The following is a 44,008-nucleotide window of genomic DNA, read 5'->3' as shown; positions in this document are numbered from 1 at the left end:
ATTAGCTTTAACGGAAACAAAGAAAGTACCTAAAGCAACGGCTGCACCTGTGGCAACGCCTTTGTACGCCCTATTAAGCTTTAAAGTACGCTTCTTTTTAACAATTTTATTCTTCATAAAATTTTATTCTCCCTTTCAATAAGTTATTAAAAAACACAGATGTAGCACTAAAATTAAAAGTTAACGACTATCCCAAAAGAAGGAGCACGTAATTTTTAGGTAACAACATTCGCATTTTTCATAAATTAAAAGTAACACAATATCAGTGATATAATCAAGAATAAATGTCGTATATTTTACGACAAAACATAATATATATATACTTGTATTTTTAATTGAAACTATTCGTATTGTATATCAGTTAAACTGAACAATAATAACCTAAAAAATCACTATTTATTGGAAAGTAAAAAAATAAGTTGTATAATAAACGTATAAATTTGATTTACTTTACTTTTAATTTAAACAATTATTAGTAGTGTAATAAACGAATGAAAAGGAGAGTTTTTATGGAGAATAATGAACCTCAAAGTATACTTAGCAACGTATCAAAATGGGGCTCCTCATTAGGTATCAGAATACCTATGAAAATTGCACAACAAGTTGGTATTAAGCTATCCGATGTTATTCAGTTTTCTGAACTTGACGGTGGTATTTTTGTACAAAAGATAACGAGCCAATACCCATTGATTTCAGAAATGGAACCATACTTCTACTTCGAATCAGGTCTTGACGGATTTAATTTTCACTTTAAGCCAGTTGATGATGCAAAAGACGATATAATCTTTAAAACATTTTACGGGGCATTAGATCAGAACATTTCTATCATTTTGCTAGATAATAAGATAATCAATGCTAAAGATAAAACTTCCATTTTCAGAAATTCCCTTATCAAACAAAAGGGGACAAATCTACAAGGGAGATTTAAAATTGATGGTTTTAACGCCCGTATTCGGTATGCAGGTGAGCATAATATGATTTCACATCTTGCGAATGTTGAAATTTTAGACGGGCAAGCATTTATGTATTATTCTGAAACAGCTACAATTCCTGAGGTTGGTATCATCATCTTTTGCGATTTTAGTACAACATCTTTAAATGATGATTTTTTAGCTACACATGTTGAAAAACAAGCAGGATTAAAACGATACAAAGAAAAAAAGGAACAGGAAATCCAAGCCAAAATGCAAGAAATTTTTGATGACCTAAAACTTATGAATCGAGATTTTCTACTTGGAAGAAATAAATGGACTGTTCGTAGTAACGTTGATAGTAGTCTAAATATCCAAATCAGAAGTAGTTTAGGAGAACAAAGTCCCGGGAAAGAAAAATTTACAAGAAAAAACATCAAATTTATGCATCTGCTAGATATTCTTTTTCTAACGGACAAAGAAGTTCGGGACTATCTTGTAAAGGTAAAATTCTGAAACAATCGTAATGATAAGCGAGTGTTTGAACCACTTGCTTTTTTATTTGGTTTTAAGTAAAAAACACTTGTTCTATATAACGAAACGTTATATAATATAAGTGTAGGAAAAATGATTTTTCCTAACGCAAAAAAACATAGAATCTTCTCGCAAGTTTGTCTTAAATAGAATTTTGAAATGTAATCTAAATTTTATTTTGAATTCCTTTTTAAAATCCTTGACTTGTAGCGGAAATTGAGCTACAATTAACTTGTAAATAAAAATAAAGAAAGTAAATTATATCTTATAGGAGGATGCTTTTATGAATAAAGTTTCTAAAAAGACCGCTACTGTTGCAGTAGCATTAGCTACCGTAGGTGCAGGGGTTGCCACAACGGCACAAGCTGATGAAGTAACTTCCGTCCCTACAAATAATCAAAACAAAACTACTCAAGTTACTTCAGCTGAAACAGTTGAACAAGCACAAGTAAATGTTAACAGTGCTCAAAAGAATGTTAGCGATGTTCAAACACAGGTTAACCAAGCTCAAGTCGTAAATGACAAAGACGCTACTACGCTTAACCAAGCAACAAATTCCTTAAATGACGCAAAGAACAATTTAACTTCCGCTCAAGATAATGCAAAGGAAGCTACTCCTGAAAATCTTACTAAGCAAGAAAGTGCGATTGAAAATCAAGAAAAAGTAGTTGATTCTGCAAAAGCACAAGTTAATCAGGCTCAAGATAATGTTGTTCACGCACAAAAAGGCGTAGAAGATGCACAGGTATCTCTTGCTAAAGCCACAGATAACGTTAAAGCGCAAGAAAATGTTGTGTCTAAAGACCAAAGTACAGTTGACTCTGCTCAAAAGGAAGTAGACAACGCCGGTGTTACTAAAGCACAACAAAACTTAGAAAACGCTAAAAATAAGCAAGTCTCTGACGAAAGGGAATTGGCTTCTACTGAACAATCTGTAACTGAAACTCAAAAGAAAGTTGATTCTACTCAAACAAAGGTCAACGATGCGCAAAAGAGTGTTTCTAATGCACAAGCTAAGGCAGACTCCTTACAAGCCAAAGCGGACACAGCCAAGTCAGAAAAGGCACAAGCTGATAACGCTGCCAAAGCCCAAGAAAATGTTGTATCTAACGCAAAGCAAGCCGTGACAGATGCTCAAAATGCTGTTAATAATACTGGCATTGCGGATGCGCAAAAAGCAGTTGCAGATGCTAAAAATGATGTAACATCTAAGAATAATGCTTTAAACGTAGCTAAGGCAAACTTATCTAGCGCTAAGGTAGCAAATGACAAAGCTCAACAAGCATTGACAGATACAACTAAGCAATTAGATAGCGTAAAGAAAACCTTAGACAATGCAGTAAATGCTAGTTCACAAGCTCAACGTGAATTACAAAATGCTAAGGATGCAGTTGCTAACACGCAAAAAGAACTGGACAACGTTAACGACACTTTAGGCAACGTTAATACTATTGTTTTACCTAATGGTTACATTGATGAATTGAAAAAGCATTTAGGTGAACAACGGCTATCAAATTTTGACAAATTAGATCAAATTTCTAAAGGATACCTTTCATCAACTTGGCAAGAATCCAATGGTCTTAATACATTTAAGTCTAACAAAGCTGACCAAGCAAAAATCGTTCACATTGCTAAAAATGGTTTACTAGATAATGAAACGATTAAGGAGTTATCTTTATTCGCCGCTTCATTGTTGAACCCAATTCGTCGCCAAGTCGGAGCATACGATTTAGTAACATCAGATGCAAGCATTCTTTTTGGTAAAGCTGTGGATCAAGCATATATGGATGATGGGATGGTTATCGATGACGGACTTATGTTTGGACATGATAAAAAAGCCTTAGTTAAGGTTGGAAATGAATATGGAATTACTATAGGTGAAGATCTTGTTTACGGATATGTTTATGATGTTAATGATCATCCAATGGATAGGAACAAAGAGTATACAACAACATTAGATAACTTGAAAAAAGGTGTATACGACGGTATCACCATGATGTTATTCAACGATGCAGAATCAAAATATGGACATACATCAGATATTACTGGTTCTCGTACAGTGGGACCAAATGCCGTGTTTGCAGGTACTTATTCTAATCCACAACAATTTGCTGTTACTATGACTAGTGATGGAACTTTGCATTTTAACACTGCATATGTTTATGATGATGTAAAATACAACGCACCAACATTGGATGTAAATGAAAGTAAACTTTCAAAATACAATACAACTCCATACAGTAACAGTAACTCCAACGATAAGTTGTTACAACAAAAGCAAGACTTGTCTACTACTTTAGGACAACAAAAGTCAGACTTGACTAATGCTCAAACAAAAGCAAACCAAGCGTCTCAAACTCAAAAGGATGCACAAGCTGCATACGATTCAGCAAAGAGTGCAAATGACACAGCTAAGAATAACGCAGCTGTAGCATCAACTAACTTAGCTACTGCTACAGCTGCAGAAAAGGATGCACAAGACTCCTTGAATAAAGCTAACGATACCTTGAAGCAAGCTACTGATACATTAAATTCATTTACGGCTAATGCACAAGAAAAGGCAAAGAACTTAGAAAATGCACAAAAAGCATTATCAGATGCTCAAAGCGAATTAACTAAGTTGTACCAAGATCAAAGCGCAAAGAATGTTGCAAGTGATATGGCACAAGATAGCTTAAATAAAGCACAAAAGGAACTTAGCCAAGCTAAGACAAACTTAGAAGATGCACAAAAAGAATTAGCAAACAACAAGACTAAGTTATCTGAATTAAGCGGTAAGGTAGCGAGTCTTACAACTGATGTAGCTAAGGACAAAGAAGAAGTATCTAAGGCACAAAAAGCATTAGATAACGCAGGAGATGTAGCAAAACAAAAGGTACAAGCCTTAAACGAAGCTAAGACTAAGTTAGCAGACGACAAGGCTACATTAGAAAACTTAAAAGCCGAACAAGTGAAAGCTCAACAAGCGTTAGATCAAGCTCAAAAGAACCTTGATAACAAGCAAGGTGAAGTAACTAAAGCTCAAAAGGTATTGGCAGACGAACAAGCTAAGTTGAAAGACTTACAAGCAAAGCTTTCTGACTTAAAGAATGCTCCACAATTGCTTGCAGATGCTCAAAAGGCATTAGAACAAGCACAAACAAATGTGACTGAAGCACAACAAGCCTTTGATAATTCAAAGGAAACTCTTGATGAAAAGAAGAAGGCTTTAGACAATGCTAAGGACCAATTAACTAAGGCACAACGTGTCCTTGATAGCTTATTAGCAATTCAAAAAGCTGAAGAAGAAGCTAAAGCTCAAGAATTAGCTAAAAAGCAAGCTGAACAAGCTAAGGAACTTGCTAAGAAGAGTGGGTTACACGTCGAAGGAAACTTTGTTAAGAACGAAGATGGAACAATCATCAGCAACTGGTTTGCTAAAGATGGTGTTGTATACGATCAAAATGCCAAAGTAGTTAAAGGTGTTAAGGTCGATCCTAAGACAGGTGCAATTATCTCTGCCACAACAGGCAAGCAAGTAAACATGAAGACAGTTAGCGATAACACTAACCGTAGCCAACGTGCTTTACCACAAACTGGTGAAAAAGACAGCTTTGGTGTAACTTTAGGTGCTAGTTTAGTTGCCTTAAGTTCTATGATTGGTCTTGCTTGGACTGGTCGTCGTAAGAGAGACTAATATACCAAAAATAAAAGGTGAGGTCATGAAATAGACCTCGCCTTTTTATCTTATTCATAAAGGCTTTGATGGTAAAGTTAGTGCTCAGCATAATTCTTATGTTCCCACCAGTAAAGCAAAGAGCAGTGTCTAATATACCCAATAGCACAGAATTATGTTTGCGAAATATAACGCTAATCGATTGGCAAAAGACCAAAGAGATGTAAAAAATGAAGATAAACAAAGTAAAATTAAACAGTTCAACTTTAGTAAATTACTAACTTAAACCAAAATAAAAGTACTAGAAACCAATCATTATACATGGTCCTAGTACTTTTTGCTTAGAGAAATTATTTCTCGTCGTCATTTATAATCAAATATGCTTCTCGGCGTTTTTTATTGATATCTTCCTTAACATTATTGGGATATTTTTCTTTATATGCTTCAGCTCCCATGATAACAGCGGCTAGTAAAATATCAAAGTTAGGTGAATTAATACCACTGGTATTATAGCCTAATTCTTTAGCTACCGTTTTACCGATAAATTCATACCTTTTTTTCAACATATCCTTTCTTTTTTTGTCGATTTTAAGAGCTTTCTTTTGAATGTCATCAAATCCATCTCTGAAAACCTTATTTGATGTTTTTTTAGCTACTTTTTCTTCAATAGCTTTTTGGTCTAATATGTCATTTTTTTCAGTCATTATTGAGTTCAACTTCCTTTCGTTTTCTAAAATAAATTTTCTACTAGTATTTAAATTACGATATTTTTGGCAGGTATTTATCCCTTAGCCTTAATTACATTATAACGTAACAACGTAAAAAACACAATGATTTTTATTTTCGTTTTTTTTTGGAAGTATTTTTACTTTTTTATTTCTTAATAAATTACTGTTTTTATTTGTAAATTTTTGTATATTTTTATGTGTTTATATTGGTTTACTAAAACGTAGCAAACAAAACCAATAATACAAAAAAACCCGCAAATAAAGGGATTAACATCATTTAAAGTATCTTTTAGCTAACCTACGATACCAATCAAGAGTTTGTTGGTTCATGTGCAAAGTTTCTTTAAGAACAGCTTCACTAATATCAGGATGAGTTTCCAAATAATAAATAATATTTGTACGATATAATTCCCGTGTTTTTGTAATAAAAGGAAACCATTTTTTATCACGCTGCAAGTATCTTGATAATTGTTGGTTTGTCGAAATCAAGTAATTATCTTTGCTTTGAGATCTACGCTGAATTAATAATGCCTTCGTTTTATATTTTTGTTGAAGGGGACGTATTCTGTTCCTAAATTTGTAAAAAAATATTTGCTGATATTCAGGAGCATTTTTCATCTCTTTGTTAGCAATTTTATAAAAATCTTCTGCTAGAATTTCTTTTAGTTTATAGAACCTTGCAGTAAACAATAGGAAAAAACGGGTATAGTAGTCAATACGTTCATTTTCTAATAAATCTTGCAAACTATCGATCCATCCAACATCATAAATCGTAACTTTATACGATCCAACTGTTGGAAGTCCAATTACATCCAAAGTAGGAAGAACCTTGGTTTTTTCGGTTCTAAATAAATATTTATAATATCCCGCGATAGAATATAAGTACTGATTAGTTGATCCAATTGTTAAATTACGTAAATCACCTATATATACTAGGAACTCTCTTATATCACTTTCAACAATTGAATCTACGTGATAACCTGATTCAATAAAAGAACGATTATACAATGATTCGTAATAGAAGAATGATTTTAGATGATAATCATTATTTTTGATCGTTATTTTATTTTTTTCTTGAATAGTATTCATGTATTGAAGATACTGGTTTTGATAAGGGTAGTCCAAAAAATCACCTCACAATAGTAATAGTATGCTTTTTGTTATAAAAACTTATCAATACAATAATCTCAATTAAATAGCAATATGTCAATGTAAATATATATAAATTTTTAACAATGTTGTTGTACGTTAATTAACAGTAGGAATTGAATTTAAAAAACAAAACAAAATTTATATTTCATTTTAAAATCCATTCTGAAAAAAATAGTTGTTAAAAAGCTTAAAATGTAGCTGCAAAAGCATTCTTGCTACTATTCTTCCTTATTACTAACTATACCATATACCATCCCAAGCGCCGATTTCTTAAAAAGGTAAAAACCAAAAGCATATCCTTCTAACAATTTTAATGACGCCGTTTCACAAATGGTGGATATTTAAATACTACTGTTAATACAAAAATTTATTGGCATTATAATGTGTCTAACGACACAGTTACTGTAAAAAAGATGGAATTATCGTGTAATAACCTTCCTCCAGAATACCAAGACCCAAATTTTGAATACGGTTTTCATGATACCGTCGTTTATATGAAACCTGATGCACCTCTTCCTAACGTTTACACGCAAACTTATATTTATGGTGAAGATAGTAATCATAGAGATATAATTGAATTGCAAAATAATGAAGGCTCAAAAAAATTAACGGATGATATTATTCAATCAAATCCATCAGATTATTTATTTGTAACAGTTAAAGATACAGGGATAGTACGTATTCAAATTTAATAAATAGTAATGCGCTAAACAGTCCGTATACAGTTAAAAGAAATTCAGAAGGTAACTTTGTCCTTTTAAAAACAGCTGATAGATGGAGAAGTGGTGAACCTACTATTGGAGCTACTCAAACTCCAATTTGGGATTATGGTGATTATTCTGTAAGAATTGATAATATACCTGCTAGACCAACTGTCACGTATTCCCTAAATGATGTGACAACAAAAATAAGTTTTAAATCAATAAGTCAATAAGAAAAAACCTCAAGAAATTACTACTTTTAACAATTTCTTAAGGCTTTCAATGTTTATACTTTTTCCATTATACAGAAGAATTATTTTTTAAGTTATTTTCAAAAGCATATTTAATGTCTTCAAATTTATCAGACCATACTAGTATAGTATTTTCTTCCTTGTCTTTATCATTGATTTTAGATTTAACAATATAATAGTAAGCCTTATGTCTAATACTCATATCTCTAATTAAATAATACTTTGGGCCTAATTTTTTCTCTGATACAGCTAACACTAAATATTGTTTCATATATTCAGGTTGATCATTTTTAGTATCTAAGATTAAAGAATTAAATCTAATCTCCTCAACGTTAGGAAAATCTAAATTTGATAAAACTGAAGTTTTAGAGTGAAAAACATTGTAAAAGATTTTAATAATTAAAATAAGAGAATTTAATGAGACGAGAATAATATTTGCAAATGAAAACGAAACTTCACCGTATAAAAAAAGAATACTGAAATAAGTAATCCATAATTTTTGAAAAATAAACACTGTAAGTTTTTTAATGCACTTCATAGCAGCAAAAGGATTATATGCTATGATTTTCCCATCATCAGTATATGTTTTTTTACCAGTTCCAGGTATATATCTACTTATAAGGAAGAAAATGAGAAGTAAAAATAGTAAAATAACTGCAATCATAACAATGATATTGAAAGCAAAAAAATTATCCAAAATAGATATGAATGTTTTCAAAAAAAGTGGAGGTTCTTCAGATATAAATATTAATTTTTTATTTTTACCATCAATACAATTCAGCGCTATACTAATTATTTCGAATAAGAAAACTACTTCGAAATAATTGATACCTAGATTTTTTTGAAGATATTTCTTTAATTGTTTGTAGATGGATTTTAATTTATCCATTTTATCTACTCCTTTTATTTTTAAAGATGTAAGATACTGAATATATTATGTAATTAATTATAGTACATTTTTTTGCTGTGTCAATTTTAAATTTAGATCCCTATACATTTGAATTTAGTGTTATTTTGGTATAAAATGAAATTATACTTATGATATATCATTAAATGAATTAGCAAAGTAAAAAATGTAAAATGGGAGAAAAGTAATGGAAATAAAGAAAGAATACACTTTAGAAGAAATTTCAAAGTGGTTATCTGAAATTAATTATCCTAAAAAAGTTAGAACACTAAGAGAATGGTTTAAAGATATTCAACCTTCAAATGGAATATCAAGACCATCAAAATATGATTACGATACAGTAATTAGTATTATCAAAGAAAAGATTAACAATAACAAAAGTAAAAAAGAAACGTTAAAAGAGATGATAAAAAAAGATGAAGACGAAATATTTAATTCGTTAAAAAGACAAGAAGAAGAGGGGTATATATATCCAGGAGAAGCAATAGACTTATTTTATCAAAATGATATAAGTAATTGGGAAGAGGATGCATATAAAAAAGCAGAGGAATATGCTGAAAAAAAAACAACAGAATATAAATCAATACATTAATTATAAAATTATTAATCAGAGAATTAGGGTATTCTCTTCAAGAAGAGAAAATTCATAATGATTTGGTAAATAGTTATCTATATGGAATGACTTATAGAAAATTTGATAGCAATGAATATGTTGATCCTAGAATTCCAATCATGAAAAAATCACAAATAGATATTCACAAATTAGATATCGACACTTATTTTACAAAAACAAAGAATAGATAAACATCTAGCTTTAGCGTCTTGCAATAGTATTATAAAGCAAGTATTATTACGATAGAGATTAATAAAAGTAAAAAAGTAAAAAATAGTTGACAAAAAAATATTTTTTAAGTAGAATGAAAATAAATAGGAGGGGTAGTTACTCTACGGAGCCTGCCGCGGAAAAATACTTTCATTCTGCTTCACTTTGAGGTACGGATGGAGGTATTTTTTTTGAATAAAGTATTTAAAAGTGTAGAAGAACAAATTAAATTATTAGAATCTCGAGGGTTAAAATTTTCAGATAAAGCCAAAGCACAAGCTTATCTGCTAACGAATAATTATTACAGTATTATAAATGGATATAGTAAAATTTTTATGGATTCCGATAGTGATAAATACATTAGTGGAGCAACATTTGACGAAATTATTAGTTTATATTTTTTTAACAGAGAACTGCGAAAAACACTCTTGGACTCTTTGCTACTTGCTGAACATCATTTGAAATCCATTTTAGCCTATCGCTTTGAGGAATATTATCAAGGGAAAAAAGAAGCATACCTTGATGTCAGTTCGTTTAATCATGAAAAAAGTTTAGATATATCTTACATCATAACAAAAATTTCAAGAACCATAACAAATAAATCAAGGTATAAGAATAACGCAATAAATCACTACCGAGAAAAATATAATTTTGTACCATTGTGGGTAATGGTTGAATTTTTAGAATTTGGCGACATACTAACGTTAATTAAGGTATTGCCAACAGATTTACAAAACAAAATAGCTCATGATTGCTATAACTTTATAAAAAGAGAGAACAAAGATTCTGAACATGGGCAATTTTCGCCCAATATAATGATTTCGTTTATTGAAGTATTAAAAGATCTTCGAAATGCATGTGCACACGACGACGTACTACTCAATTTTAATAGTATAAAAACTGCTATTTATTATCCTTATTTACATGATATTCATGATTCGATTATAAGGGATGATGATAAAACAAGAAGAACTGTTTATTGTGCAATGATTATTTTAGAATGTTTTATTAGTAATAATGAATTTGCAATATTAAATAACACTGTGAGAAAACGCTTTCGCAATTTAGAAAATAAAGTACACTCAGTATCACTTGATAAAATTCTAAGTGAACTTGGTTTTCCCCAAGAATGGCAAAGAAGAGACCCATTGCCACAATTAAGTTGAACCAATTTTATTACCGTCTTAAACTATCCATCTGGTCATGGTTGCGCTTGCAACCATGACTTTTTTAGGTTCTTTACAAGTCGCTGCGTTTAGTAATTTTTAACGTATATTTATTATATAGCCCTAAAATCGTGCCATTTTGCACCTTTTTGGCACAATTTTTGAATAAATAGTACAATGAAACATCATCTAAAGTTTGATAAGCAGATACGAGAATTAAAGAAAAATAAATTATAAGCAAATAAGCCAAGCATCCCTAATTTTAAGTATATGCTTGGCTTTTTATATGTTTGGCAGATTGCAATAATTACAATTATTATGATTATTGCAAGACTTTTTCTTATTAATAACCATAGCTTGAATTCAGATATCCATAGTTATCTTTAATTTAAAATTACTGATTGTAACATAATTTTTCTTAATGATTGTTATTTCTAACGAGATAAGAATCAGCAAATATTCTGGTCATAATATCCAAAGGTAGTCTTGACTTAACTTCGTAATTGCTAAAGAAGTCATCTATCGACTGATAGCCAATAAAACTAACTGTACTTGCGGGTATAAGTAAAGAATTTTCATTAGTAGTAAATATAATAGTGGGGATGTTTTTTTCTTCCAAAATACAAGAAGCTTCGACTAACTCACTTGTTTCACCGTTAAGAGAAATAAATATAACAACTGCATCTAAAGTAATATTCTTCGATAACTCAGTTATGATATTAGGATCTGAATATGATTCGGTATATTTACCTGCCAATTGTAGTTTTGTTGTTAGACTTCTTGCTGTAAGTTCAGACATACCTCTAGAGAAAATATAAGCTCTATCTGCATTTTGTAACAATTTAATACCATCTTCAATATCAGCATAATTCAAATTTTTAAGAGTATTCGTAAGCTCAATTTCGTTTTTTTCTAATCACATTTTGAATACTTTTATCCGCTTCCTCAAGTACCCTAAAATTACGATAATTTTCGCTACATTCTGTTCTTAATTTTTCCCGATAAGAGGTATATCCCGAATAGCCTTTTTTCTTTAAAGTCCTCACAATAGTAGCCGGAGAAACGTTACTATACTCACTAAGTTGAGTGATAGACATTTTAATTATTTCTGTCGGATTATCACTAATTAAGTGCCAAAGATATTTCTCTGTTTCTGTTAATTTATTTTTGATTTTTCCCATGATAAGACCCCGATTTTTGAATGGAAATTCAGAAAATATTTTTCGAATTTTATTAGCATTTAGAAAACCTAAATCTATTATAATTCATTATAATAAAAGCGTAAATAAAAACGATTGGTTTTGTTTGTATTTAAAACGAAGAAAAGGAGGGGTCCTCATGATTTACACCATAACGCTTAACCCTGCGATAGATTTGGCAATCGAAACAGAGACTTTGAGGAATGGAGTGGTAAATAGAACTAATTTTTGCGATATTCAACCCAATGGAAAAGGAGTAAATGTTTCTATTATTTTAAAAAAACTAAATGTTGATAATATTGCTTTAGGCATTGGCGGTGGATTCACACTAGATTTTATTTCAGACAGTTTAAAATCAAAAGGAATTACTAACAAATTCTGGCGTGTAGAACAACCAACAAGAATCAACGTATTCACGAAAGTCGTTTCAACAGGGGAAGAATTTAAAGAGGTTAACCCTGGGCCAACTATCCCTAAAAACTTACAAGAAAAATTGCTAACATATTTAAAAAAACATGTTACTTGTGATGATTGGATTATTGTTTCAGGTTCATTTTCAAAAGGTATATCTCCTAGTTATTTAGAAGATATAGCAAAAATAAGTAGGGAAGTTAATTGTGGGTTAGTAATCGATAGCTCCTATAAAGAAGTGTTAGATATTCTGAAATACAATCCTTACTTAATAAAGCCAAATGAAGAAGAACTATTAGAATGGTTCGACGATAAAAACAGGGATGATATGAATCTAGATATACTTATCGAGTATGGGCAAAATTTGATAGAAAGAGGAGCAAGAAATGTATTGTTATCATTAGGTGATAAAGGTGCTTGTTTAATCACTAATACCAACGTATATGTAAGCAATGCTCCAAAAATCAAATTACAAAATTCAGCGGGATCAGGTGATACAATGTTAGGAACTTTTATGGGGGAAATAATTAATAAAGTGCCAACACTTGAAGCCTTTAAACGTTCTATTGCGGCTGGTTCCGATACAGCTCAATCAACAGGATTAACTGATTTTAAAACAGTTTCAGAACTTGAAAAACAGGTAAAAATCACTTGTTACTCAAAGTAATCAGAAGACAAGATTATTGGCAATAATCATTTTAAAAGAAAGGGCGATTAATATGCAAAAATACGACATTATTGGAGCAACAGGTTGTGCTACCGGTATAGCACACACATTTATGGCACAAGAAGCTCTAGAAGAAGCAGCAAAAAAATTAGGGTACACAATAAAGATTGAAACACACGGTCAATCAGGTACTGAACACGTTCTAACAGAAGAAGAAATTAAGGAAGCAAAAGCAGTTGTTATTGCATCAGATATTGACGTAGACCCAGATCGTTTTGCAGGAAAACATGTAATTAAGGTTCCAGTTGCAAAAGCAATCAAAGATGCAGAAGGACTAATTAATAAGTCCTTTACAGCACCTATTTGGAAACCAGAATTAGTTGGAAAGTCTAACTCTAACATCACAAAAAATCAAAGCTCTGATAGCATTGGTCAACAATGGTATACAGCTTTGATGAACGGTGTATCACATATAACGGTGTATCACACATGCTACCTTTTGTTGTAGCAGGTGGTGTTTTAACAGCAATTTCATTTTTCTGGGGAATTTACTCGTATGACCCAAAAAGTGCCCAATACAACCTTATCGCAGCTACCTTGAAATCAATCGGTGGTGTTTCCATTAATTTAATGGCTCCTGTATTCGCAGCATTTATTGCTGAATCGTTATCTAAGCGTGCCGGATTAGTTGCGGGTCTAGTTACAGGTATGATTGCACTTAATGGCGGTACGGGCTTTTTAGGAGCATTAGTTGGTGGTTTTATCGCAGCCTACATCGTAAAGCTTGTAGAAATGTGCTTTACTTGGTTGCCTGACAAGCAATTTAGGGGCTTGAAGTCAATTTTCTTAACTCCAGTATTTTCTGTATTACTATCTGGAGTGGTGATGACATTAATTAATACACCAATGGCAGCTTTAAATACAGGCTTAATGGACTGGCTAAAAACAGTTCAAAATGTAAGCCCTATCTTATTAGGTATTATTGTTGGCGCTATGTGTGCCTTTGACTTTGGTGGCCCAGTCAATAAAGCAGCTTATTTAACAGGTACAGCATTATTAGCACAAGGTAATTACTACTTTATGGCAGGGGTTTCAGCAGCATGTATTGCACCTCCTTTGGCAACAACAGTTGCAGTTTTACTCAAGCCAAAAGCATACTCAAAGTCTGAACGTTCAGCAGGTTATGTCAATGCTTTATTAGGATCAACGCATATTACTGAAGGTGCTATTCCATTCGCAGCTAAGAATCCTATTAAGAATATTCCGGCATTTATGGTAGGTTCAGCAATCGCCGCAGCTCTATCTTACGTAGGTAAAGTTCAAGTTCCAGCTCCTCATGGTGGCTTTATTATCTTACCGTTAGTTAACCACCCATTAATGTGGGTTATCTACATTTTAATTGGTGCAATAGCATCTGGGATACTTCTTGCCTTAATCGCAGGCTCAGATGTAAAAAAAGCTCGAGCAAATGGCCCAAGAGTTGACATCTTTACAGGGGAAGTTATTGAAGAGGATGACAAAGAAACAAGTAACGCAAAAGAAAATATCGTTTCAAATAAGCTCAACCCAGCTGATATTTTAGAAGAACAAAATATCAAAGTAGGAGTAAAAGTTAATTCAAGAAATGAAGCATTACAATTCTTAGCTGAAATGGCTAAAGAACAGGGATTAGCTACTGACAGCGAAAAAGTTTACAACGCGTATTTAAAACGTGAACAAGAATCAACAACTGGAATGACTGACGGTTTTTCCATTCCTCATGCACAAAAATAGCAAATAAGCCAAGCATCCCATCCATTTAAGCACTCAAACATATTGATTATTTGCTTGGTGATCGGGATGTTTGGGTTTGCTAAGTTAGTCAGAGTGACAGAGTAGAAGTGTTCCAGTAGTACAGTTCGAGGCATTATCCACCAAAATTAAGTAACAAAATTAAGTAACAAAATTAAGTAACAAAATTAAGTAACAAAATTAAGTAACAAAATTAAGTAACTTAGCATTGAGCAATATTTTCTTACGTGCTTTTTTCCGTGCCAAAAGTTATAATTATTATTAAAAATTAGATTAATTAGATTAAGACTACTTAGGACTTAGAAAGGAAGAAAAATATGCTTACTGCCGACGAAATCCGTCAACTACAAAAAGATTTTGAATTAGAAAATTATACGAAAATTCAAGCTACTTTACGCTACCTCATTCATAACCATGAATTATTTGAAGAATATTTTAATCGCCGCTTGGTTCTATCTGTGGAACTAGAAGCCAAACACCACTGTCGTATTAATATTTTTGACTTTTTCAAAAGCTTACCCACGATTAAAGACGATAACGAAGCTTCCCAAGGACTAGATGTCTTACACGGCATGACTACCAAGAAGATTACCCCTTCTATTGATATGGCCATCAAGACTTACATGCAAGGGCTTAATGCTCCTTAATTGGAGCCGGTTATAAGACTAAACTATCTGAAGATTTCACTAGTTACATTATTTATGTTTCTTGGCGGAATTCAGATTTACCTAACGTTACAACTTCCACACCTGTTGAAGCCAAACCACAGCCCAATTTAGAAGACACCCAAACTTTTGTACGTTTTCCTAAGCTGTAATACTTATTCCAACGCACTTACGTATAACTTTGTAATTACCAACTACAAGCGGTACAATGAGATCACGCCAAAGTTATTAAGAGTCTTTTTGCTTACTTTTTGTTGCGATTGTCGATGTAAGTTAGCAATGCAAGAAAAGCATACAAGCGCAAAGCCAAGCATATCTCAAAACAGGGGATGCTTGGCTTTTTGCAATATTAGAAATGCGATAGTAGCATGCTTGCTCTATAACAGCAATCATGTTACTATCGTTGTAACAGTTGCTATCACCTTCTGAACTACTCGAGTAATTATTAGCAAAATCCTATATAACTAATAATGTGAGCATAGATAAGCCGTCAGTTTAGAGTATAGCAGCTGTTAATTCGTGATATGTCCAAAAATAAGGGACTATCACGCTTTTTAGCTATTGACATTTATAACGAAACGTTATAAAATGATTATGTAATGATAATTAATAATTCTCTAAAAACTCTAAAAAAGGAGGGCTCCATTTGGTTAAAGAATCTCAAAAACACGCATCTCGTGCTTGGGAAAAACGTAACCCAGAACGTACATCATACCTAGCTTTAAGAAGAGCCACATTTAACTTTGTTCATCCCAAGCCTGGAACAAAAGCAGAACGGGCAATACAGGCAAACTGGATGATTATATTGATGATTTAGACACGTTAAATCATTTATTAGAGCAACAAAAAACAATGTATTTCAACGGAAAGAAGTGAAGTTATGATTTTAACTCAAGAAAAGAAAAATGGTATTCAATATACCCCTGACGATCTTTCTTTATTTATAGCACAACAGCTTAAATATTATTTTTTAAGAGAAAACTCCGACAGTGTCAGCAACCAAAAGCTAAAATTACTGGATCCAGCATGTGGAGATGGTAATCTTCTTCTAGCTGTTCAAAATGTTTTTAAAGATATTGATTATCAAGGATATGGTATTGACATAGACCAAAAAGCTATTCATATTGCAGAAGGGAAACTAAATCACAACAATTTTAAACTTTTCTCTGCCGACTACCTCTCTTTAATCGAAAATGTTGAAAATGTTAATTTATTCAATCAACCTAACAGTCTCAACAATGAAATAAATAATATTGATTTAATAATCGCAAATCCTCCATATATTCGAACATCAATTCTAGGTGCTGAAAGGTCTCAACACTTAGCAAAATTATTTAATTTATCTGGAAAGGTTGATATGTATCATGTCTTTCTTAAGGCTATGACCAACACTTTAAAGGATAACGGCATTTTATGCGTTATAACTTCTAATAAGTATCTAACGAATAAAAGTGGTAAAAACATACGAGACTTCTTAAGTGATAACTTTAAGATTTTAAATATTATTGATTTAGGTGACACTAAACCATTTTCCGCAGCCGTATTACCTGCAATTTTTATTGGGAAAAAGAAAAAACATAGTGATAACAGTAGCGTTCCATTTACTAGGGTATATGAATCAGCCTCAAGTGCAAAGTCTACAGATTCTATAGACAAATTATCGACACTACTAAAAGAGAAAAATGGAATACATTCATATAAAGGACATTCTTTTAAGGTAACATCTGGCTTATTAGATGCTTCTGTTTCAGATACTCCTTGGAATATGGCAACTTTTGCCGAAAAAGAATGGGTTACCAAATTAGAAAAAAATGCTCATAAAAAATTCGGTGATGTTTTTGATGTCCATGTAGGAATTAAAACTACTGCGGATAACGTATTTATAAAGAAAAATTGGAAAGATTTAGATACCAATATAAGACCCGAAAAAGAAGTTTTACATCCTTTGGTCTCATCAAAAACCATTGAGAGATGGCAAACTCATCCCGATAATTTAAATACTATTTTATATACTCATACAATAAAAAATGGTAAAAGAATCCCAATTGACTTTTACAAATATCCCCATGCATATAACTACCTATTAGAACATAAACAACAATTAGCTGGTAGATCTTATATAAAAAAGGCAAAACGTAAATGGTACGAAATATGGGTTCCGCAACAACCCGAACAATTAGCCAATAATAAAGTCATATTCCCGGACATTAGTCAGCAAGCTAAATTTGTTTATGATGACAAGGGGTATTATGTTGATGGAAATTGCTATTGGCTAACAACTAAAAATGATGTTTCAAATAATTATCTTCTATTAGCAACCGGTGTAGCAAATTCAAGTATTATGGAGAAATACTACAATATTAAGTTTCAAAATGTATTGTATAGTGGTAGAAAACGCTATTTAACACAATATGTAAAAAACTATTTACTTCCGGACATCAACAATAAACATTCACAAAAGATTATTAAACTCGTTAAAATGATATGCAAAAATCCAAATGATACTAAGAAATTAGAAAAAAGTATTAATAGTGAAGTACAACTGGCTTTTAATATGCAATAAAATCATATTTTTCATCGAGAAAAATACCGAGAACTAAAAAACGTTCTCGGTATTTTTTGTGTAAACCTAAACCAAGTTAAGGAGTCTTCATACTGCTATAATAAAAGAAGAACTATAGATTCCAATATTCTTTTTTTAAAGACAACTGAATTTTTTTATTCTGCTTATTTCCGCTGAAAAGATGAAAATATTTAAAAAAATCCTTCCCAGTTACTAAGAATATTTTATCAATTGTCATTTGAGTATCATGAATACTGCAATAAAATATTGCGTAACGTAAATCTTCAACTTTAGGAACATAGCCATTAATAGCTGGAATATTAAGTTCTTCTTGATCATCTGGTTTAAACAATCCTAAATCAATCGTTCTTGAAGTTTGCCTTTTAATTTCTAATAATTGGTTCATCAAATCTGGTAATTGTCCATTTTCTCTATATTGTGTATATCCCAATTGTTTATAGACTATTCCTTGTAAAATGTTACCATCCGTTCTCTCTTTACCTGTGATATTAAAGTTCTTACCTTCCAATAGCTTTAAGCGGTTAAATATACTTTTAATACTCATAATACTTTTAGCAGTAGGGAAAGAAGCAGGATCTTGTGTTACAAGAGTATTAAATTCACCAAATGCATTTTGAATATTATCAGTATCATGAGTACTTAGAAGTGTCGACTTATTATAGTCTTTAATTAAACTTGCTTGATATTTTGTTGTTAATGTCCCAGTTGAATCAAATTCCTGTAAGGTATTTCCAGATAAGATTAATACGTTAACTACTACATTTTTATCGTTCAACATTATTAAACAATAACGTCTAGTTGGTGTGATTTCTTCATTCCAAATTTGAAGATTATTAGATTGCTGAGCATACTTATCAAAGTTCTGACATACAAACCGAGGATGAGTCTTCTTGAACGACTTAGGAACAGGATAGCCCATAGCCTTGCAAATATCTTGATTTATAGACTTTGATCGAGTTCTATTTGCCTGACCTTCATAAGATTTACCGAGTAAAGAAGACCTTAACAAATACTCTAGCTCTTGATCTCCTAACCACAAATCTTTATCCTTTGGTGTTGTCTTTTCATAAATCGTCTTTTGACTTTTTTCGATATTATTACGGATACGCTTAGCATTATTAATGATTTCCTGATTCATATTTAGACGCTTCCTCTACTAATTGAAATAAAGTTATATTCAAAGCTTTAGAAATAGTAGTTAATGTTCCTATAGTCGCGTTTCTTTCTCCTCTTTCTAGTCCACCAATATATGTTCGATCTAGACCGGACATAAAACTTAAATATTCTTGTGACCATTTTTTCTGCCTTCTTAATTTTTTTACAGTTTGACCTATTGTATACATATTTCTTTTTATTAACTCTGAATTTTCCATGTGTTCATTATTCTTCAACATTTTTCCTATATCAACCGATTAAAAGTATCATTTAAAGCAGCGACCGTTTAAATGATACCAAAAAAGAATTAACCAAAACAAACAAGGCCGTACATCGCACAGCTAACCCGAAATTTTGATGAAGCTTTTGCCATAAATTATCAAATACGCCAAGCATACTAACTGAAACGTAAAAAGTGGGGATGCTTGGCTTTTAGTGTAATGGTGTTTTAGGCACATTTACATCTCAATGTAAACATATCCTACTTATATCATAGTATATTTTAGCCAGTACCGTATTCGCCTAATTTTAAGCGGTTGTAACATCTTATTTTCTTGCAGCTATAACTAATTAGAATAGTCAGTAACATATCATAACATAAGTAGTACAGAACAAGAAAGAGCTTATCCATCAGCAATGCAAGCACAATAATTTCAGAGAAAGAGTAAAATATGGTATTATTCAGTAATAGTCAGTAATAATCAGTAGAGAGCAGCATGTGGGATGTAATTTAGCAAAATCATATCCACAAGAAAATTAAAAAGAAAGAAACGAATCAAATGAACAGCAAACACATAAACTTTGACAAATATCTGGAAGAACAATTATCAGATCCAATGAAGAAAAAACATTTTGATAACCAAAGAGCAAAATTAGATGATGACTTCAACAGAGTTTTAGAAAAAAATTTGGCCCAAAACAAAGAAGTGCTAAAGTATTTAAAAAATAAATAAGAACAACGAAAGCACAAAAAGATTGTTTTGTAAAATCTGAATTACGAATTTCGTAAAAACTAGGTAGAAGATGTTTTGAAACAGTCATTTTCTTTTTTATCAATTATATCTTTCCGAAAAATCTATATATTTTAGAAAGATGAGAAGAACAATTTGCACCGAAAATTGTTCTTCTCCCCTTATATTGTTTTTTACCCTCATATTATGACGTTATTAGTTCATCCGCTGCTATAAGTTATTAGTGTTGACTTGCAAGTACTATATAGCTTATAATGGCAAATGAAAAAGGACAGGTACGCTAATACCCATCCTTCTTAGCTGTCGGTCGACGGCACGTTTATAGGTAAACTTAACCGCTTGAAATTGGGAGTTTGGAGCGGTTTTTATTTACGCAAATTTTTTTATAAAGCTATATTCCTAAAGCACTCTAGCAAATGTATTGATTTTTATAACGAAACGTTATAAAATGGTATTGTTTAAAAAGTAACAATTTGCGGTATACAGTACATTATGCGATACACTCCCCCCTCGCCTCTAAAAATATGATAGTACGATAGAAAGGAACACATTTTATATAGCAGTTAAAATGGAGAAGCCTCTCTACAAACCATCCCCTATATATTCAACTGTCCTACCTACTCACGTTGACGAGAATGTGTAACGTCATACTGCATACGTTAGATAGACATTAATGCATTAGAAAAACACTCTAAATAAACACGAGGAACGAGTTATATGGATCAAAATGAAGCTCTTAAGATTATCGAATTAATCGGTAAATTTAAACTATCGAATGAACAAAAAAATATTCTTAAAGAAGGAATCGCACACCCCACTCTTGTTAATGCATGCGCTGGTTCAGGTAAAACGACTATCTTTATGCTAACAATCATCTATAATGCACTTATTGGAAATAGCAGACCACATGATGTGTTAGGAATTACGTTCTCGAAGAAAGCTCAATTAGACATGAGAGAAAGATATAACGAATATATTAAGCGTGTTCAAATATTAGGTATTAATATTAGTGATTGGGGCAGTCCTAGTTTCTTTACTTTTCACGCTTTCTTCTATAAGTTGCTAAGGTTCTACATGCCCCAATATAAAACTGTTAGCGTATTACCTAGTGAATACAAACACTACATTACTTATTTTAAGTTACCCAATAAAAGCAAAGAATTAACCAATTCTGAATCGTTGAAACAAATATTTGAAGTTAAAAGCCAGTTAGTCAATCGAATGCTCAGTTCTAACGGGTTAGACCCTAATTATAATTCAACAGCAATTCAGGACTATTTAGCCATGGTTGAGAAGAAAGAATTATCCGTTGAAGAACTTATCAGTTTAGTTTCTGATCAATATCTTAACAAAGGATGGGTTGAAAATTATATTTATGCTCTCAAAGAATATAGCTCGCTAAAAGAACGTAACCAACAGATTGACTTTGAAGACATGCAAAAGCTTCTCTATGTTGCGTTAAATGACGAGAGATTACAATCTAAGATAAAAGGTGTAATGATGCGTAGGTGGAACGTTATCGTTATTGATGAGTTCCAAGATATTAACGCTTTACAATGGGCATTGATGAATCGTATTTTCTCTGAAAAATCTTTTGAGCAGCTAATGGTTATTGGGGATGATGACCAATCCATTTACTCTTTTAGAGGATCATCCCCTGACTTTATTCAAAAGTTCTCAACGTTTGTCAATTATTCTGTCACCTTTAACTTATCTACCAACTATCGTACTGGTGGGAATATTTTAGATAGTGTAATTCCAGTAATCACTAAAAATACACTAAGACTAGAAAAGTCCCTTAAAGCATTTAATAAAGGTGGAAAAGTCTATAAGATTGAAAGTAAAGAAGGAAATCATGGGGATGAGTTCTTTGAGAAAATGCTCAAAAACTTAGCGAATAGCCCCAATGAATCAAGTGCTATTCTAGTTAGATACAATAAAGATAAGCCCGTTATAGCCGATGTTTTAGCGTATAAGGACGTTTATCTTGATGTAGGTAGTTCTAGTAATATTTTGCAAAATGACAAAGTATATGACGTTTTTATGGGATTAATAAAGGCCTTTTATTATGACGATTTTATCTTACTAGCAAATTACGCAAACAGAATTGGGTTTGGAAAATATGCCAAAAAACTAAAAAGCGTTGTTCGATATCGGAAAATCAACACCATTACTAATTATGTTAACTGGGTAATAGGCACAAATGATGATGATGTTGCTGATGACAGTGATTTAGAAGTAATTAGATGTCACAGAAAATTTGAAAAAATGAAACACAAGAAAGAAAAGGACTTATCAAAGTATTTGCGAGAAGTTGACCTTATAACCAATTTATACTTTCAACGCATGACTAAGATATACCATGTCTACTCTTCAGAAAGAGTTGAAACAATTAAAAACTATCTCTATAAGTTGACGAAGAAATTTAGCGAATTTGAAGAATTAGAAGAATCTCAAGATAGAAATCTTAGACTTCTTTCAGCCATAGTTAATAACGGTAATAACCTCACAGATACCAAACAGCCCTCTATTAAGCTTGATACCCTACATGGATCAAAGGGACTTGAATGGGACAACGTTTACCTGTACGGGCTTACTGATAGTGATTTAACTGATGATTTAATGGCAATATCCAAAGCATTTCCTGCCGATACCACTTTTGAAGAGTTTTATACCTTGTTTAATTACTCAGATTTGGAAGATTTAATGGACTATGGTAGTTTTGATTCAATGGCTTATGTACTAGGTGCATTGCTAGGAATTAGTCCTAATGCATGTGAAATGTACTTTGAAGATGTATACAAGTTGGACGACCTTCAACCTAGTGATAGATTAAAGATTATTCAATCTTTAAGTACAGAAGGAATGCTTAGCAAAATGGTAGAAGAAAATACACAACTTAGAACTGCTATGAGAATGTTCTATGCAGAAATTATGGCTCATTCAAAATTCGTTGAAGACGAACGCAGACTTCTCTACGTGGGGATGACTAGAGCTAAGAAGAAGCTTTACATTGATTATTACGTTGGCAAAGCTAGTCCGCTACTGGACGAAATTAAGTATCCTAACTCTTTTCAAAATTAGCTTATTTCTTATCATACAGAATACAAACCAAAAATAACCGTTAGCTGTTACCAGTTAACGGTTATTTATCTTTTTTACTCATCATAATAATCACGATAATGAGTCATGTGCCACTGCCCACAGTATTTGCACCGATATGCTCTAAGTGGTACATCCGAAAATGATTTAATGATAATTGAGCGGAAATCCCGTTACTTTAGTTGTGGGATGGATAGCTCTCAGCTTGAAAAGCTGACTCCTTTCTATTTCTTCTTTTATTCCATAACGTATCTTTGTTCGGAAATACTGGTATTACACCAATTATTTCTATGATTAATAAATTCAACATTAGACAAGTTTGTTTGCTTGTACGTATTAAGAGTCAGATAATTGCCAAGACAATCCTTGATATAACAGGAACTCCCTGTAAAGCCACTAATGTAGCCTTTAAGTTTACTGTTCTTGATTCTGACATAATCATTAAGCCAAAAGCCGTTTGCTTCTTTGGTGTTTTTGGCATTCCGTTTACTGGTGACATTCTTGTTTCTGTGCCCTTCCTTGTCTTTACATCCTTTGCGTGCGGTTGCTTCGTGTAAGAAACGCTTTTTCTTGCGAAATTGTTTAAACATCACGATACTTGTTGGCTTTTCACTAATATGTTCAATACCACTAATTGTAACGGCATCATTGTAGTGCGATTTTGCCAAGCCTAAATTTGCCCGTTGTAAAGTGGTTTGCGCCCCATACTGGAACTTGGCATCAGGAAAGGCATTCCATAATCTCCTACGGAGAATATTCATAAAGGTTGCGCCTTTCAAAGGCTTAGTTACTTTCTTTTTCTTCTGATACCAGGCATATAAGATGCCACCTGGTTGATGATTTTGATAAGTGTGGCAATCAGCACAAACGGTAATTAAGTTAGCAGGGGCATTGGTACCACCCTGTGAGCGGTAAATAATGTGGTGAATTTTGAGTTTAACGATTTTTCCTTTATACTTACCGCCTTTTTTCTTGCAGACTTGGCATTTATATTGGTCACGAGCTAAGACGTATTGCTTAACCGTTTGATAGCCGTACAAGTCCCCTTTTTGATAACCTTCACCTTTAATGGCAGGGTCTTTCATTTTTTGCATATCGAATTTACCAACTTCGATGTGTAATTCAGGGTTTGGTAACACCGTTAACATGCGTTTAATCCAATTAATGTTGTGATTAACTTTACTTTGTACCGACGGTGGCAACCAGTTATTTTTTCTACTTTTGATGCGATTTAAAAAACGCATTGGACGGTAACGTGTCTTACGGTTCCGTCTACCTTGACGATAAGTTTTTCTTCTTTCAAGAAGTTTCTTAACGTCTTGGCGCAATTCGACTTCGCTTTGAAATAAAACTTTATCTTGACTTGTTACCGCAAGCCCAATGTGACGTTGCCCGCTATCAACACCTAAGTTAATAGGTTGCTTATAACCACTTGCACCGTACAATAGTTGAATGGTGAATGGTTCTTTCTTAATAGGCTTAGCCTTGCCACTTTGTAATAATTTTCTAGCAGTTCTCGGTTTGCAAGGCATTAAAGCTTCACCATGTTTATTAATGACAAAAACTCGATTTTGCATTTTGATTTTCTCCTTTCATTTTTTATAAGGTAGCATGTACCTTATCACGCAACTATCAGAGAACTAACAGTTACATGTGGTTACCCTTCGACAATGTTATTTTAGCTTGTTATGAGGGGCCGACTAGGACATTAACCTTATCCTTGTTTACTATCCTCCATAGAGCTTAAAACTAGGGTATCATTCATAAGGTATGATGACTAAAATAACGTAGTTTTCCAATCAGCCGAAGCTGATTGCTTAGTCTAGACAACAAATTCTGAATTGCTCCAGAATCCTCATCAAAGTGAGCAGACTTAAAACTTTCATTTCAAGCCCCTTACTTCAGTGAATAGAGGGGTTACTGTTGACATCGGTTTTTCTTTTTCTGGTACTGTATCGCTGATATATCGATAAGTGCATCCAGTTTAGTCGCATACTGTATCTTTTTAGTTTCGCAGGAACTATGCTGCTTTCGGTAGAAAATATTTTTAATTCCCTTGTAATAATGATTATCCTTATGACGACCATAGTGCTTCACCATATCACCATCTTTCATTACTCTAGCAATTAACACAAGACTCATAGTACTCTTTAACGCAGTTCAAAAGCCATCGATTTTCTAATATTTCTGATACCTTCCCCCAGTACCAATCACTAAGACCATTATCTTCATTAGCAAATTCAAGTACTCTTGGATCATATCCTAATTGAGTAACTAATTCTTTCCCTATTTTTTCATATTGTGTATTCAAGTCTGACATACCACTACACCAACCTTCTTATGTATTATTTTGCAACGGGATATGCAATCGTCAGGTATTCTTCATCATCGCTATTCACAGAGTTCCAATATTCAAAGCCTATTAGCTTTAAGTCATGAGCTAAAGATTCAAACATATCTGTTAGATACACATTATGTTCAAACAAATAACCGTTCCTGTATGAACGTGTTATTCCAGAAAGAACAATCATTTGTTCAATGAACCCACTAAATTCAGATACTGTGTTTTCAGAATATTTCCCATTTTTCGCTAGTTTAGTTAAATAGTTATTTAGCAATCTAACCACATGATTCCACTCTGTAATTAGTGCATACATTGGATTATCACTACCTAAGTTGTTTACCTCAACATAATCGCTAAGATTCACTACTTCTTTTTCTAACAGGACTTCTTGGTCAAAGAGTTTATCTGCTATTTGGCACTGATTGTTGAAACCAATCTGATTAAGACTTGCTAAAAACTCTTCTCTTTGATGCTCATTATACTTAGCAACATCATCGGTGTACTGATATTTGATAATATGTGTTTTTTCAGGCATATCAGGCTTTTTTTGTAAACCCATCATTGATACCATTTCTAAAATCACATCAGATAAATAATCTCTATTGTTGCGAGAAATCATCCCCTTGCTAATCAAATAATCAAGCCATGCGCACAAGGATAAGCCAATATTTGACTTTAACGTAGTTTCAACCATTGATTCCACTCACTTCCTGTTCTTTTTTGTGGTTTTAAATTATAAGTTTTTGTTCTTTAAAATTAATTATAATTCAAAATGATAAAATGTCAATAAATTTCAATCTTTATTGTAGCCAAAAAAGAACAAAATATCATTATTGAAAAAAGTTTCTTGTTTCTTATGCGAATGTACATAAGAAATGCACTACTTATTTAATTTTGGATAACCTCAATAACTTCTACAGACTCACACCTACATAAATAGGGAACAAGAAAATATAGTATCCATAGTATCTATGGGTTCACACCTACAAGCATAGGGAATAAGAAACGTACACCCCGGTGTTACAGGTTTACCCTCACCTACGGAATCACCTCCACGTACGTGGGGAACACTACTTGCTATATCAAGGTTTGAACATATAGGCTCACCCCCCATATACGTAGGGAACACCTATCAAGAGCAACCAAGATACCATTACTAATCAGGCTCACCCCTACATACATAGGGAACACGTCTTAACTTGGTTAGTCTTGTCAGCTGCACCAGGATTACCCCTACATACGTAGGGAACACAATTGCTAATATCAAGGTTTGAATGTATATATAGGATTACCCCTACATACGTAGGGAACACTGGGCGTCTTTTGGACGAGCAGGGACATTTGCAGGTTCACCCCCACATACGTAGGGAACACTTCCCGTCCTTAGTTCTTCTTCCCAACCTTTAAGGTTCACCCCTACATACGTAGGGAACACGAACCCATGTCCGCCCCACCAGCAAAACGAGAAGGTTCACCCCTACATACGTAGGGAACACTTATTACCGCCTAATCCTCCGTGGCCACTTTTAGGATTACCCCTACATACGTAGGGAACACGAAAAAAGGGCGCTCGAGGAAGACCAGCTTGAGGGATTACCCCTACATACGTAGGGAACACAGCAGCTAAGGCATTTCAAGATAAGCTTGGACGGGATTACCCCTACATACGTAGGGAACACTCTAAAAAAACATTGATTTGTCAACATCTTGCTAACACATCTAGATAAAATTTAGTTACTTTGCTAAAATGGGACAACAGTCATGAGTCCCATACCAAACGCCTTTTCTCTCCCTAAGCCATTAACTAATATATCTTTAAAGCTATCAACATCAGTTACCTTTAAAATACCTTCAAAAGATACCCGACTTAAATTGCAACCTCTGCTATTTTTCCGTTTTAATGGAACATAATCACGACTAACGATTGTAAAGTAATTATCATCTAACGTAAAGCCGTTAGCTTCAGCTCTATCTAACAACCACTTTCTTTGTTGTTTTACGGTAACGTGAGGATATGCTTTTCCATTAAATTGGCGTACAGGATTGGCTGTTAAGCGAAACTTTAATACTGAATCTATTTTAATGGTGTCTAGCAACTTATCATATTCCTTAATAATTCCAGTTCCTTTTATACCATGACTTTCTAAAATATCCAAATCAGGTTTTTCTTCACTTAGTACTAATAGATATTTTACACCATTTAAGATATCAATACGCCATAAATGACGTGGGCGAACACCATTTTCAATATTTTCAGGAAACATTTGCTCTACCCAATTATGGTAAGCACCTAAGTGGTTGAATTCTTTAATTTCTTTTGCATTCTTATTGTTAATTTCTACTCGTGATAAATAATACATAATTTTTCCTTTCTATAAAACTCCTACAATAAAAGTAGGAAACAACTTTCAAATATACAAGCTAATATCGCCCTTGAACACAGGAAGACACATACAGGAAAACACCCATAACAGTAGGGAACATCATTTAAGAAACACGCAAAAAGCCGATAGAGCCACACCTACATACATAGGGAACAACTGAATCTGCAGTTTCCCCCAGTATTAACACAGCAGGATCACCCCTACATACGTGGGGACTACTCCTTGAAATTATGAACCGCTGCAGGAGTGATAGGATTACCCCTACATACGTAGGAAATTTCCTTCATCAACTTGTTCAATAATGTACTCAGCAGGATTACCCCTACATACGTAGGGAATGCCCCTCCCTTCTATAACTTTTAGTATGACTGTCAGGATCACCCCTACATACGTAGGGAATGCGTTTTATAGCGTCGGTCTTTTCTTAGACCTTGAGGTTCACCCCTACATACGTAGGGAATGCACTAAAGAAACATTGTCAAATCAATGTTTTTCGTCATCACTTTGTCGCGATTACTTCAGTTTCAAAAAACGATAACGGATCATGCTTTGTTGAAGTAGCAACATACTTATCATTAGCAACTTTAACAGTTTTAGTTGCAATTCCTCGATAACCATGTTTTCGCTTTTTTTCAGAAAATGAGATAACTGTATCTCTAGAAATTTTGTATTTCTGCCCTTTTAGTAGTTGAACATCAGCTACTATTTTTAAGGCTACTTCAGACTTTCTCAAACGTTTTTTATACCAATCTGCTGCTTGCCAAGACTCATTTTCTAAGACCTGAATTGGTGTCATATTTGGAAAAATACTTGTCTTTAAAACGCCTGCCGGAGCACTTGCTCGTCGACCGAGAAATAGTTGAAATTTGGGATGAGCTAGTGAATGACGAATTGTATTAATTAACTCATCATCTTCACTGCTAATAGCAACTAAAAATACTGTATCTTGCAAATAGTCTCGATAAGTGATTTTAGAACCGCTAACCTGGCCCCTATTACCAGTGATGTATCCTTCATAATGAACAATATGGAAATCAGTTGTTACATCGCCAAGTTGCTCGATTCGAACAGCATAATTCAATTTATTTAATTCGTTGATTTGTGCATCGTCATCACGTCTGTAGCCAAGAGAAGCGGCAATCATTCCAATGATTGAACTTTTTGTAGGATAAGGCTTAGTTCCTCTCCTAGAAAAATTTGTTTCTCCACCGTAAGATTGAAAAACACCAGTTAGTCTAATTGTTAATGTCCGCATAACTTACACCAACTTTACAAAGGAATCCTTTACTTTATCTAACAGGTCAGCAAGATTATTTACTTGTTCTTCTAACGATGAGTCATACTTGCTTAATACAAAGTTTGCTACTGGTTCATCTAAGAATTTAAGTGTATTCTTGTATTCTTTTTCAAGCTGCTCTACTGATTTACGAGAAAAACCACTAGTTGATTGAACAGGTTCTTCAAAAGCAGATACCAAGTTAACCGGAGTATCATTACGTAGTGTGAGCATTACATATTCAGGGATAGTCTTGTTAGCAAAAGCATTTTGGTATCCAGTAGGCATTGAGCTAATAAATGACTTGATAAATTGAGTTGCTGAATCAAGAGTAATGTTCTTGTCGCCTAAGTTGTGCAATAATTCATCTAAATTGATATTTGCATAGCGGAAAAGCGTTGCAGAGTTATATTCAGTAGTCCCTACCATTGCCGCCCCTGCACTTGTCTTTAAGTCATCTAAAGCGGTGTAGTAGTCAAATTCAGGTACAATTTCATGAGTTGAAATCGTGTGGGCCACTTGCACAGATGCATCAACAGAAAGCGTAGGATCACTTGCTACCATACGACCAAATAAGGCTAAATCAGCAGAATTGTTAGATTGTAAAATCACTTTTAACTGATCTTCATTTAATTCCTTGTTTTCCAAAACGTAATCAGCAAGCTTTTCAAGTTGGCCCTTGCTAATAAACATTAAGGCACTTAATTCATTGTCTTTAGTAACTGAAATCTTAGCCTTTGTTAAAGTAGCAACAGATAATTCCATAGCTTCTTCATCAGATAAATCACCATTTTTAGCTTGTAATAGCTTGGCTAACTTTTTAGGAACTAACTTAGTACGATATGCGGTATCAACATTAGCTTTAGCAAAATCTTCTCTAATAGCGTGTTTCCATGCTTGAGAAGATACACGTGAACGTAAAACGCCACCGTAATATGCTTTCTTAGGAGCGCCTACTTCATCCCGATTGATGTTTGCAGATGGAACAGTTTGGATTACAGATAAATCTAAATATAGTGTCATTTGGAAATTCCTTTCTTATTTTGCGTTTTCCTTGTTTTCTTCACTAGTAACTACATTGTATGGACGATAGTATTTTTGGGCCCATAGTAGTTGTACTTTCCTAGCACTTTGTAAGCTGTATTGCATATAGTACAAATCGCCTGCCAGTTGAGCAAAATCAATATTCATATTTTGAACATGTTGCTTGGCAATTTTAAGCGCATGTGATAATTCACGTACAGCCATCTCATAATTAGGTCTTGTTAGAACGGGCTTTAAAACTCGGTCTAAACTAATGCGTAATTCATCAGATACATACCGTAATTTACCTAAGACAGCAAATAATGATGTATCATGTTCTTTTTTGGTTAAGGTTAAAGCAGAAGCAATTTGTCTTTGCTGTGCAATAGCGTATAAGTGTAAGGCTCCAAAAGCGGCTTTTTCGCCCTTTGAAGGATTGCCAGTTACACTTAGGTCCTCTTCCTCTAAACTACTTAAAATAGCCTCTAAGGAGTCCTGTGAGCGTAATTTATCGATAGATGTTGCATTCCTAAAATCAGCTAAAACAGCTTTATTCATTGCACCATTACGATAAATTCTACCTACCGCTCTTAAAGTAGCGTACTTGACTTCTTTTGTTGGCATTGAAGCGTCCCACCTCTCGTGTTTCTTATATCTCTCGCATCTCGTATTTTCTGTATTTCTCGCATTAATAAGTTACTTGAAATAACATAAGTCCTAGTATCTAGCATCAAAGGCTCCATCACCAGACGTTACCTCAAGCACGCAATCCCGATAAGCAAAATCACTCCTCAGAGAACTAATCTCATCTAAAAGTGCGTCAGTTGGCTCCCACGAAGAAGAAAAGCCTTCAGAATAATATATAGCTTGAAAAACAGTAGCAAGTAGTTTCCGATTTCCATTTGGTTCGATACTGTAAATTCTTACACTACGTGGCTGCATAATAATCACCTCAAAATATTTCTAATTTTAAAATCAAATGAATTAAGAACAGTATAAATGTTTTTGTTGACGGTCTTTCCAGCTTTAGTTTCAACCGTAGTACCATTGATTTCTTTGCTAGAAGCACTTACATACAACTTAGACTTAAAGTTGTATGTAATTTTACGTAGGACTTCATTTAACTCGTCAGATTTTTCTACTAAATCACCTGTTGGGTCAATGGAACTAAACCATTCATTAAAGCTATCATCTAACTTGTTATAAAGACTCTTAACTTGCTCATTAACAAACTTCGAGTTGTTTTGCCCTTTTTCCCCATAGCGTAGTTCAGCAATATCTTTAGCTGCTAGCGCTAAAGCATTGTGAACTAAACGGATTCGTTCTAAAGCATCAGCAATTAAGAACTTCACATCACCATGTGCTAAATCACTAGAGTCAGAATCAGTTGGGACAAGTAGGTCTGCATTGAAATCAAAAGAATCATTGAAATCATCTACTGGCAAGCCGTCTGCTTGTTGGCTTTTAAGTAGCAATACATTCTTCAAAGTCAATGTTTTATTTGTCAAGATTGACTCTGTAATGCTGTTATTTCGAAGTAAAGTTAACCACTCCATGAGTCCAACGTTAGGTGTTTCTCGTAATGGTTTTTTAGTTTTAGGAGACTTTCTCTTTTTAGAATTGTCTTTGGTGCCGTCTTGAATTTCAACGTGTGGTAATGGAATGAATTCTCCAATACTTCGCCATAAGGCTGTGGTAAATTCATCAGGCTTTTTGGTATTTGGTAAGACAATATCTTTTTTAAGAACACGCCAGCTTGTCATAGGCTCTACGTTGTAATAATCAGCTGAATCAAATTGTGGTAACCCTGCTGAGAAGATTGCAGGACGTCCAAAATCATCCCATTCAATACATACCGCACGAGATAAATTTGTATATAATTCAGTGATATTATTAGGCTTATCTAGCGTTCTAAGCTTATCAATATAAGCTAGTGGGTTATCATATTCCCAAACGGGTTTTTGCTTATTAGGGCTATCAAGTTTTAAATTAAGCATGAGTGTGTCAAACATATCATCCCCTACTGCAAAAACAGGATTAATTTTAAACAGCCAACCCGGAGACTTACTAAATTTTTCTTTGTTCTTAATGGCTGTTTTGTCAGACGTGGCTGTATAACCTTGGAAACTAATTAACCAGCGAGCTAATTCATCAAATGTAATTTTATTCTTGTAGCGTTCACTTTCTAAAGCAAATAAATTAGGAGTATTACTACTTTCAGAAATAGTACGTTTAAATTGCTTAACCGTAATTGTCCCAGTTACAGCCACACTATCATTTGCTCTGTTATTAAGATCTTTTAATTTCTTAGCATTGATTTGCTTGTTATCTGGAACTAACTCATTGTATTGAGTTCTAGTTACTTGGTAGAAAGGCTTATCTCCAAACAAGTCAAAACTAGCTTGGTTTTCTTCTAAATAAGCTACCACTTCATCAGCACGATAGTTCTTGTAAATTTGTTTCCATTTATTAAGAGCCGCTTTTTCAATTTGTTCTTTGTTATCAGTAGGGCTTACTTCATTTTCGATAGAATAAGTCTTGTGCATGATAGCTAACAGAAAACGTAAAACTGAAAGATTTTGTGCTTCTGATTCTCCTGCTAGTGAAATATAATCCTTAGCGTGTGTAAAAAAATCTTTTAAGCTAATTGTTTCGATTTCGAAATCCCCATTTAACACATTTATCCAGTTATCAGTAACTAGATTAAAAGACTTCTTTTGAAAGGTTTTGTCCACTATGCATCACCTCATTTTCGTATTTTTTACGATGTTTACGTCGTTTATTAATTATGTAATTATGATAACTCCTTTTTGTATATTTTTCAAGAAAAATTAGCAGAAAAATCCAAGGAAAGTTGTCGTTTTTTATACGATTGTTTCTGTCGAATTTATTGATAAAAAAGCAAGTGATATAAGCGATATACTTATTGTTTTAGGTGAAAAATAAACGAGGAATACTCTGCCATCTGTCTTTGACTAAAATATGAGAAACGTGTATAATAAAACTAAGCCGTAAAATTGCGAAAAAATACCCCCTTACCTGTAATGTGTACACCATTATTAGGTTAAGGGGGTATTTATTGTAGTGCAAAATCTGCCTAATATTTAGCAGCATTTTGCAATTTGGTTAGTTGTGCTAAAGTTCCATTTTTTGCAACTTTTGAGCAGTAATTGTATGATCTGATTTTAACGATTGTTAATTTTGGCAAGTCTTTAATCTTTTCTTTCACATCATCTCCAAAAGTATTAAATACTTTGCAAAGACCCCCCTACATACATAGGGAAACAGAAAGGAAAAAGTATCACTGTTGTTTTCACTAGAGCAACACCTACACAGACAAGTCACGCCTGCACATAGTAGGTAACACCGGAAGCATCCCGATAATCATCATCTCACCAATACATCAGAACATCACGAATCAAACTCGTAAACGTTGACTTGATATTCAGAAATATCGTCCTTACTTTTAAGTAATTTCTTAGTTTCTTCGCTAGACTTTAAAGCGTCTTCTTTAGATAAAAATGCTGCAACATTGCCTTCTCATTTGCACATAAAAAGTAGGTACTACTTCTGTTTGCAGAAACTTAAAGCTCATGATATTGAACTTATCTACCAAATCAGAGTTATATTCTAATTTTTCCATAGCTGAATTACATGACTGCTTAGCTTGTTCAATCTGCTTTTCTAAGTCATCAATTTCTTTAACAGTCCATTTTTCTTTTTGCTTAACATTTTTGATATTTGAGAAATCAACGCTAATGATTTTCCCGTTAGTTGTAATTTGATTAATGTACTGAATATTTTTCAACACACTAAATACAGCTTTACCAGTTTTATCTTGGCTATTTTTAATTCGTTTTAAATTGCTAAAAGTCATACCTAAAAGAGCTTTTAACAACTTTCCTCTTGCCATTTCAAAGACGAACTCAATTAGTTCATCATAAAAGCCTTTGAACTGATCTGTTGCATACAACAAGCACGATTTATCAACAAACAACTCTAAAATATTAGGATTACCTTTGAGAACTAATTGTACGAATTGCCTGAAAGAGTAAATCTTAATGTCTACATCCCCTTCAATCAACTGTTCAGAAACGAATTTCCCAGTTAAGAAGTCTTGCGGTACATCTGCAACTACTGCAATGTAGTCAGTTTCTTGGTTATCATCTAACTTTGCGTTGTAAAGCGTTGAACCAGTCAAAAACAATCCGATTAACTGCTTTTCATTTAGTAACTCTTTAATTTTCTTGAGCTTTTCCAAAAACATACCTTCTTTCTAAAGGAGTTTGTGCCAGTTTTCGGGCTAAATCCATAACTTTTTCTTTTTGCTCATTTGTTAGCAACTCAAATCCTAAGCGCATAGTACTAAATGCATAAGGTGTAATTTTGCTAATAATGCATATTTTTCCATTAACATTAGCTAAACTACAGATACGCTCATCACCATAACACTCAAAGCCTAACTCTTCCGCTAAACGTTTAAAACCGTCATACGTTAGCTCCGAATTGGAATTATAGTCGTCAATGGCTTCTGTTGCAAATTCTAAGATTTTTCCTGTCTGCTCAGCTGAAAAATCAAAGTCTGTCGTATTGAGTTTTTGAACATAACCATCGTTGTCAAAGATACCAATTAATGTATCTTTATAATATAAGTTAAAAAGTGCCATCTCTTTTTCTTGTTTAGGGACAACTGAAAAATTGCCTTGTACATAAGTGGTTTTAGTAGAATAACTCATCTAAGTGCACCTCGTTTCCTGATGTGTTAGCAATATTTAGCTTGCTAAGTTTGATGCTTTTGCTTTATAAGCATAACGCCATTTGTCGAACAAGAGTAACGCTAATAACATCTCGTCATTGTCGTAATCATACTTATCTTTAACGTGACTTACTTTAGCAGGTGTAATTTTAACGTTTTGACACACTTCCTTTAATGAACCAAACTTATTCAAGCACTTTTGAGCAAGTTGATAACACTCATACAGATCAACAGCGTTTTGTTCCTGCTTTGTTGGAACCTTGCCTGCACACAACTTAATTGTACGTTTGTTAAAACCAATTTCAGAAAGATCTTTTAGTACATTTTTTCCTTGGTTTTCTTTTTCGCGTTGATATAAAGTATAAGTATCTGTATCGGGTAGATTGAAGACACGATAATACCACACAAGCAAAGCTTTATGTGTTGCAAATTTTTTGATATATTGCTTAATACTACGCTTTTGCCTTCCAACTGTTCTAGAAAAACCATCTTTATCTTCTTCAAACTTTTCTAATAATACAGCTTTGACTTTTTCCAAAGATAAGTCTTTTACTTCAGAAACCTCACGGTAAACAATGGGATAAGCAAATTCCCACCGTTCTCTATATTTTGGAGCAATTAATAGCACGTCATTCATAATACGAGTTATAGTGCCTAATGATACACCAATTTTTTTAGCAATAAAGGCATTATTAACTAATGGACTCATTTCTTTCAATTCTTTAACTTGTTTTTTAAACATTTCAGTTTCTTTTTCAGTTGAATAGAGCGAATCGGTCATCCGTCAACTACCCCTTTCTTTGAGTTCCTCTTTTTCCAAACCAGTCTAAATCGTATGGAACAACTGCCTGTTGAATTTTAGCCAACGCATCAAAGTATTCATCTTTATTACGACAAAATAACTCGGGATGCTTGATTTTTTCTAAATCCAAACCAGTTCTTTCCGCTAATTCTTCTTGAGTAAGAATAGTTCTACCATTATGTGCTAAAGCTCGCATCACCTTATTAGTAATCTTACGGTAGAAATATGGTGTATTTGTAACAGTATTAATAAGTCCGTCTTTTGACACTAAGTTTAAATCTGCAACTTCGCACATGCTACAAGTTGTCTTAGTTAGCATTTTAACAGCACGACTAATATTCGATTGACTCAAGTCTAACAATTGAGCGATACGTCGTACATCAAGTAAGACACCATTACGTTTACCTGTTTGGGCTAAATCGTCTTTTAAGGCGTCTAAATCTCTTTCTGAATAATCGTAAGTGTACAGATCCATAATATTTAAGTTGTCAATTAAAAATCTATACGTGTTCTCGTTATTAGCATTACGCTTACCATAAATAATTAGCTGGTAAGCTGATTCGCTGTAGACTTCCGAAATTTCGAAAGCCAAATAAACTTCTAAAATAGTTTTTCTAAGGTCTTTTTCAATCAATTTATCCATCTTGTGATTAATCACTTGGACACGTTCTGATCCAATAGATTCTAATTCGTTCATAAAAATGTCCTCTACTTTCTCTTTTGCGATTTTACTAAACAATAGCATTCGTTTTCTTTCTAGAAAGTTAGTAATGCTTATCCATTTCTAGTATAACACATTCGTTTAAAAAACAAAGTATTTTATCAATAACAATCACTAAAATATTAAATTAATTATCGTTTAATATACGAAATAAATAGCTTAGAATCCCAATTTAATGCATTTTCAGAGCAAAAAAATAAGCGTAACCCTTATTAAAAAAAGAGAAAGTTACGCTCAATTCAATAAATGTTTATTAGTTGTTTTTTGCATTACGTAAGTACCGCTTGACAGTTGAAATGGATATTTCAAAATGCCGAGCAGTATCGATAGTGGTATGACTTTTGCGATACTGAACAACTTGGCCCACGTCTCTTTTTGGGGATGGACCTGTATGGAAGTTGGGATCAGTTAATTTCTTGTTCTGGCGAGCAGCGTAAGTCGCTCTCTTGTTTCTGAACGAGAAATTATCATTAATTCTTTCAGGAGACTACCGGCTTCAGAAATCCTTGATAGCCTAATCTCTGGAGAAATTATCTGAATGTCAATTTCTTTTTCCCACAGTTGCTCTACAATCTCATTAATCTCACGAATCTTGCTAGAAATATCTGTGAGAGACGAGAAATAAATGACATCATTAGGTTCAAGCTTATCTAAAACTTGGCCCACTGCTCCAAAAATTAAAGCATCCCCATTGATGCCATAACTTCTCATTACACTTTTCTGTTGTTCTACTAGCGTTGCATCACCACTTATTACATATCCATACTTCATTAATCGTACATCCTCACCACTTTTAGTTCTACACCCATTTTATCGGTAATTCTGGCAAAGGCATCCACCAAATTTTTTTGCCTTCGCTAAGATAATCGTCAAATGACGTTTCATCATCATAAAAACTATAACATTCTATCCAAATTTCGTGACCATCAGACATCAAAATTTCTTGGTCATCTTCGGGCATCTCACTGAGATAATCAAATACTGTATTATGTGAGCTTACCTGTTCTTTAGGTTGAGCTTCGACCTTAATCCATTGCATGTTTCATCCTTCTTTCTTTGGCGCTTTTGGCATTGGCATCCACCATAATTCTTGATAATCTACATTTGCATAGTATAAGCCAACAGTTCCATCTTCAAAATCTGCCCAAAGGTCTTTTTTGACTACGTAACCGTCGCTTATCAAAATATCATCCCCAACATCAGGAAGATTGCAAACGTATATAGATGGATAATCTAAACCAGAGCCTTTTTCTTCTTGCGTCGTTGGACGTGTTTGGAAGTTAATCCACCCACTAGCATCTGAACTAGTATCTGATTTTGGTGATAGAGGTAACTGATCCCAATTGGCTTGATTCCAATCACTGTAATATTCTAGTCCTGAATAGTCGTTATCGTCAATCCAGACATCGGTGTCAACAATATCGCCATTAGTAACAAGAACTTCTTCCTTATCCTGTGGTACCTCACCATCCCAAATATAACGTCCATCCTTAGATATTTCTTTTAGTTTGATTTTTTTCCACTCAACCACGCAAATCACCTCAACTTGTTTTTGATCCATAGCATTACTCTACTGCGCATACTTTAGCGATAATTAGCTTTCTCATGCACATAATTGTCCCCAAGGAGTTCTTCTTCACTAATTGCGCCATGGATGGCAAAAGCATAGAAAATACTTTCAGGAATCAATAGCAGCAATAACTTTGGTACTAGGATTAAGAGCCCACATATTGCTAAAACACTCAACCAAATTAATACTGAAAAAAATGAATACAAGGTATTTTTGTTCATCACTACCACCAACTTTCTCTGTTATTTTCTCTACTAATATTCTTCTGATTCACCATCAGAATTCAAAGAATAATTCTGATAACTATTTTGGTAGACTTTGAAAAATCTAATCAGGACGTCCATTACATCTCTTGGTTCTACCTCTGCATTGATAAATACCAGTTGTAATGCGTTTAGTAGTGTTTCTGCACTACTAAACACCTCACCTTTTTCAAAGCCACTAGCCAAAGAAGCTAACATCTCAATTTTGTTACTTTCTTTCTCAGAATAAAATTCATCCTTATTAAATCCATTAAATTTCTCCTATATGCTTGTACTGCAATCACTAATTGCACTGATTGTTTTTCTACTTTTCTACCATGGGACGCCAACTACTGTGTCACCTGTTAAGAATTGAGAATGCAATATGCCCATATGGAATAATGCCATTATCAACACAATTCCCAAAACGACAACGCAAAAAAGGATTATTTCGAGAGATATCTTAATATTTTCGTGTTTTTCTTCAAGTTTGCCATGATAACAACCGAGCGAAAAAGCTAAATAGAATAAACCGCCAATTATACTTAACCATCCATCGGCTGAGAAAACATCTCTGTGCAAAAGATATACAGCAAGTGCACCGATAGCAAGTTCTAATGCTGTAAACCAAATAATTAGCGCTCTACTTTGTAAATTTTTCTTACCAGATTCTTCCAAAATTACCACCTAACCTACTATCTCAAGTCTTCTTCTTTGACGAATGTACCATTGATTGTCTTGCCACCACGATTAGCAATCGTATTATAAGCTTTATTTAAGCAGTCAGTAGCGTCCAAGTTGCACCGCAACGAGAAATGTTGAACTTTTAAAAAGGCTTTGGCTAAATGATATTCGACTGGCTTATATAGTCCGTCAAATGCATATTCAGCTACTTTTCCTAATTCAATGCCAATTTTAGTAAATGCTTCGTGCTTACTATTGGAAGGCTTGTCTTTTACCAATTTAGCATTATCAATTTCACGTAGTAAATCAATATTCATTTGGTGTGCAAAGATAATAATTGTAACTTGTAGATCACCAATTGAATCAATTAATTCATCGTGCCAATTCTTATTCATAGCGGTAGCTGTTTCACCAAGTTCTTCATAAATCTTGGTAAATTGAACTTCAGGATTAGCTGTCAATAAGCCACGTTCTTCCGCCCAAACCTTAAGCTTACCAACTAATTGTGGCAAAGTTAATTCCTCTTCTTTTGGTCTAAAACAAATATCTACCACAAGCGAATTTGCCATTTCTTCTACACTAAGTTTCAAATCATAGCCATGTAAATCAATTTCTTTCTTTACTTTTTGAAGAGTATACACTGTTAAGTGTTCTGCTTGCCACTCTTCTTCTGACATGTTGTCAACCACGAAATTAAAGCGTTGTTTATCTACTATCCAATGTTTTTGGTTAGGCTTAATATCGGTTGTAACAACATTATTAATAAAATCTTTGGTATTTTGCATTTTTTATTTTCCCTCCAGTAGTGGTATCCTAACTTCTCTTTCACTCTTGATAGCCATAAGCCGACCATAAATCTAACCCAAAGCCCTCGTTGAAATAATCTGGACCTTTTGCCATAGCTCTAATCTTATCAACAAGCATCGTTTTACGATTTGTCCCTAGTCTTTTAGAACATTGCTGAAAAGCAGAATATTGGCCAACTAATATGATTTTTTGCTTAGCTCTTGTAATAGCAGTATATAGCAAATTACGAGCAAACATAAATTGGAATTGATGAATCATCGGGATGATAACAATTGGATATTCTGAACCCTGTGATTTATGAATCGTTGTTGCATAAGCAAGCGTTAATGCGGCTAAATCAGAATATGGATAATCTTTTTCAATTATTTCACCATTACCGTATTTGAATTCAACAAGAACTGTCTCATCTGGTAAAATTGATGTAATTTTTCCTATATCACCGTTGTAGATACCTAAATCAGGATAATTAACTCTATTCATGACTTTATCACCAACATGGAAAGTCTTATCTTTCGCAAATTCAACTACTTTATCATCACTAGATTTAGGGTTAAAGATTTTCCGCATAACTTCATTAAGATTATCAGTACCGTTTTTATACTTGTGCATTGGTGATAAGATCTGAATGTCGTCTTCGGTATAGCCTTGTGCACGCATCTCATTAACAACTTGTACAATAGAATTCATAGCAAATTCATCGGCATTAACTGGCTCAACATTCACATTCATTGGCTGCATTTGTTCCACAGCGTTATTAGGCATTATAGGCAGAAAATCATTAGGAATTAAATCATAGCCGCTTCTCTCGTCTGGGCCAAAATAATCATTAGCATTAGAGAACATTGTTTGATCTGCAGGCACTTCTTCATAATTAATCATAACATTAGCGACCATTTCATCATCGACATTATCATTGAAGAGATTGCTATCGTCTGTATTAAAGCTATCACTTTCGACTACAGGATTAACACTGCTATCATATATCGAACTACTATCATCTACGGGGATGTATCTCATTGTTTCAGACACTTGACTAAAATCACTTGGCAATGAACCAGAATTGACACTCTTGGCTAAGTTAACAATCCGAGAGCCTTCACCTTGTCGGAAAATCTTAGTTAAGCGTACATAAGGAACAATGTCTGAACGTAATATATCCGATAGCACTTGCCCTGGGCCCACAGAAGGTAATTGATCGCTATCCCCAATTAATAAGATACGCATATCATCTTTTAATGCAGATAAGACTACACTCATTAATGATGTATCAACCATTGAAGTTTCATCAATAACTACTAGGCGACCTGAAAAAGAAATATCTGGCGACTTTGAGCCTACTCTTAACTTCAATCTTCTGTGGATTGTAGCGGCTTCTAACTGTGTGGATTCTTTCATCCTTTGTGCTGCTCTACCTGTTGGAGCAACCAGAGTTACAGGAGGCGGTACAATGCCTTCTACATTGTCTGGGTCTGGATCATCATCTTCTAAACTCTTCAAGTAATCGTCCCATTGTTTTCGCATATCATTGATTTCATCTACATAGTCATTTGAATCATCGACTTCAGGGAAGATGTACGAATAAGCTTTCATAATTCCATTTAGGACAGATGTTTTCCCAGTCCCCGGACCACCAGTAATAATAAAGAATCTATGTGTCAAAGCCCCTACAATTGCTTGTCTTTGTTCTTCAGCATATTGTAAATTTAAGTCATCTTCGACAATATCAATTAACTTATTAAAGGCTTGTTCATCTGAAATAGCTTCGTTAGCCCTTGCGTAAACATCCATTCTAGTGACAGACTTTGTTTCTTCATCAACTTTATCTGCCTCTGTATCATCTTTTGCATCTTTATCTATTTCATTTTGATTTACTGATTCCTCTTGAGTTAGCGAGTCTATATCAATGTCATTTTGTTCAGCATATATCGCAAACTTAAGTTCTTCTAAGAAATCATCAACAGATTCTGTTAGTGAGTCATCTTCTTGTTCTAACAGGGCAAAAATTGCCTTAACAATGTAGTTCTCGTTTTTGAACATTTGGTAAGTGGTAATTTTATCGTTCGATGAATTGTCATTGATAAAGGCAAGTTTCTTCTCACGTTTTAGATACTGCATAACTTCCTTAATTTTAGCATCTAAGCTATCTTCCCCGTCTTTTGTTGCCACGTTATTAGTATTATGTGCTAAATAGCGTTCTGGTATTTCAGATTGCCAATTAGAACGTAAGTCCTTCGGTACACTTTCTAGCAAATCACGTGTTTGGACATAGGTATCACCAGTACGTTGAAGACTTTGAGTAACAGAATAAACTAGGCATTCAGCGATACGCCGACGATCATCAAAAGCATATCCCGCAGCTTGAGCTACTTTATCTATTTTAAGAAAAGAGATTCCCGGAACTTCTGTAAACTTGTAGACATTCTTATAAGTAAAACTCGCAACTTTCTTTTTGCTACTTTTCAATTTATCGTACCGATAAAACTCTTTAATTTTAGTAATCATGTTAGAGGTCATCCCCCAACTCGAGAGCGTTGCAAGCGCACTGTTAGGTAAAACATCTTCTTCAAAGGCATCCTTCAAACTAGCCTTTTGTTTCTTGTTTAGGCTCGTCTTATCAATCACCGTTAAATCCTTAGTGATTTTCTGTAAAGCATCTCCACCAAGTTCAGACACTAATGTTTTAGCCGCCTTTTCACCGATACCTTCAAAAGTATCACTGGAAAAAAAGTTTACTAATCTATCAAGCGTATATTTGTCATACTTTCTTTTGGGGTTATCATTCCCATTATTTGGCGCTTTTTGAGCCATTTGAGCCACTTGAGTTTGTTTCATTAGCTTACTTACATCAGCAGGTGTATCACCGTCCACAGACGAATATGTGGCTTTTTTAAGGGTATAATTGTTATATTGTTCAGAGTATTCAAGATAACCATCGAAAATCAGTTCTTTAGAAGTATTAACATATTCATCTAATTCAGGAAAATCTCCCATTACGCTAATCCAGTCTTCTTGTTTCCACTTATCATTTAAAGAATCATAGATTTGAGAACGATATCTAAGCTTATAAATACGGAAATCGCCCTTTGAAAAAGTAATCTTAGCAATTTTTCCCATAACTTTATCTGTCATCTAAAGCCTCCTCCTTCTCGTTAGTATTTGTTGCAAACTAAGCGTATAAGCATAGTCAATAGGTATTGTAGATTATTGCAGGGCAAACATATTATTAATTGCCCTAAGAATTAATGTTTTTTGTGCTGGTGTTGCCTTATGTGAGATAACATAGCCGCCATTCCAATCAATACTAATTAATTGCTTTTTTAAGAGAAAATCACGTGTCTTATTAGATTTCTTGATATTATGAACCTTAGAAGAACTAGGTACAGACACACCTACTCTTGATAAATCTTGTTCCATCCCAGTTACTAAATTTATTAATTTTTTCCAGTCTTTATCCGTCATTGTTGTTTGATTATTTCGTGTGTAATATTCAGTATTTACCATTTTAAAAAAATCCTTTCTGATTGATGCGCTACATCATAGCAATTACTCGACATAAGCAGTCGTGTTTTTGACCCAATAGGGCGCCCCTATACGTATAGGGAATACTTTTTTTATGATTGCTAGAGTTTTGAGCTGACAGGCCCACACCTACACATATAGGGAACACCTTTTTAATTGCTTTATGCTGTTCTTCACCAGAACCACCCCTATGCACATAGGGAATACGCAATACCCAAGCGATTAATCGTTTAGGTCTAGATCCACCCCTACATACATAAGGAATACCACACAAAGACCATGTTCATCTCGCAGAAGACAGGTCCACCCCTACATACGTAGGGAATACGTCCTTTGCCAGTCACTTTTGTTGTCTTATCAAGGAACACCCCTACATACGTAGGGAATACCGCCTTGTTGGTTACTCATAAAGCTTGTAGCATGGGATCACCCCTACATACGTAGGGAATACTATAGGAAAAATAGAATTATAACGAAGTCAATAGATCCACCCCTACATACGTAGGG

The 44,008-nt window shown here is 33.7% G+C and carries 40 protein-coding genes, 1 pseudogene and 1 CRISPR repeat array; of the genes and pseudogenes, 12 read left to right on the top strand and 29 right to left on the bottom strand.

All coding sequences use genetic code 11. The annotated features are described in order from the left end of the window. Positions 1-509 precede the first annotated feature (509 nt). A complete protein-coding gene (locus JCM10991_RS04355) occupies positions 510-1,427 on the top strand; it encodes an AbrB/MazE/SpoVT family DNA-binding domain-containing protein (protein ID WP_023858768.1) in 918 nt (305 codons plus the stop codon). A 301-nt stretch (positions 1,428-1,728) separates the two neighbouring features. Continuing rightward, on the top strand, positions 1,729-5,121 hold the full coding sequence (locus tag JCM10991_RS04350; RefSeq protein ID WP_025020677.1) for an SEC10/PgrA surface exclusion domain-containing protein: 3,393 nt from the start codon (positions 1,729-1,731) through the stop codon (positions 5,119-5,121). A 329-nt stretch (positions 5,122-5,450) separates the two neighbouring features. On the opposite strand, the gene JCM10991_RS04345 is transcribed toward JCM10991_RS04350, so the two are convergent. Continuing rightward, positions 5,451-5,804: a hypothetical protein gene (locus tag JCM10991_RS04345; RefSeq protein ID WP_025020676.1), complete on the bottom strand. Its 354-nt coding sequence runs from the start codon at positions 5,802-5,804 to the stop codon at positions 5,451-5,453. Between the two features lie 297 nt (positions 5,805-6,101). After that, positions 6,102-6,953: a site-specific integrase gene (locus tag JCM10991_RS04340; RefSeq protein ID WP_025020675.1), complete on the bottom strand. Its 852-nt coding sequence runs from the start codon at positions 6,951-6,953 to the stop codon at positions 6,102-6,104. A gap of 440 nt (positions 6,954-7,393) precedes the next feature. Here JCM10991_RS04340 and JCM10991_RS04335 point away from each other — a divergent pair, with 440 nt between their 5' ends. After that, positions 7,394-7,672: a hypothetical protein gene (locus JCM10991_RS04335; protein ID WP_025020674.1), complete on the top strand. Its 279-nt coding sequence runs from the start codon at positions 7,394-7,396 to the stop codon at positions 7,670-7,672. 309 nt (positions 7,673-7,981) lie between these two features. Here the strand turns inward: JCM10991_RS04335 and JCM10991_RS04330 are convergent, their stop codons facing one another. Beyond that, complete coding sequence (locus JCM10991_RS04330) at positions 7,982-8,821, bottom strand: hypothetical protein (protein WP_025020673.1); 840 nt, start codon at positions 8,819-8,821, stop codon at positions 7,982-7,984. Between the two features lie 205 nt (positions 8,822-9,026). Between JCM10991_RS04330 and JCM10991_RS04325 the strand changes: the two genes are divergently transcribed. Together JCM10991_RS04325 and JCM10991_RS04320 are read left to right on the top strand one after the other, a co-directional pair. Next, complete coding sequence (locus JCM10991_RS04325) at positions 9,027-9,431, top strand: hypothetical protein (RefSeq protein ID WP_025020672.1); 405 nt, start codon at positions 9,027-9,029, stop codon at positions 9,429-9,431. Between the two features lie 422 nt (positions 9,432-9,853). Continuing rightward, on the top strand, positions 9,854-10,828 hold the full coding sequence (locus JCM10991_RS04320) for an Abi family protein (RefSeq protein WP_025020671.1): 975 nt from the start codon (positions 9,854-9,856) through the stop codon (positions 10,826-10,828). A 418-nt stretch (positions 10,829-11,246) separates the two neighbouring features. On the opposite strand, the gene JCM10991_RS15665 is transcribed toward JCM10991_RS04320, so the two are convergent. Both JCM10991_RS15665 and JCM10991_RS15660 read right to left on the bottom strand, forming a co-directional pair. After that, positions 11,247-11,702: an SIS domain-containing protein gene (locus JCM10991_RS15665; protein ID WP_225349919.1), complete on the bottom strand. Its 456-nt coding sequence runs from the start codon at positions 11,700-11,702 to the stop codon at positions 11,247-11,249. A gap of 22 nt (positions 11,703-11,724) precedes the next feature. Beyond that, complete coding sequence (locus tag JCM10991_RS15660) at positions 11,725-12,009, bottom strand: MurR/RpiR family transcriptional regulator (protein ID WP_225349918.1); 285 nt, start codon at positions 12,007-12,009, stop codon at positions 11,725-11,727. Between the two features lie 157 nt (positions 12,010-12,166). On the opposite strand from JCM10991_RS15660, the gene pfkB reads away from it, so the two are divergent. The 5 genes and pseudogenes from pfkB (at position 12,167) to JCM10991_RS04285 (ending at position 18,124) form a co-directional block, all read left to right on the top strand. Then, the gene (pfkB, locus tag JCM10991_RS04310; protein ID WP_025020670.1) at positions 12,167-13,105 is read left to right on the top strand and encodes a 1-phosphofructokinase; all 939 of its coding nucleotides are present in this window, start codon (positions 12,167-12,169) and stop codon (positions 13,103-13,105) included. Positions 13,106-13,157: 52 nt separating this feature from the next. Next, positions 13,158-14,872: pseudogene (locus JCM10991_RS12625) on the top strand (fructose-specific PTS transporter subunit EIIC); the annotation flags it as partial. A 341-nt stretch (positions 14,873-15,213) separates the two neighbouring features. Continuing rightward, positions 15,214-15,543 carry a hypothetical protein gene (locus tag JCM10991_RS04300; RefSeq protein ID WP_025020669.1) on the top strand — a complete coding sequence of 110 codons (330 nt, stop codon included), beginning with the start codon at positions 15,214-15,216 and terminating at the stop codon, positions 15,541-15,543. Between the two features lie 664 nt (positions 15,544-16,207). Next, on the top strand, positions 16,208-16,378 hold the full coding sequence (locus JCM10991_RS15110; protein ID WP_155889569.1) for a hypothetical protein: 171 nt from the start codon (positions 16,208-16,210) through the stop codon (positions 16,376-16,378). Between the two features lie 63 nt (positions 16,379-16,441). Next, positions 16,442-18,124: an Eco57I restriction-modification methylase domain-containing protein gene (locus tag JCM10991_RS04285; protein WP_035188037.1), complete on the top strand. Its 1,683-nt coding sequence runs from the start codon at positions 16,442-16,444 to the stop codon at positions 18,122-18,124. A 112-nt stretch (positions 18,125-18,236) separates the two neighbouring features. Here JCM10991_RS04285 and JCM10991_RS04280 read toward each other — a convergent pair whose 3' ends face one another. Both JCM10991_RS04280 and JCM10991_RS04275 read right to left on the bottom strand, forming a co-directional pair. Next, complete coding sequence (locus tag JCM10991_RS04280) at positions 18,237-19,283, bottom strand: hypothetical protein (protein WP_025020667.1); 1,047 nt, start codon at positions 19,281-19,283, stop codon at positions 18,237-18,239. Then, positions 19,264-19,518, bottom strand: a complete 255-nt coding sequence (locus JCM10991_RS04275) for a helix-turn-helix domain-containing protein (protein ID WP_051527951.1) — start codon at positions 19,516-19,518, stop codon at positions 19,264-19,266. The genes JCM10991_RS04280 and JCM10991_RS04275 overlap by 20 nt, the downstream gene beginning before the upstream one ends. 561 nt (positions 19,519-20,079) lie before the next feature. Between JCM10991_RS04275 and JCM10991_RS15105 the strand changes: the two genes are divergently transcribed. Continuing rightward, the gene (locus tag JCM10991_RS15105; RefSeq protein WP_155889568.1) at positions 20,080-20,253 is read left to right on the top strand and encodes a hypothetical protein; all 174 of its coding nucleotides are present in this window, start codon (positions 20,080-20,082) and stop codon (positions 20,251-20,253) included. Positions 20,254-20,988: 735 nt separating this feature from the next. Continuing rightward, entirely contained in the window at positions 20,989-23,355 is a 2,367-nt protein-coding gene (locus tag JCM10991_RS04265) for a UvrD-helicase domain-containing protein (RefSeq protein WP_025020665.1), read from the top strand. 254 nt (positions 23,356-23,609) lie between these two features. Here JCM10991_RS04265 and iscB read toward each other — a convergent pair whose 3' ends face one another. The 22 genes from iscB to JCM10991_RS04155 form a co-directional block, all read right to left on the bottom strand. Further along, positions 23,610-24,950, bottom strand: coding sequence for an RNA-guided endonuclease IscB (iscB, locus tag JCM10991_RS04260; protein ID WP_025020664.1), 1,341 nt, complete (start codon positions 24,948-24,950; stop codon positions 23,610-23,612). Positions 24,951-25,492: 542 nt separating this feature from the next. Then, a complete protein-coding gene (locus JCM10991_RS04250; protein WP_025020662.1) occupies positions 25,493-25,693 on the bottom strand; it encodes a hypothetical protein in 201 nt (66 codons plus the stop codon). Between the two features lie 25 nt (positions 25,694-25,718). Next, positions 25,719-26,411: a hypothetical protein gene (locus JCM10991_RS04245; protein WP_025020661.1), complete on the bottom strand. Its 693-nt coding sequence runs from the start codon at positions 26,409-26,411 to the stop codon at positions 25,719-25,721. Between the two features lie 1,048 nt (positions 26,412-27,459). Next, positions 27,460-28,077, bottom strand: coding sequence for a type I-E CRISPR-associated protein Cas6/Cse3/CasE (cas6e, locus tag JCM10991_RS04240; protein ID WP_025020660.1), 618 nt, complete (start codon positions 28,075-28,077; stop codon positions 27,460-27,462). Positions 28,078-28,290: 213 nt separating this feature from the next. Further along, positions 28,291-28,558: direct repeats of the CRISPR family, unit length 23 nt; unit sequence AGGATTACCCCTACATACGTAGG. Between the two features lie 42 nt (positions 28,559-28,600). After that, the gene (gene cas5e / locus JCM10991_RS04235) at positions 28,601-29,356 is read right to left on the bottom strand and encodes a type I-E CRISPR-associated protein Cas5/CasD (RefSeq protein WP_023859993.1); all 756 of its coding nucleotides are present in this window, start codon (positions 29,354-29,356) and stop codon (positions 28,601-28,603) included. Positions 29,357-29,359: 3 nt separating this feature from the next. Then, complete coding sequence (cas7e, locus tag JCM10991_RS04230; RefSeq protein ID WP_025020659.1) at positions 29,360-30,400, bottom strand: type I-E CRISPR-associated protein Cas7/Cse4/CasC; 1,041 nt, start codon at positions 30,398-30,400, stop codon at positions 29,360-29,362. 15 nt (positions 30,401-30,415) lie between these two features. Beyond that, positions 30,416-31,024, bottom strand: coding sequence for a type I-E CRISPR-associated protein Cse2/CasB (gene casB / locus JCM10991_RS04225; RefSeq protein WP_025020658.1), 609 nt, complete (start codon positions 31,022-31,024; stop codon positions 30,416-30,418). A 93-nt stretch (positions 31,025-31,117) separates the two neighbouring features. Continuing rightward, a complete protein-coding gene (locus JCM10991_RS04220; protein WP_023859996.1) occupies positions 31,118-31,342 on the bottom strand; it encodes a hypothetical protein in 225 nt (74 codons plus the stop codon). Positions 31,343-31,347: 5 nt separating this feature from the next. Next, positions 31,348-33,135 (bottom strand): type I-E CRISPR-associated protein Cse1/CasA, encoded by a 1,788-nt coding sequence (locus JCM10991_RS14360; RefSeq protein ID WP_025020657.1) that lies wholly within the window; start codon positions 33,133-33,135, stop codon positions 31,348-31,350. Positions 33,136-33,911: 776 nt separating this feature from the next. Next, positions 33,912-34,661, bottom strand: coding sequence for a DNA polymerase beta superfamily protein (locus JCM10991_RS04210; protein ID WP_025020656.1), 750 nt, complete (start codon positions 34,659-34,661; stop codon positions 33,912-33,914). Further along, positions 34,639-35,136 (bottom strand): hypothetical protein, encoded by a 498-nt coding sequence (locus JCM10991_RS04205; protein ID WP_025020655.1) that lies wholly within the window; start codon positions 35,134-35,136, stop codon positions 34,639-34,641. Before JCM10991_RS04205 ends, JCM10991_RS04210 begins: the two co-directional genes overlap by 23 nt. A 36-nt stretch (positions 35,137-35,172) precedes the next feature. Continuing rightward, complete coding sequence (locus JCM10991_RS04200; RefSeq protein WP_025020654.1) at positions 35,173-35,937, bottom strand: hypothetical protein; 765 nt, start codon at positions 35,935-35,937, stop codon at positions 35,173-35,175. A gap of 7 nt (positions 35,938-35,944) precedes the next feature. Further along, on the bottom strand, positions 35,945-36,655 hold the full coding sequence (locus JCM10991_RS04195) for a hypothetical protein (protein ID WP_025020653.1): 711 nt from the start codon (positions 36,653-36,655) through the stop codon (positions 35,945-35,947). A gap of 432 nt (positions 36,656-37,087) precedes the next feature. Further along, entirely contained in the window at positions 37,088-37,450 is a 363-nt protein-coding gene (locus JCM10991_RS04190) for a hypothetical protein (RefSeq protein ID WP_025020652.1), read from the bottom strand. A 28-nt stretch (positions 37,451-37,478) separates the two neighbouring features. Next, positions 37,479-37,718: a DUF551 domain-containing protein gene (locus tag JCM10991_RS04185; RefSeq protein ID WP_025020651.1), complete on the bottom strand. Its 240-nt coding sequence runs from the start codon at positions 37,716-37,718 to the stop codon at positions 37,479-37,481. Between the two features lie 3 nt (positions 37,719-37,721). Then, the gene (locus JCM10991_RS04180; RefSeq protein WP_155889567.1) at positions 37,722-38,240 is read right to left on the bottom strand and encodes a hypothetical protein; all 519 of its coding nucleotides are present in this window, start codon (positions 38,238-38,240) and stop codon (positions 37,722-37,724) included. A 23-nt stretch (positions 38,241-38,263) separates the two neighbouring features. Continuing rightward, complete coding sequence (locus JCM10991_RS15100; RefSeq protein ID WP_162149488.1) at positions 38,264-38,455, bottom strand: hypothetical protein; 192 nt, start codon at positions 38,453-38,455, stop codon at positions 38,264-38,266. A 48-nt stretch (positions 38,456-38,503) separates the two neighbouring features. Next, positions 38,504-38,710 (bottom strand): hypothetical protein, encoded by a 207-nt coding sequence (locus tag JCM10991_RS15365; protein ID WP_025020649.1) that lies wholly within the window; start codon positions 38,708-38,710, stop codon positions 38,504-38,506. Between the two features lie 114 nt (positions 38,711-38,824). Then, positions 38,825-39,169 (bottom strand): hypothetical protein, encoded by a 345-nt coding sequence (locus JCM10991_RS04170; protein ID WP_025020648.1) that lies wholly within the window; start codon positions 39,167-39,169, stop codon positions 38,825-38,827. Between the two features lie 17 nt (positions 39,170-39,186). Beyond that, positions 39,187-39,960 carry a MazG-like family protein gene (locus JCM10991_RS14355; protein ID WP_025020647.1) on the bottom strand — a complete coding sequence of 258 codons (774 nt, stop codon included), beginning with the start codon at positions 39,958-39,960 and terminating at the stop codon, positions 39,187-39,189. A 40-nt stretch (positions 39,961-40,000) separates the two neighbouring features. After that, positions 40,001-43,111 (bottom strand): AAA family ATPase, encoded by a 3,111-nt coding sequence (locus JCM10991_RS14350; protein ID WP_025020646.1) that lies wholly within the window; start codon positions 43,109-43,111, stop codon positions 40,001-40,003. 72 nt (positions 43,112-43,183) lie between these two features. Continuing rightward, positions 43,184-43,483: a hypothetical protein gene (locus JCM10991_RS04155; RefSeq protein ID WP_025020645.1), complete on the bottom strand. Its 300-nt coding sequence runs from the start codon at positions 43,481-43,483 to the stop codon at positions 43,184-43,186. Between the last annotated feature and the right edge of the window lie 525 nt (positions 43,484-44,008).

The sequence above is a fragment of the Ligilactobacillus equi DSM 15833 = JCM 10991 genome, from assembly GCF_000615765.1.
GTDB classification, from domain to species: Bacteria; Bacillota; Bacilli; order Lactobacillales; family Lactobacillaceae; genus Ligilactobacillus; species Ligilactobacillus equi.
The sequence above is the reverse complement of the archived record's forward strand: the minus strand, read 5'-3'. Positions and strand labels throughout refer to the sequence as shown.

What these genes read in the sequence shown, in the direction of transcription:
- JCM10991_RS04205 (WP_025020655.1), bottom strand. Translation starts at nt 35,136, where the DNA reads ATGAGTTATTCTACTAAAACCACTTATGTACAAGGCAATTTTTCAGTT.
- cas5e (WP_023859993.1), bottom strand. Translation starts at nt 29,356, where the DNA reads ATGCGGACATTAACAATTAGACTAACTGGTGTTTTTCAATCTTACGGT.
- JCM10991_RS04345 (WP_025020676.1), bottom strand. Translation starts at nt 5,804, where the DNA reads ATGACTGAAAAAAATGACATATTAGACCAAAAAGCTATTGAAGAAAAA.
- JCM10991_RS04250 (WP_025020662.1), bottom strand. Translation starts at nt 25,693, where the DNA reads ATGTCAGACTTGAATACACAATATGAAAAAATAGGGAAAGAATTAGTT.
- JCM10991_RS04335 (WP_025020674.1), top strand. Translation starts at nt 7,394, where the DNA reads ATGGAATTATCGTGTAATAACCTTCCTCCAGAATACCAAGACCCAAAT.
- JCM10991_RS04185 (WP_025020651.1), bottom strand. Translation starts at nt 37,718, where the DNA reads ATGCAATGGATTAAGGTCGAAGCTCAACCTAAAGAACAGGTAAGCTCA.
- JCM10991_RS04220 (WP_023859996.1), bottom strand. Translation starts at nt 31,342, where the DNA reads ATGCAGCCACGTAGTGTAAGAATTTACAGTATCGAACCAAATGGAAAT.
- JCM10991_RS04155 (WP_025020645.1), bottom strand. Translation starts at nt 43,483, where the DNA reads ATGGTAAATACTGAATATTACACACGAAATAATCAAACAACAATGACG.
- casB (WP_025020658.1), bottom strand. Translation starts at nt 31,024, where the DNA reads ATGCCAACAAAAGAAGTCAAGTACGCTACTTTAAGAGCGGTAGGTAGA.
- JCM10991_RS04325 (WP_025020672.1), top strand. Translation starts at nt 9,027, where the DNA reads ATGGAAATAAAGAAAGAATACACTTTAGAAGAAATTTCAAAGTGGTTA.
- pfkB (WP_025020670.1), top strand. Translation starts at nt 12,167, where the DNA reads ATGATTTACACCATAACGCTTAACCCTGCGATAGATTTGGCAATCGAA.
- JCM10991_RS04275 (WP_051527951.1), bottom strand. Translation starts at nt 19,518, where the DNA reads ATGGAAAATTCAGAGTTAATAAAAAGAAATATGTATACAATAGGTCAA.
- JCM10991_RS04300 (WP_025020669.1), top strand. Translation starts at nt 15,214, where the DNA reads ATGCTTACTGCCGACGAAATCCGTCAACTACAAAAAGATTTTGAATTA.
- JCM10991_RS04200 (WP_025020654.1), bottom strand. Translation starts at nt 35,937, where the DNA reads ATGACCGATTCGCTCTATTCAACTGAAAAAGAAACTGAAATGTTTAAA.
- JCM10991_RS04285 (WP_035188037.1), top strand. Translation starts at nt 16,442, where the DNA reads ATGATTTTAACTCAAGAAAAGAAAAATGGTATTCAATATACCCCTGAC.
- cas6e (WP_025020660.1), bottom strand. Translation starts at nt 28,077, where the DNA reads ATGTATTATTTATCACGAGTAGAAATTAACAATAAGAATGCAAAAGAA.
- JCM10991_RS15660 (WP_225349918.1), bottom strand. Translation starts at nt 12,009, where the DNA reads ATGGGAAAAATCAAAAATAAATTAACAGAAACAGAGAAATATCTTTGG.
- JCM10991_RS14355 (WP_025020647.1), bottom strand. Translation starts at nt 39,960, where the DNA reads ATGCAAAATACCAAAGATTTTATTAATAATGTTGTTACAACCGATATT.
- JCM10991_RS04265 (WP_025020665.1), top strand. Translation starts at nt 20,989, where the DNA reads ATGGATCAAAATGAAGCTCTTAAGATTATCGAATTAATCGGTAAATTT.
- JCM10991_RS04180 (WP_155889567.1), bottom strand. Translation starts at nt 38,240, where the DNA reads ATGGATCAAAAACAAGTTGAGGTGATTTGCGTGGTTGAGTGGAAAAAA.
- JCM10991_RS15105 (WP_155889568.1), top strand. Translation starts at nt 20,080, where the DNA reads ATGAACAGCAAACACATAAACTTTGACAAATATCTGGAAGAACAATTA.
- JCM10991_RS04280 (WP_025020667.1), bottom strand. Translation starts at nt 19,283, where the DNA reads ATGAATCAGGAAATCATTAATAATGCTAAGCGTATCCGTAATAATATC.
- cas7e (WP_025020659.1), bottom strand. Translation starts at nt 30,400, where the DNA reads ATGACACTATATTTAGATTTATCTGTAATCCAAACTGTTCCATCTGCA.
- JCM10991_RS04350 (WP_025020677.1), top strand. Translation starts at nt 1,729, where the DNA reads ATGAATAAAGTTTCTAAAAAGACCGCTACTGTTGCAGTAGCATTAGCT.
- JCM10991_RS04190 (WP_025020652.1), bottom strand. Translation starts at nt 37,450, where the DNA reads ATGAAGTATGGATATGTAATAAGTGGTGATGCAACGCTAGTAGAACAA.
- JCM10991_RS04245 (WP_025020661.1), bottom strand. Translation starts at nt 26,411, where the DNA reads ATGGTTGAAACTACGTTAAAGTCAAATATTGGCTTATCCTTGTGCGCA.
- iscB (WP_025020664.1), bottom strand. Translation starts at nt 24,950, where the DNA reads ATGCAAAATCGAGTTTTTGTCATTAATAAACATGGTGAAGCTTTAATG.
- JCM10991_RS04195 (WP_025020653.1), bottom strand. Translation starts at nt 36,655, where the DNA reads ATGAACGAATTAGAATCTATTGGATCAGAACGTGTCCAAGTGATTAAT.
- JCM10991_RS04355 (WP_023858768.1), top strand. Translation starts at nt 510, where the DNA reads ATGGAGAATAATGAACCTCAAAGTATACTTAGCAACGTATCAAAATGG.
- JCM10991_RS15365 (WP_025020649.1), bottom strand. Translation starts at nt 38,710, where the DNA reads ATGTTAGCTTCTTTGGCTAGTGGCTTTGAAAAAGGTGAGGTGTTTAGT.
- JCM10991_RS14350 (WP_025020646.1), bottom strand. Translation starts at nt 43,111, where the DNA reads ATGACAGATAAAGTTATGGGAAAAATTGCTAAGATTACTTTTTCAAAG.
- JCM10991_RS04330 (WP_025020673.1), bottom strand. Translation starts at nt 8,821, where the DNA reads ATGGATAAATTAAAATCCATCTACAAACAATTAAAGAAATATCTTCAA.